The organism is Boudabousia liubingyangii, assembly GCF_001907245.1.
Lineage (GTDB): Bacteria > Actinomycetota > Actinomycetes > Actinomycetales > Actinomycetaceae > Boudabousia > Boudabousia liubingyangii.
Genome location: NZ_MQSU01000003.1, coordinates 115,343 through 172,369, shown reverse-complemented (window position 1 = coordinate 172,369; position 57,027 = coordinate 115,343). Strand labels below are relative to the sequence as shown.

Below are 57,027 nucleotides of genomic sequence, written 5' to 3'. Positions count from 1 at the left end.
AGCAGAGAAATCCACCGGCAACTGCGAAGAGTTCGTGTAATACGGGTTCTGATCCGTGCCCGCCTGCAAAATTCCCGGGAAACGCACCCGGTCCTCTTTAGCGAAACGATAGGTCGTACCCTCTGCCGGAGTGGCCTCAAGGTTGTAAAGGTGACCGGTTTCCTCTTGGAACTGTGCCAGCTTCTCGCGCACAAAATCCAGCAGGCGCGCACACATCTCATGCCCGCGCGGGTCAGCAATATCGTAGACATCCCCGGTGAAGTTCCGGACCATCTCATTCATGCCGTTAACCCCAATGGTGGCAAAGTGATTATCCAAAGAACCTAGGTAGCGCTTCGTGTACGGGAATAGCCCCGCCTGTAGGTGACGGTCAATCTCGGCACGCTTGAGCTCCAAAGTGACCTTGCCCAATTCGAGGAGGCGGTCCAGTTCGGCGCGCAGAGCGTCCTCGTCCCCGGCAAAACGGTAACCCAGGCGGGCCATGTTGACCGTGACCACGCCAATCGAACCGGTCTGTTCGGCCGAACCAAAAAGCCCATTGCCGCGCTTCAGTAGCTCACGCAGGTCCAGCTGCAGGCGGCAGCACATGGAACGAATCATGCCCGGATCCAACTCGGAGTTCACAAAGTTCTGGAAATACGGCAAACCGTACTTGGCGGTCATCTCAAACAGGGCCAGCACGTTCGGGCCATCCCAGTCGAAATCCTTCGTAATGTTATAGGTCGGGATCGGGAAGGTGAAGACGCGCCCGTCAGCGTCCCCCTCCGTCATGACCTCAATGAACGCCCGGTTAATCAGGTCCATTTCGGCCTGCAGTTCCCCATAGGTGAAGTCCATGACTTCCTCACCAATCAGGGGCTGCTGGTCGGCTAGGTCCGCGGGGCAGGTCCAGTCGAAGGTCAGGTTCGTGAAGGGGGTCTGGGTACCCCAGCGGGACGGCACGTTCAGGTTAAAGATCAGTTCCTGCATGTACTGCTTGACCTGGTCATAGCTCAGGTTATCCAAACGCACGAAGGGGGCCATATAGGTATCGAAGCTGGAGAAAGCCTGCGCGCCCGCCCATTCGTTCTGCAGCGTGCCTAGGAAGTTGACAATCTGACCGGCGGCAGAAGAGAAATGTTTCGGCGGGGCGGAAGAGATCGCTCCGGCCACGCCATTAAATCCCTGCTCTAGCAACTGGCGTAGGGACCAGCCGGCACAGTAACCAGCAAAGACATCCAGGTCGTGAATGTGGATATCACCCTGACGGTGTGCCTGACCGGCTTCCTGCGGGTAGATCTGTTCTAGCCAGTAGTTAGCCACGACCTTCCCGGAGGTATTGAGCATCATGCCGCCCAGGGAGTAGCCCTGGTTGGCGTTGGCGTTAACGCGCCAGTCGCTACGGTCTAGGTATTCGTTTAAGGTGCTGATCGGGTCAATGGTGACTTTACGGGCGGGGGCGGTTCCTTGCTGACGTAGCAGGGTTAGGTTTTCGGCTTCTTTGCCGGGCTGGGTGGCCAGTTTTGACGAGGGCGCAGAGACAGTCACGGTGCTTCCTTTGGCTTTTTGTTTTGGTCAGGGTTTACGTCGTCTGGCTTTGGCGGCGCAAAACCCATATTGGCGCGTGACACACCAACACCACAGCATCTAGTGGGGCGTGTTTTTAAAAAACACAAGATATAGTGCCCAGGTAGGGACTTGGGTCCCTACTGAACCAGCTTATCTACCGACCGCAGCACCAAAGACACAAGCCCCAAAATCAAGCTCAAACCCGCCAGATGCGCCAAGTGCACCACCGCACCACCGGCATGCGCCTGCCGGAAAATCTGCGCCACCAACACTTCAGAACCAGAAAAACCAAACTGATTCCAAATCATCATCGCCACCAAGACAGAGCTAACCAAACCCAAAATAAAGAAGGCCCAGCCAACAACCCCTAGGAAGTGCTGCATACGCAGATCACCCCAAGTGCGTCCTCGGGAAGCTTCTAGGGGAGTAAACAGAAGGCCAAAGGCGCCCGCAATCATGACCGCACCCAACACATCCGAAGGACGATGCCAAGCATTAATTACAGTCGCGGTTCCCACCGTAGAAACCCAAATTGCACCCAGGAAGGCGGTGAAAGAACGCCAACGACGGGCTACCACCATTACTGCCGCCACGCTCACGGCCGCTGCCGCCGCCGTATGGCCAGAGGGGTAAGAGTTCGGTAGCGCATAGGTGACCCCAAAAGCGGGGCGCCAAAAAACGTAACGCTTAAGTAGCTGCACTACCCCAATGGTGAGCAGCATGACCGCCAGCGCACGTAAGCCCAGTTCCCAGCGTTGACGCCAAAAAGTAATGATTACCACCAGGATGGCCACAATCACGATCATCTTGGTTGAAACTAGGAACAGGACGACCTCGTCAACACCCCAAAGTTGACCATCCCAAACCCCGGCCGCTTCCATAGTGAAGGCATCCAGGATCTGGCCGGGACGTGTTAAAACGGCGGTATACCAGAGTAGTACCGCCCCCAAAAAGCCCATAAAAGCCTTGGAAAAACGCAGTAGGTAATCACGTTTTCGGACAGCCCGATGGGGGCCGGCGGGCCTAGGGGTGGATTCCTGTTTTGGGTACCACTCGTCATCCTCGGCCGCAAAAGCCGAGGACGAATAGCGCCCACGATTTACAGAATCCATAGCTATAACCCTATCTTAGGCAAACAAAAAACGCGCGAAGCAGGTCCCCCAAGCGGGCAGACCCACATTCTGCTCCCAAAAATCCCCGAAATGAAGTAACCTAAACCTTGTGACTAAAAAGGATTTAACCCCACGCGAAATTTACCGGGAGCGCTTAGCTCGCACCCGGTCAGCTACCTACCTGTCCATTATTGGGTTCCTTTCCCTAGTTTTAGTCATCAGCTTGCTCATCACTGGCGGCCTACTAAAAGCCCCCATTGATCCGGCTTTCAAACACAAGCCCTATGAGCCCACCTACTACCAGGCCCCCTGTATCCCGAAGGGGGAAACGCCCGCACCGCCCTCGGCAATTAAGGTCAATGTCCTTAACGCGACTGAGACTCGCGGTTTGGCAAACACCACCGCGGACGCTCTTAAAGCCCTGGGCGTGAAGGTCGGCAAGGTTGGCAACTCCTCTTTGACCGTCGATAACGCCGGTAAGATCCGCGCCTCGGTCCACGCCGTGCGGCAGGCATACTCCCTGGCCACCTTGATTCCCGGCAGCAGTGTGGAACTAATCCCCACCAACTTTGGGGATCCCGAAACCCTAGAACTTCTCATTGGTGACGGTTACGAAAAGGTCCTAACCGCAGAGGAATACAAGAACCTAGCCAATGACCGGAAGTTGCAGGTGCCTGAAGCCTGCGCCCCGATCGACCCGGATTTTGTGGCCCAAGAGAACGAACAGCTCAAGCAGAAGCAAAGCCCCGAAGGAACCCCGGGCACACCTAGCCCGGCCGCGACCCCAGCTAAGTAAGGTTCCCCAACTGCCCCACTTTGAGCAGTCGAATTTTTAAGCGTGATACTGCTTAAAAAATCCCCCAACTATAAGATTCTGAAAATCTTTTAGTGCTATTCTCTTTGCCTGATTTAACCTCATCGCAGAAAGACGTTTATGAGCAAAAAGCCCAACCCTTTGGTGTCCGCCCTAGGTTTCCCGCTACTGGTAGTCTTTGCCGGAGCCTTAGGCTGGCTGGTGCCCGCCGTTTACTCCCCCGTTTCACCCTATATTCTGCCGCTCTTGGGCGTCATCATGTTCGGCATGGGTCTGACAGTACGCCCGCGCGCCCTGCTGACGGTTTTGGAGCACCCAAAGGCCCTGACCATTGGGGTGCTGACTCAGTTTATTGCCATGCCATTGGCTGGCTGGGCTGTGGCCAGTATGTTGAACCTGCCCCCTGCACTGGCCATTGGCGTGATTATGGTCGGTTCTTGCCCGGGCGGTACCGCCTCTAACGTGGTCGCTTACTTGGCTCGCTCAAACGTGGCGCTTTCGGTTTCTATGACTACCGTTTCGACGCTGCTGTCCCCCATTTTGACGCCCATGTGGGTACTGCTTCTGGCAGGCACTCACATTAAGGTTGGCTTCTGGGCCATGGTTTGGTCGATTACCAAGGTAGTCCTACTGCCGGTCCTAGCCGGTTCTACCCTGCGGGCCCTGTTGCCCCAGCTGGTAAAGAAGATCGAACCGATCCTTCCTGTGGCTTCTGCTTTGACGATTGCGATCGTGCTTGGTTCCGTGGTGGCCGGTTCGGCTGCTTCCCTATGGTCAGTTGGCCCGCTAATCTTCGCGGCCGTGGTGATTCATAATCTGATTGGCATGACCCTAGGCGAGCTAGTTGGTTGGGCTACGGGACTGTCCCGTCGTGACCGTTCTGCTTTGACCGTCGAGGTGGGTATGCAGAACTCGGGTCTGGCTTCGGGTTTGGCGAAGGCTTTCGTGCCGTCCCCCGAGGCCGCCGTAGCGGGTGCTATCTTCTCAGTTTGGCACAATGTTTCCGGCTCTATTTTTGCGGCTTGGTCCCGCCAGCAGATCCCGGCGAAGGTCGAAGACTAATCCGTCACCCCTGCCAGCAATCCCAGCTTAAAAGGGGTTCATGCCGCTAAGGAAAGTCTTGTTGCCTAGTGGAGATACTCTTCGTGCACCCTCGTGAAGCGTTTATGCTTCCCCGCGCGTAAGTGAAGGCCTTTTAGGGGCACTCCGGTAAGGTTAGTTCCTATGAAGAGACCCACAGCAGTTAACTGGCCCGTGTTCGTGACCAGTTCGGTAATCATCTTCCTGATTGCCGGATGGGCGATTATTTCCCCCACTGGTGCCGCCACCGCCCTAGGTGCGGTAGTCAGCCATGTCGCCGGCACCATGGGCTGGTTCTATGTGCTCACTGCTGCGATCGTCCTAGTGTTTATGATCTGGGTGGGCCTTTCCGAATACGGTAAGCGTCGCCTAGGCGAGGACGATTCCAAACCACAGTTCGGCTCTTACGCTTGGGCTTCAATGCTGTTTGCTGCCGGCATTGGTGTGGACCTGCTCTTCTTCTCTGTGGCCGAACCGGTCAGCCAGTTCTATGAGCCACCTACCGGCCCGGGTGGTGCCGCCCCCGGCACCGACCCCCTCCAGGCGGCCCAGGCTGCCCGTAACGCGGTAGTTCTGACCCTGTTCCACTATGGCATTACCGGCTGGGCTATCTACGCCCTAATGGGTTTAGCTTTTGGCTATTTCGCTTACCGTTTCCACCTGCCCCTGTCGATTCGTTCGGCCCTGGCTCCCCTATTAGGTCGCCGTATTCATGGCCGTTTGGGTGACACGGTGGAAGTGGCTGCGATGCTAGGCACGATCTTCGGTGTGGCCACCTCGCTAGGGATTGGCGTGGTTCAGTTGAACTACGGCCTGTACCTACTGTTCGGCTTGCCGGTACGCATGTCTTCACAGATTGCCCTAGTTTCCATTGCGGTTATCGTCGCTACTGTCAGCGCGGTTTCGGGCGTGGACAAGGGCATTAAGCGCCTTTCTGAACTGAATGTGGGACTGGCGATCTTCCTAGTCTTCTACGTGTTCGTAACGGGTAAGGCGCGTTTCTTGCTGAACGCCCTCGTGATGAATATTGGTGACTACCTGTCCAGCCTGCCGGGACTGACACTTGATACTTATGCCTATACGGATCCCACCGACTGGATGAACGCTTGGACGCTGTTCTTCTGGGCTTGGTGGATTGCGTGGGCACCTTTCGTGGGCCTCTTCTTGGCGCGCATTTCTAGGGGTCGTACGCTGCGTCAGTACGTCGCGGGCACGCTGAGCGTTCCCTTTATCTTCGTCCTGGGTTGGGTGAGTATCTTTGGTAACTCCGCTTTGGCCCGCGTGATTGATGGTGACCACGAGTTCGGCCAGTTGGCGATTGATCATCCCGAGCGCGCCTTCTATGACCTGCTGACCGCCTACCCGGGGGCAACCTTCGTGGCTGGCTTAGCGTCCTTGATTGGTTTGCTACTTTACGTAACCAGTGCGGATTCGGCGGCCCTAGTGATGGCGAACTTTACCGCTAAGATCACGGACGCGAACGTGGACGGCCCGGCTTGGTCGCGCATCTATTGGGCGGCGGTAACTGGCCTGCTGACGATTTCGATGCTGCTGGTGGGTGGGATTCCGGCCCTGCAGTCAGCCACAATCGTTATGGGTTTGCCCTTTGCGTTTGTGCTTTACCTGTTGATGTTTGCTTTGGTGCGGACTTTCCAGACGGACGTTGATCCGCTTTCCGAGGTTGCCGAGGAAGCCCCTGCCGATCCGCTGGCAGAACTGGGCTTGACTTGGTCGCAGAGTATTTCGCGTGCTACGGCTTACCCGGACGCTCAGGTTTGCGATAACTTCATGCTTAATGAGGCTCAGCCGGCCCTGCTGCAGGTCAGTAAGGCCCTAGAGAAGCAGGGCATTAAGTCGCGGGTTGAAACTGCTGTGGTGGCCGGTTTTGCGGGTGGCACGGAAAGTAGCCATACGGTTCAGTTGCGCGCTCCCCTGCGTGGTGAGGATCGTCGAATCTTCACCTACACGGTGGTGCCTACCGAAATCGCGGTGCCGTCTTTCGTACTGCGTTCAGAGCCGACTCGTGACTTGTATTTCCAGGCACAGGTAGTGGTGAACGTGGAGGGTGAACCCCTGCCGGGTGGCCGGATTCCGGGTGCACAGAACTACGACCTCATGTGGTTGACGGCCGATCAGGTTGCCCAGGATGCGTCCCGTCGTTATGAGTCGTGTTCACGATTGTTGACGGACCCGGCCGCGACTGAGGCTGCGCCGGCCTGAGGTTAGCTGATTCTACCTTTCCGGTTTTTATGCTTTAGAAATTGTTTGGGCCCCGTGGCAGATCATGATTGATCTTTCACGGGGCCCAAACTATTGGTATTGGGTTAGCGCTTACCTAGTTTTTGAGCGTAGGTTTGCGCGATCTTGACGCTTAGTCGACGATCCCGTATAGGCGGTCACCAGCGTCACCTAGGCCGGGGACGATGTAAGCATTTTCGTTTAGCTTTTCGTCTACGGCGGCGACCACTACGGTGACGTTAGCGCGGTGGCCAACGGCTTCTTCTAGGGTCTTGAGGCCTTCGGGGGCGGCCAGGATGCACACGCAGGTGACGTCTTTAGCGCCCTTGTCTAGTAGGAAGTTAATGGCGTCGATTAGGGTGTGACCGGTGGCCAGCATGGGGTCTACCACGAAGCACTGACGACCTGAGAGGTCTTCAGGTAGGCGGTTCGCGTAGGTGTCGATCTCTAGGGTGACTTCGTCACGCTTCATGCCTAGGAAGCCCACGGAAGCGGTGGGTAGGAGGCGGGTCATGCCGTCTAGCATGCCTAGGCCGGCGCGCAGGATGGGAACCACGATCGGACGGGGTTCGGCTAGGCGCTTTCCGGTGGTGTGAGCTACGGGGGTCACGATGTTGACGTCTTCAACATTGATTTCTCGGGTAGCTTCGTAGGCTAGTAGGGTGACTAGCTCATCGACTAGTTGGCGGAAGACCGCAGAGGGGGTTTCCTTCCGACGTAGAGTGGTGAGCTTGTGGTCAACGAGGGGGTGGTTTACTTCAATCAAACGCATGACTTAAAGGTATCGCGATTTTGTTTCAAGCGCTAGGTTCAGAGTCATATTTTTGGCACTTTGTAAAAAACCACCCATTCTCTTAGTGGGCTGCCTATCACTATCGTCCCGGTGACAGGTATCGCGTTTATAGCGTTTGTGGATAATTCGGCATATTTGGTAGGATATTGGCCTAAGGAAGCGTGTCCGAGCGGCCGAAGGTGCAACACTCGAAATGTTGTGAGGTGTCACAGCCTCCGGGGGTTCAAATCCCTCCGCTTCCGCCAGTGATCCCGTGTTATCAGCGATAACACGGGATTTTTGTTGCGATTAAGCCAGTTACTCAAAATCGCACCCCGACACAAAAGCTACCAACCAGCCAGAAACAAGCATGTTTTTGATTCTGCAATGGCACACGTGTGGCATGACAACAGTTTTCAAATAGTGTTTGGGCCCCGACCGGATTACCCGGTTAGGGCCCAAACGAACATCTACCCGTGCTTCACCGGCGGCCCCGAATGACTGTTAAAAGGGCGACTGGTTTAGCGGATTGAGGTTTTGAGTAACTTGCCTAAGTTTTAGTTACTCAACTGCGAATCAGAAGGTCGGGATAACTGAACCGTCGTCCCAGGTCTTTTCGATGTAGTCCTTGACTTCCTGGGAGTGTAGTAGCTCTTCTAGCTTCTGCACGCCGGGGTTGTTGTCGCCTTCGCGCCATACAAGTAGGTTGGAGGCGGGGTTGTTTTCGGTGGCTTCCACTAGCAGGCCGTCCTTCTTAGGAGCTAGGCCAGCTTCCTGAGCGAAGTTACCGTTTAGTACGCCTAGGTCAACGTCGTCTAGGGAGCGAGCTAGCTGCGGGCCAGCGACCTCGGCGAATTCGAAGTTCTTTAGCTTCTTTACAGTGTTGACGTTAACTTCACCGGAGGCAGGGATTTCCACGAGCTTAGCCTGGGCTAGTAGACGTAGGGCGCGTTCCTGATTGGTGGGGTCAGAGATGATGCCGATCTTGCCACCCTCAGGTAGTTCTTCCACAGCCTTTAGCTTCTTGGAGTAAACCGCTAGGGGCTCTAGGTGGACGCCCTTACCAGCTTCAAACTTGTAGCCGCGCTTTTCGCTCTGGGTCTTCAAGTAAGGAACGGTCTGGAAGTAGTTGGCGTCTAGTTCCTTGGAAGCTAGTGCTTCGTTGGGCAGGATGTAGTCATCGAAGGTTTTGATTTCTAGCTTTAGGCCGTTCTTTTCAGCCAGGTTTTCCTGAATGTATTCTAGGATCTTGGCGTGGGGAACGGGGGAAGCACCCACGACGACGGTGGTTAGTTCCTTGCCGTCAGCGGACTTGGTTTCAGCCTTCTGTTCGGTGCTGCTGGAGCAGGCGCCTAGGGTTAGGGCCAGGGCAACGGCGGGAACTACTAGAGCCTTGTTGAACTTACGCATTTTATTCTCTTTCTTTTTTGTTCTGTGCACTTGGTGCTAATCAGAAGTCTTTAGTTGTTAGTGGTTGTTTTGATGGGTGACGGATGTGGTGTGAGCCCGTCTGAGGTATAGGTCGCCTCAGGGTTTAAAGTTTTTGGTTTAACTCCGGCGGTAGATTCGGGCTTAGCGGTGATCTACACGCCGGCTGAGCATGTCGCCAATCATCTGGACGCCTTGGACGATGATGACAATCGCGATCGTGGTTACGACCATGACGTCAGTTTCCCAGCGGTTGTAGCCGTAGTTCATGGCCATCTGACCTAAACCACCAGCGCCTAGCGCGCCCGCCATGGCACCGTAGCCGATGATCGTCACCGTCAGCACGGTGATTGACTGGACTAGCGGTCCGGCGGCTTCCCTGACGAGGACGTCCAGCAGGATTCGCATTCGGGAGGCACCCATCATTTGGGCGGCCTCAATTTTGCCTTGGTCAACACCCAGTACGTTGGTTTCCACTAGGCGCGCGAAATAGGGGACGGCAGCGATCGTCAAGGGGATGACGGTGGCTTTCCAGCCGATGGTGGATCCGGAAAGTAACCTAGTCAGTGGCATGACTGCCACGGCCAGAATCAGGAAGGGAATGGAACGGCCGATGTTTACAATCACGGCCAAGACATTGTTTACCGTCTTAGAAGCGAACAGGTGCCCCTTCGAGGTGGCCACCAGTGCCAAACCCAGCGGCAAACCGATCAGGACGGTAAGCGCAGTGGACACAAAGGTCATTTCTAGGGTTTCCCAAACGGCCGGCCAGAAGTTCTTCACGATGGCCGGGTGGTAGAGCCAGCGGCCCTGGTTCGGGTCGTTCACTAGCGGAAGTAGGTTGCTTAGCATTAGAGGTAGACCTCCTGTGCCACGATGCCTTCTTGTTCAAAAGCAGTAATGGCGTCTTTTACCTTTGCGCGTTCCACGGTGACAGCTAGGCGGCCTAGCTGGGTGGTGCCGATGGTTTCAAATCGTCCGGCCGCGACGTCGCCACCCAGCTGGGAGGCTAGGCCCAGCACCTTTGAACCGGTGGGGTTACCGGGGGTGGAGGTGAAACGTAGGTCTAGAAGCGAGTCGCGTTCTAGGTTCAGGTCTTTAGCTTCTAGGGACGGGAAGGGCACTAGTTCGTTGGCTAGCTGTCCGCGCACGTCCGCAGCGACCTGCTCTAGCGGTCCACTTTGAATGATGCGGCCGGCATCTAGCAGGCTGACACTGTCACAGATTTCGCGCACTACAGACATTTCGTGGGTAATGATCACGATGGTGACCTTGAGCTTGCTGCGCAGTTCGCATAGTAGGTCAAGGATCTGGCGGGTGGTTTCGCCGTCTAGGGCCGAGGTCGGCTCATCGCAGAGCAGCACGGGCGGGTAGTCAGCTAGAGCGCGGGCAATACCGACGCGCTGTTTCTGGCCGCCTGATAGTTCCGAGGGGTACGAGGTAGCGCGGTCCGATAGGCCCACAGTTTCGAGTAGGTCTTCGACGCGACGCTTGATTTCAGCCTTCGGTAGTTTGGCTAGCTTTAACGGGTACGCGACGTTAGCGGCAACCGTCCGAGAATCGAGTAGGTTGGCATGCTGGAAGACCATGCCAATGCCGGTGCGCGAACGGCGTAGATCTTTCTGTCCCTGTCCGATCATGGACTTGCCGTTGACTTCGATTTCACCATCAGTGGGTTCTTCGAGGCCGGTTAGGCAACGGATCAGGGTGGACTTACCAGCACCTGATTGTCCGACGATGCCGTGGATTTCACCACGGCCGACAGTCAGGTCTACCCCACGCAGAGCGTGCACTTCGGTCCCCTTATTTTGGGTTTTATAGACCTTAGTGACGTTGCGTAGTTCAATCGCGGCGCCCTTAGCAGGCTCCTGTGATTGCTGGTTGGTCATTCTTACCTCCATCGTTCTTGGCGGTAGCACCCACACCGAGGGTTCGGGGGTTGCTGCAGCTTCATTGAGCCAAGTCTCTCTGCTGCTCTAGATGGGCTAGTGAAATTAAGTTAACTGGATAGTAGGGGTTTTAGCAAATCCAACGGTCGTGCAATAAAACACACCACTTATTGCTCAAAACTAATAGCTTTACTTTCCATTCTGCTCAAACCAGATGCGTTTTCTAAACTTTTCGGTTTACAGAGTTCAGATTTAGCGGTTATTTTTCGCCAAATTCGTGCTCCCATGCCTGCGGCACAGTTAAATCTTGAAATTCGAAACCGGATTCCAATAGTGCTGTGGGAACCACACGCTGGGAAGCCAAAAGTAGTTCCTCCCCCATCTGTCCCAATAGTTTCAAAGCAAACTTTGGCGCTACCCAAGGATTAGGCAGGGAGTAGAAACCACGGCAGAACTGATGCAGGTTCGCATTACGAATAGGTTCAGGACAAACCATATTGAAGGGCCCCACAAAATCCTCCCGATTCAGAACATGCCAAATCGAAGCCACCGCATCACGTAGGGAAATGTAGACCTGCCATTGCTGCCCATCACCCAGTCGGGCACCCAAGGCATGCCGGTAGAGCTGATCAAGCATCTGGCCAATCCCGCCACGATTAGAAATCACCAAACCGGTCCTAGGATTTACCACGCGCACTCCTGCAGCCTGCGCAGGTTCTGCTGCCGCTTCCCAACGCTCACAAAGTTGCGCTAGGAAACCAAAACCGGGCACCGCATCCTCACCTAAAAGCCGATCCCCTTGACTACCGTAATAGCCGATCGCCGATCCAGAAAGGAAAACCTCGGGTCGTTGCGATTCCGGCAGGGCCGCAATGGCCTTTGCCAGTACTTTGGTGGAGGCTAGGCGCGAGGTTGCCAGCAGTTCTTTCCGGCTTGCAGTCCAAGGCTGGGGAGCGATGGCCGCCCCATTAAAACAGGCGATCGCTTGTGCGCCAGCGATTACCGACAGGTCAATCTGGCCAGCACTGGGGTTCCAAGTGGCCGTCTGGCGACCATGCTGATCCTTAGTGATGTTCCCATCCGGTTGATCGCTGCGGCGCAGGATTCGTACCTGCCATCCTTGCGCTTCGGCATGGTCGGCTAAGGCAGAGCCGATTAAACCGGCTCCCGCGATGATCAGTAACGGTTGGGAAGCTAGACTCACTGCGGCAAACCTCGGATTTCTTCAAGCTTGAAGTAAGAGAATCCCGGCTTGAGCCCCTTGCTCTTAAACAGCTGCGGGATGGTCACAAAGTGGTAGCCCTTAGCCTGATATTCCTTGACAATCACAGGGATCACCTTAGCGGCAACCGGGTGAATATCGTGCATCAGAATGATGCCGCCAGGGCCTAGCTGCTGATGAATGTACTCGATACTCTTATCCGCATCTAGGTACTTCCAGTCCAGGGAGTCAACACTCCACAGAATCGAGGCCTGGTTGAGGTTCTTCATCAGGGTACGGATCCGGTGATTGAAGGCACCATACGGCGGGCGCATCATATTCGAACCATGCCCCAAGGCAGCTTTAATCGCGTCATTGGTGGCGGTAATCTGCCAGCTGGCCTGCTTATCGTTGAGCTTGGTTAGCTGCGGGTGGTTCCAAGAGTGACCACCAAGCGCATGTCCTTCAGCCACGACCTTTTTGGTGAGTTCAGGATGGGCGGCAACATTTCGACCCATCTGGAAGAAGGTAGCTTTAATGCCCGCTTCCTTCAAAGCCTTTAGGGTTGCTTCGGTGTATTCTCCCGGGCCGTCATCAAAGGTAAAGGCTACGCACTTGACTTTTTCACAGTCGGGACCCCCATCGGGCGAGTTGAAGCCAGGCGGGTTAGCGGCCGGTGCTTGCGGGGCCGAGGTAGCCGGGTCAGACACGGTTGGGGCAGCTGGAGCCTGATTGGAAGGCGCAGTCGGATTTTCCGCACTGGACGTGGACGGTTCGACGGTGGCCTTGGGCTTTTCGGGAGTAGCCGGCGTGGACTTCGGGTTTTCCGAGGTCGCCCCCTCAGTTTCTGGGGTGGCTTGGGTAGGTGCCGGGGTGCTAGCAGTACTTGCCTGTTTGTTAGGCATAGGTGGCAAGGTGGCATCTTCAGAACAGCCGGCCAGCGACATTAAAGCGAGCGCGCTGACGCTAAACACTACCGAAAAAGAACGTTTCAAGGATTGTCCTTCCAAAAACAATAACTTCATTAAGCATTACAGCATAGACCCGTTTGCCAACTCACTTCAAGTAGCCACGCAACTATTGCTGTGTGAGCTTAAAGCTATGCTTGGTGGTTCAGGTGTGCACGCTCAGGCTTGACCGGAATCAGCAGTGCTAGACCGGCTAGTAGGATCAAGATAATGCCCAAGATGCCCCAGTATTCACTGCCGTCTTGCTGACCGGTGAACAGGCTACCTAGGCTCAGGAAGACCGCGTACATGGCCGGGGCTAGGAAGGAAACGGCACGACCGGTGGTGGCGTAAAGACCGAAGACTTCACCCTCTCGACCCTCAGGGATCATGCGTCCCAGGAAGGAGCGGGAGGCCGATTGGGCCGGGCCTACGAAGGCGGTCAACGCTAGACCGAAGGTCCAGAAGATGATCGGGCCACGGCTGTGCAGGAAGAAGACCACTAGGCCACAGAAGATCATCGAACCTAGAGCGATCAAGATTACGCGCTTGGGACCAATTCGGTCTTCGATGAAGCCGAAGGCGTAGGTAGCGACACCAGCGATAACGTTTGCGGCGATCGCGAAGATCATAATGTCAGAGTTTTCGAAGCCGAAAACGGTACTGGCAATGATTGCACCGTAGATGAAGACGCCAGCTAGGCCGTCGCGGAATAGTGCTGAGGAAGCCAAGAAGAGGACGGTCTGCGGGGCTGCATGGTACAGGTCCTTAACGGTCTTCCAAAGCATCTTGTAGGAATCGATAATGCTTTCGTGGTGGGATTCGTCAGCCTCGGCAGATTCGTACTTGCGGCCTCGAATCGTGAAGAGAACCGGCAACGCAGACAAACCAAACCAGATAGCGGAAACCAAAATCGAAGCACGGATAGTCATGGAGTTCGTGCTGGTAACACCGAAAGCGTGCGGTTCAGAACCTAGGAACATGAATAGCAGTAGTCCCAGTAGGACAATGCCGCCCATATAGCCCGAACCCCAGCCAATGCCAGAGATGGTACCCATATTCTTTGAGGTGGAGATGCGCCCCAGCATGGCGTTGTAGTTAACTGAGGCGAACTCGAAGAAAACGTTTCCTAAACCAAGCAAGAAAATACCTAGGTACAGGGCGTTCATCTTACCCAGTGAGGATTCGGGGTAAACCCAGAACATACCCACCATGCAGGCCACCACCGCGAAAGTATTGAGGCCCAAAAGTAGGGTGCCCTTGCCGCGACGGTCGGCTCGCTGACCGGTGATCGGGGCCAAAAGCGCAATAAAGATACCGGCGATCGTCAAACCAATAGAGAGTTTGGAGGACGCGGTGTGCTTGTCGGTGAAGTTACCGTCTGCCGTCAGGAAGACAGAGAAAACGAAGGTAGTGACCACCGCATTGAAGGCGGCAGAGCCCAAGTCCCACATGGCCCAGGCAATGACGGGCCAACGAAAGACCTTATCACGCGGGTCACGCTGGGAATTATTCGTGTCGTTAACGTTTTCACTTAGAATTGCTTCCGCCGGTACAAAACCGGATGCCTCAGGGGCGGGGGTCGCTTCTGGGGTCTTACTCACGGAGGTCTCCTCTCTGCCCGAAAGGCAGCTGTGGGGTATTAATCGGCTGTTCTTCAGCTAGGATTTCCGCCAGCTTCAGGTCAACCATGGTGGTAATCTTCAAGGCTAATTCGTCACCGGCTACAATCCGAACCGGATAGTCGAAAGCTTCCATGAGGGCCGCATCATCAGGCGCAGCCTTCGCTTCGTCAGCGGAAAGGTCGCGGGCTTTTTGATGCACAGCCCAAAGTCGTTCGAAATCGAAACCCTGCGGGGTTTGAGCCGCTCGTAAGGCATCTCGATTCGGGGATCCCAAAACTAATGGGAAGTCTTCTATTGCTGCGTCAGGACGAATCTGCTTGATCGTGTCCTTAACGGGAAGGGCGGGAACCAGGGCCACCGCGCCCTCGACCAATCCTTCAATAACGCGCTCAAAAACGGACGGCGGTGTCAATGCGCGGGCCGCATCGTGAACCAGCACCAGCGACTGGGGGCTGATTTCGGAAAGTAATTCCAAGGCGGCGTAGACGGAAGCCTGACGGGATACCCCACCGGGGACCAAATGAATTGCGTAGGGCAACTGGGCCGGTACCGCTTGGGCAAAGAGTTCCCGCTGCGACTCTGGATGGGTAACGATTACACCAGTGACATCTTCTACCTGAGACAGGTTAATCAGTACTCGGGTTAATGCCGGATGCCCACCCAGGGGTACAAGAGCTTTAGGCACCTCTGCGCCTAGTCGGCTTCCACTTCCGGCCGCGGTGACAATCACCCAGACCTCTCTGGTCATCCTCACGTTGCTAGGTCCAATCAGTCAGCGACTGTAGCGTTAATCCCAGGGATCGGGCCGCCGGGTAGTTCACCCTCGGGCACATCATCACCAAAAGCTTTGGCCAGCACCATGTCTAGGCGAGTTTGAGCCTGTTCTTCATTAATGCTGCGTGCTAGTGCAAGTTCGGATACTAAAATCTGCCGGGCCCGCAATAACATGCGCTTTTCCCCGGCAGAAAGACCACGTTCACGTTCACGTCGAGTCAAATCACGAACGACTTCAGCAACCGCTAGGGTGTCACCACTAGCGATCTTTTCCACGTTAGCCTTGTAACGACGCGACCAATTAGAGGGCTCTTCAGGATTTTCCGCCATTAGAACTGAGACCACTTCTTCGAGGCCCCCTTCATCAATGACATCCCGCATGCCAACCATTTCTACATTTTTGGCTGGAACTTGAATACGAAGATCCCCCTGGGTTACCCGCAAGGACAAATAAGTGCGTAACTCACCGCGAACAATTCGTTCTTTGATTTCCTCAATTACGGCCGCACCGTGGTGCGGGTAAACGACCGTCTCGCCAACCTTAAACGCCATGAGGAGCTCCTTTAGTTAGTTAAGCAATACCTATTCTAGCACTTTATTAAAATCATAATAAAGTCGATTTAGGATTCAGCTTCACTCTCAAGTTTATAACCCAGACCACGAACCGTCACAATTCTGCTGGGATTGGCCGGGTCAGCTTCGATCCTTGAACGCAGTCTCTTGATGTGTACATCAAGGGTTTTGGGATCCCCTACATAGCCCGGCCCCCAGACCCGATCAATAATCTGGTAGCGGGTTAAGACGCGACCTGGGTGCGCCATCAGATAGGCCAAAAGCTCAAACTCACGCAAGGGCAACTGCAAACTCTGTCCATCCAGCTGTACCTCATGACGCTCAGGATCTAGACTCAAATTACCAACCTGCAGGACCTGACCCGAGTCACTACTCCCCTGGTGACGACGCAATACCGCTCGCACCCGAGCTAGCAGTTCACGATACGAATAGGGCTTTGGCAGATAGTCATCAGCACCCAGCTCCAAGCCTACGATCCGGTCTACGACCTCATCTTTGGCCGTGACCATAATGATGGGAACGTCCGATTTGGCGCGCAGTTTCTGGCAAACTTCGGTCCCTGAAATCCCGGGCAGCATTAGGTCCAATAGAATCAGGTCAATATTTTGCCGCTCAAAGATTTCCAGAGCCTTTTCTCCGGTCGCAGCAGAATAAACCTTGAACCCATCGCCTCTTAAGGAAAATTCAAGGGTTTCCCGGTAGGTATCTTCGTCATCAACGACCAGTATCGTATTCAAAATATCTTCCCTGTTTCAGATCAGAACCGGATCCAACTTCCGCTTCAGGTAAAATTATAGTAAATGTTGACCCTTGTTCGGGGTTGGACCAGAGCTTTACAGAACCGCCATGATTCTGTACCACATGCTTAACAATAGACAATCCTAAGCCAGTTCCGCCAGCGGCTCTGGATCTTCCGGCATCAACGCGATAGAAACGCTCAAAGATTCGTTCCTGTTCGTCCTTCGGAATTCCAATCCCCTGATCAACCACTGCCACTTGAGCACGACCATCAACCAGATTCACCTTAATGCCCACACTAGTCCGAGGGGGCGAATAGCGAATCGCATTTTCGATCAGGTTACGCAAAGCCGTTTTAAGCATGTGCCGGTCACCCCAGATTCTCACTTCGGACTGGGCCGGCTGGAACAGTAACTGGGTTTCTGACTGGTTTGCGGACCACTCCTCTGACTGCACCACTTCCGCAGCCAGCTCGTTCAGATTTAAAAGCTGGGGCTTAGCTAGAGCATCCGGGGCCTGTAAACGGGTCAGCTCAATAATGTCCCCGATCAATACCGAAAGGCGATGGGCTTCAGCATTGAGTTTAAGGGCAAATTTGGAAACCACCTCGGGGTTATCCGCGTGGTCCGCAATCGTTTCCGAAAGCAGGCTAATAGCCCCCACTGGAGTTTTAAGTTCGTGGGAAACGTTGGCGGTAAAGTCTTGACGGGTCTTTTCTAGACGACGGGAAGCGGCCGAATCCTCGGCCAAAATTAGGATCTTCTGGGAGCCCAAAGCGGCCACGCGGACCAGCAGTTTCCGGGTCTTAGTGCGTTTTCCGCGACCGGGATAGAACTCTAAATCCCGCTCAATCACATGCCCTTCTGCACGGACTTCCTCGACGATTTCGGCAAGCTCGCGATTGGCAATGTGCTCATCAACGATGATGCCCTGCGCAAAAGCTGCCGCATCCGCATAAACGAGCCGGTCATCCTCGTCCAAAATTACTGAAACATAGGGCAAGGCCGCCAATAAGAACAGTACATTCGGTTCGACGCGTGGTTTCTGATCCGGGTCTTTGGGGGGCGATTCATGGCGGGCTTTTTCAGAAATCCAGGCCGCCCAAACCCCACCAGCGCCGACAATCAGCCCCAGTAGGGCCGCAATCGCGCCAATAACAACTTCACTCTCCACAGATTAAACACTAAAGGAAAGTCCGCCTGAAAGCACCCACAGCAGAGGATTTAAATAATTTTGCGACAAACTGTTAACCAGCCGTTCACCTTTTGGGCAAGGCACGTTCACTTTTATCTGGGAAACTCTTTACAAGACAAAAACCTTGGGCTTATTTTGCCCTCACCAATTTTTGAAGGAACACCATGCGTGAAATCTACCGTCAAGAACTTAGCCACTTGGGCAATGATCTTGAAAGCCTAGCTAAGCTGGTTGCTAAAGCCCTAGACCGTGCGCGACTAGCCCTGGCAGAACAGGATCTAGAGCTAGCAGAAGAAACCATCGACGCTGATGACCGAATCGACGATCTAGCCATGGACATTGAGGGTGCCACCATGCACCTGCTAGCCCTCCAGGCTCCGGTAGCCACCGACCTGCGCTTGATTACCGGCACCATGCGTCTAGCTCAGAACCTAGAGCGTATGGGCGATATGGCCATGCACGTTGCTCAGGTAGCACGCGCTGCTTACCCCGAGCCGGCCACCCCGTCGCAGATCCAGGAAATCCTAATCCAGATGGCTAAGCGGACTCTGGACATGACCCTAGACCTGGGCACCGTCATCAAGAGCTCGGACGCCGAACTAGCCCAGAAGATCATCGATACCGATGATGAGATTGACGAACTACACCGTAAGGCTCGCCGTTTGATCCGTGACCCGGAGGTTGAACTAACCCGCGATCAGATCATCAACGGCACGCTGCTGTCTCGCTTCCTGGAGCGTACGGGCGACCACGCTTCCAAGGCTGCCAGCCGAATCATTTTCATGATTCGCGGCGAATACGTCCCCCACTGATTCTTTGGTTTTTCCTTGAGTTTTTGGGATTGAAGTATCAGTGACTTGCCCCCGTTAGTTTCCTCGTTTACAGTGCGCGATTATCGAAGAAGCTAACCAAAGAAAACCCCCGCCCTCCAGCTCCTGGAAAGGCGGGGGTTTTCCCTTTGTCTACTATGCGCAGCTAAGCTGCTTTAGCAGGAGGGAAGCTTTGCTCACTTACCCTGGGAAGCTACAGCCTTGATGGCTGCTTCAGCAGCTGCCGGGTCTAGGTAGCGACCACCCTTGGTGACGGGCTTGAGGTCTTCATCCAATTCGTAAACCAACGGAATACCGGTGGGGATGTTTAGACCAGCGATGTCATCGTCAGAGATGTCATCTAGGTGCTTCACGATCGCGCGCAGGGAGTTACCGTGGGCGGCAATCATGATAGTCTTGCCGGACTTGATATCGGGAACGATGGTTTCGTTCCAGAAGGGTAGTAGACGCTCTAGGACGTCCTTCAAGCATTCGGTAGCAGGAATCGGTTCGCCAGCGTAGCGGGGATCGCTATCCTGGGAGAACTCCGAGCCGGCCTCGATGGCGGGCGGCGGAACGTCGTAGGAACGACGCCATTCCATGAACTTTTCCTCGCCGTATTCGTCGCGGATTTCCTTCTTGTTCTTGCCCTGTAGAGCGCCGTAGTGACGTTCGTTTAGGCGCCAGTTACGCTCCACCGGAATCCAGTGACGGTCAGCCGCATCCAGAGCTAGGTTAGCGGTCATGATCGCGCGACGAAGCATGGAGGTGTAGAGCTTGTCGGGAAGCACGCCGGCTTCCTTTAGTAGCTGGCCACCCTTAGCAGCTTCGGAACGTCCCTTTTCGGAAAGCGGGACATCCACCCAGCCGGTGAACAGGTTCTTGGCATTCCATTCGGATTCTCCGTGGCGGAGAAGCACCAAAGTGTAGGTCATTTCAACCTCTTTCATTTCTAGGTGTCGTAGACGACTTTATTTTACCGCTCAAAACCAATGGGGGAAAACACTGGCCACCATTGACCAGGGTTTTCCCCCATTAGAGATTTTCCTATCTCAAAAGCCTAGGCCTTTAGGCGGGCCTTTGTGCCGGGTCAACCGGCAGAGGAACCGGGTCACGCCGGACGCGTGCCGCAATCAATGTGCCACCCACACCGATGACTGCCCAAATTCCGCAGACTAGCAATGTCATGCCAATTCCATAGCCAGCCCCAGCAATTCCGGTGCGAATCGAGTTCGCCACGTAGGTCATTGGGAAGATCTTGTTGAGGAACACCAGGAAGGAGCTGGTGGTCTCGATCGGGAAGGTTGCACCCATCGCCGCGATCTGAAGGATCAGCATCAACACGGACACGAAGCGACCACGGAAGGCCAGTGCCGCGATGAAGAACTGGTTCAGAGCGGTGTAGGTCAGGGAGGCGATAATCGCAATCAGGAACAGGTAACCCAGATCCTTTGCCCCTAGCTTGACGAACAGTTGCAAGCCGGCGACTGCGATAATTGCCTGTCCAACTGCCATGAGGGTGGCGGTAGTCATGCAGCGAGTTGCTGCCAACCACCAGCGCTCATCCTTGAAGCGACGGACATCAAGGGCCGGGAAGATCAGGAAGGTAGCGATTGCACCAACCCACAGCGCCAGGGCCAAGAACATCGGGGCGAAGCCAGAACCGTTAGTGGCAACCGCGTTTTCACGGATCGGGTCCACAATGATCGGCTTAGCGGCGGCATCAGACATGGAGCTGACCTTGCTATCAGACCAGCTAGGAATCTTATCCGCGCCCTTCTGTAGTTCAGAGCTTAGTTCGCCTGAACCATCAGCGGCCTTCTGAGCGCCATCGGCTAGTTCCCCAGCGCCGGAGTTCAGTTCGGAGGCGCCTTCAGCTAGCTGACCGGAAGCGTCAGCAGCCTTGTCTGCACCCTCGGCTAGCTTATTGGTACCATCGGCAGCCTTCTGAGCGCCTTCGGCCAACTGGCCAGCACCAGAAGCAGCAGTCTGAGCACCCTGAGCCAACTGGTTAATACCACGATCAAGCGCAGTAGCACCCTCAGCTAGCTGACCAGAAGCAGCCGCAGCCTTACCAGCACCATCAGCAACCTGAGCAGTACCACCAGCAGCCTTCTGAGCACCTTCCGCCAACTGGCCAGCACCAGAAGCAGCAGTCTGAGCACCCTGAGCCAACTGGTTAATACCACGATCAAGCGCAGTAGCACCCTCAGCTAGCTGACCAGAAGCAGCCGCAGCCTTACCAGCACCATCAGCAACCTGAGTGGTGCCACCGGCGGCCTGCTTGGCGCCCTCGGCTAGCTTACCGGCACCCTCAGAGGCGGCCTGTGCGCCATCGCCGAGCTGACCAAGCTTGGAAGCTAGCTCGTTGGAGCCAGCAGCTAGCTGGCCTAGACCCTGGTTGAGTTCCTTAGCACCAGCGCGCAGCTGAGCGGAAGCCTGCTGTGCCACCCCGGCCTTTTCCTTTAGCTGAGGTAGTTCGCCTAGGCCCTGCTTGAGGCCTTCAGCTAGCTGGTTGGAACCCTGAGAGACAGCCTTTGCGCCTTCGACGAGGGCGGGCATCTTGCCCTGGACCTTTTCTAGGCCACCGGCAAGCTGAGCGGCTCCCTGGTCAACCTGCTTAGCGCCCTCGACTAGCTTGGGTAGCTGCTGCTGAGCAGCCTGTAGTCGCTGACCCAAAGCCGGATCCGCGAGGGGCTGAGTAGCCTGCTGTAGCTGGCTCATACCACCGGCAACCTGAGCACTGCCGTTACGCAGGGCATCAGAGTTGGCCTGTAGTTTATTTAGGTTTTCACAGATCAGCGGGCTGCCGCCTAGCAGCTTACAGCTAGCGGCTAGCTTGTCGACACCTTCGGTGTACTGCTTGACGCCATCATTGAGTTTGGCGGAGCCACCCTGTAGCTGATCAACTGCACCGGGCAACTTGGTTAGTTCACCCATGGCCGGAAGCATGGCACCGAGCTGTTCACCAGCCTGGGCAACACCCTGGTTTAGCTGGGTAGTGCCCTGGTGTAGCTGCTGAGCACCCGCGGATAGCGCGTTGATACCTTCAGCTAGAGTCTGGGGGTCAGCCGGGTTGGCCGGCATTGCTGAAGCATCAGCACCGATTCCGGCAGCTAGCTGGGCGGAACCCTGAGCTAGTTTCTGGCTGCCTTCCAGTAGCTGGTTTAGCTTCGCGGTGGTTTCGTCAGAGGTGAGCTTGGCTAGCATCTGATCGATCTGAGCGGTGTATTCGTTAATGCCGTTGGCTAGTTTGGCAGAACCTTCTTCTGCGCCCTTAGTGCCTTCAGCTAGTTTCTGTGCGCCTTCGACCGCAGCGTGAGCGCCTTCAGATAGTTTCTGGGTACCAGCGGCTAATTCGCCAGACTTTTCCGCCAGGGTGTTAACGCCCTGGTTAACCTGGTTAGCACCATCAGCCAACTCCTTTAGTTTGGCTTGGAACTCTTCAGTGCCGGAAGCCAACTTGTTGGCACCCTGAGCACCTTCAGCCGCACCGGCTGCTAGTTTCTGGGCACCTTGGGCTAGTTCGCCGGTCTTTTCCGCTAGGGTATTGACGCCCTGGTTAACCTGGTTAGCACCTTCCGAAAGCTGGTTTAGCTTGCCTTCAAACTCCTGCGCTCCAGAAGCTAGTTGTTTGGCGCCTTCCGCACCTTGAGCAGCACCCTGGGATAGCTTTTGGGCGCCCTGGGCTAGTTCGCCGGTCTTTTCCGCTAGGGTTCCGACACCCTGGTTAACCTGGTTAGCACCTTCCGAAAGCTGGTTTAGCTTGCCTTCAAACTCCTGCGCTCCAGAAGCTAGTTTGTTAGCGCCCTGTGCACCCTCACTAGCACCATTAGCTAGTTTCTGGGCGCCCGAGGCCAGTTCTCCGGTCTTTTCCGCTAGGGTTCCGACACCCTGGTTAACCTGGGTGGCACCGTTAGCTAGTTCGGATAGCTTGACTTTAAATTCGCCGGTTCCGTCGGCTAGTTTTTCGGTACCATCCTTTAGTTTGTTGGTACCGTCTTCTAGTTTGCCGAGGCCGTCGTTTAGTTCTCCGGCACCGTCAGCAGCTTCTCCTAGCTTTTCCTTAACGGTTCCGAAGCTCATGTACATCTGGTCGATAATACGACTGGATCCCTGGGAAGAGACTTCATTCTGGAGGGTTTCAGCTACGGTTCGGGCCATGGTGCCCGCTAGGTAGTTGATGCCGTCATCGGTCTTAAGGTCCAGGGTGACGCTTTGGGCATCCTCGGTCCCCTGCTTGGTTAGGATCTCTGAAGTTCCGGCGGGGATCGTCAAGATAGCACGGTATTTACCGTCGGCTAGACCCTGGGTTGCTTCAGCTTCGGTGGCTTCAGTCCAGGTAAAGCCAACGTCTTCCCCATCCTTCGGGTGGGTGAGACGCTCGGTTAGTTCGTTACCGATTTCAATCTTTTGGTCGTCTCCCATGGGCAGGGTTTTAACTGCCGGAGAGTCTAGGTTAACGACGGCCGCATGGATTTTATCGATGCGGTTCATCGGGTCTTGGTAAGCGTAGGTCAAGAGACCTGCGTACATAAACGGAACAATAAAAATGGCGAACACAATGATAGCGTTCGCAACTTTACTTCCGGTTAAACGTTTTGGCATGATTCCTTCTTAAATAAACACGAAGTTTTGTCGGTTACTCAAAAATATACACCCCTGTATCTAAAAAGTCCAATAAAATATACAAAGATGTATCGCATACAACAATGTATGCATTTTCCTCACTTTCGTACTAGAATGCGCTCTAGAACAAACATTTCCATAAGGAGCATCAAATTGACAGCGAAACTAAAGGGTAGTGACCTTAAAGACACCATTAAGGGTGCTTTAAAAGAGGTGCGCCTACCCGCGGCGGGACGTTCCAAGGGCACCGCTAAACCGGATATGGAGGCAGAAAAGCCCCAGGAGCCCAAACTCTCTAGGAAACGTCTAGCTACCCGCGCTAAGTTAATCGATGCCGCTGGCCAGCTCTTCGCCACGCAGGGCGTAAGCGCTACCAGCTTGGAAGAAATCTGCGAGGCCGCGGGCTTCACTCGGGGCGCCCTGTACTCTAACTTCACCGATAAGAATGACCTGCTGATGCACGTCATTGAAGCTGAATACGCCCGACTATTTGCCTACCTGGATGATCACTGGCAAGAGATCCTAAAAGAAGCTCGGCCTGAAAACTACCAGGAAATCGTCTCCAACCTACTTCATTCACTACCCGTGGACCGGAACTACATTCTGCTGCAACAGCAGGTAGCTATGAGTGCCCTACGCTCCCCCGAATTGGGACGCATGACCGCTCCCCTATCTGATCGCTTTGCTGCCAAGGTTGGCAAGTTCGTCGCCGATTCACTCAACTCAATCGGCCGCGTCCCCGTCATCGCGGAAGCCCAGATTGGTGAGTTCGTGATCGCCCTAGTGGAACGCACCCTAAAGCGCCACGAAATGGTGAATCCCGGGGAGGACTTTAGTGAGGAAAAACTGGCGGAACTAATCAAGGTTTGGCTTCCAAACCTGTTGGAATCGCTATCTAAGCCGGCTGCAACCTCAGAAAAATAAGCCGGCTGCGACCTCGGAAAAATAAACCCGCTAGCTAGCGGCTAGCAGGCCACAAATTACGCTACGCTAGGCGCAAGCAAGCCTAAGAATCCAGGCTCAGGAACGACCCTCAGTCGGGCCACCTTCAAAGGAGCGGTGTAGGCCTTCGCTGGCCACACCCTCGGGATCAAGTAGGTCCTCGCCCTCCAAAATCGCACCCGGCAGACCACCGGTAACGATATCTTCGAAGGCCTGCGACAAACCAGCAGAGGTTTCCGGCAGGATGGTTTCTTCCTCAACCAAAGCTTCGTTACGTTCGGTAAAGCGCGGTCCAAGGGCGGAAACCTGCATCGCCAGGATAATCAACAGGCCACCCCAGATGAGGGAGCTGGTGAGCGGTTCACCCCAGAAGAGGATCGCAAACAGGGAAGCGAAAACCGGTTCCATAGAGAACATGAGCGCCACCGTGGTGGCAGAAATAATGGTCTGTGCCCAACCCTGTACCACCATGGCACCTAGGCCGGCAATGGCAGCCATGAAGAACAGTGCCACCCAGTCCCAAGTTTCGGTGGGTACGACGATTCCGTCGGGAATGGTGATGGTAGTGAAGATTAGTCCCATCATGCCCATCTGGACCACGGACATTCCGATCACGTCACCACGGGGTGCCCAGCGGCCCATCATCACAATGTGAAGCGCGTAAGCTAGCGCCCCCAAAAGGGTCAATCCTTCACCGATACCGAAGTTGATTTGACCACCGGATAGGGACAGGAAGGCCAGGCCGGTAATCGCTAGTACCACGGCAATCCAGTCGGCGAAGGCAACACGGACACGGAATAGTAGCCACACCAAAAGCGGTGTGAAAACGATGTACATGACGGTGATGAAGCTGGAAACCGAGGCCTGAATATAGAGTAGGCCGATGGTATTGAACAGCTGGCCGGCAGCGTAGATGGTGCCCAAAGCTAGACCGTAGAACCATTCACGACCGGTCATTCGCTTAATGCGGGGGAAGAACAGCAGCAGACCCAGCACGAAGGCCAAGTTAAAACGCCAAGACAGGTAGTCCATGCCGGGAATACGTTCCATCAGGCCTTTGGCCATAGGGAAGGTGGAGCCCCAGACTGCGCAAAGCATCAGGATACTGAGGGAAGCTACTAGCCGCGCTTGCTTTTCATTATTGGCAATCGACCAGTGCTTCTTGTGGCTTGTCTGGCGACCTGGCATGTACCCTCCCCGGTTTCCTCGATACTGTTATTTTCCGCCCCTAGAGTTTTAACTCTTAGCGCTTCGTAGGTTCATATCAAAGAAAAACCCACGTGGGATCGAGGTTCAAACAGTTTGCTCACCGACTTTTTAGCTTGCCGGATCTTCTCCATGAACCCTCCTACACGGGGGCGCTTAGCTAGTCTAGTTCATAGAGTGGCACATTGTCGAATGACGTGTTTTTTCCCTCTTTTTGCGCACTCTATTTCACAGCAGAAGAGCGGCGTTTGGGAATCCAAAACGCCGCTCTGCATAGTTGATTCGGTTTAGCCGAAACGACCAGAGATGTAGTCTTCGGTAGCCTTCTGGCTAGGGTTCTCGAAGATCACTGAAGTGTCGTCGATTTCTACCAGCTGACCGGGCTTGCCCTGAGCTTCAAGGTTGAAGAAACCGGTACGGTCAGAGACACGGGCGGCCTGCTGCATATTGTGGGTCACGATTACGATGGTGTATTCGCTCTTAAGTTCCTGCATTAGGTCTTCCACGGCCAGGGTGGAGATCGGGTCCAGCGCACTACAGGGTTCGTCCATCAGAATGATGTCGGGCTTCACCGCAATGGTACGGGCGATGCACAGACGCTGCTGCTGACCACCAGACAGGGCGCTACCGGGCTTTTCTAGCCGGTCCTTAACTTCGTTCCAGAGGTTGGCGCCACGTAGGGCCTTTTCGACGATTTCGTCCTGTTCGCTCTTGCTGATCCGACGGCGGTTGAGCTTGATCCCGGCTAGCACGTTTTCAGCGATGGACATGGTGGGGAACGGGTTGGGGCGCTGGAAAACCATACCGATCTTGCGTCGAACCTGGACGGGGTCGACGCCAGCTCCGTAGAGGTTTACGCCTTCTACTTTTACTTCACCTTCGACGCGAGCGCCGGGGATGACTTCGTGCATCCGGTTTAGGGTACGCAGGAAGGTGGATTTGCCACAGCCAGAGGGCCCAATGAGGGCGGTGATGGTGTGTTCTTCGATTTCCATGTTAACGTCTTTTACGGCGAGGAAGTTACCGTAGTAAATATTTTCGTTAACAACTTCGATTAGGGGGCTCATCTGTGATTTCCTTCAATCAGGTTGGCTGGGCCGGTTTGGTTTATTTCTTTTCCGCTTAGTTCTTACCCTTGGGGGCAAGCTTCCAGGCGATTCCACGAGCTAGTAGGTTTAGGACCATAACAATAATGATAAGGGCTAGTGCCGCTCCCCAAGCGCGATCAACGTGGATTGTGGGGGAACAGTTTACGGCGTCCGCGGCACACCCTAGGTCTACGGAAGTGTATTCCTGGTAGACGAAGACTGGCAGGGTGGACATGCGCTCATCAAAGAGGTTGAAGTTGATGCGGTCCGTGGCGCCGACGGTTACTAGTAGCGGCGCAGTTTCACCGATGACGCGGGCAATGGCTAGCATTACCGAGGTGGTTAGGCCGGCAGCACTGGTGCGTAGTACTACCTTGACGATGGTCAACCACTTGGGCACGCCGAGGGCGTATGAGGCTTCACGTAGTTCGTTGGGGACTAGGCGGAGCATTTCTTCACTGGAGCGAACCACGGTGGGGATCATCAGGATTGAGAGTGCTACCGAACCACGGAACCCGGAGATGTAGGCCGGGCCCATGATGATGGTGAAGAAGGCCAGAGCGAAAAGACCAGCAACGATTGAGGGGATACCGGTCATCACGTCCACTAGGAAGCGGGTGAAGCGGGCTAGGCGTCCTTGGAAACCGTACTCAGTCAGGTAGATGGCGGTGAATAGGCCAATGGGGACGGAGATGAGGGTTGCACCTAGGGTGACTAGCAGGGTGCCGATGATGGCGTGGTAGGCACCGCCCTGGGGTGACTGGCCGAAGACGCCGTTCATGGAGTAGCTCAGGAAGCTGGGGGTGAGCATCTTGGCGCCGTAGCCGATCGCTGATCCCAGTAGGGACACTAGCGGAATCATGGCTAGGGCGAAGGCGATGGTTACTAGGGCACCGGCGAACCAGTTTTTGCGTGCCCGGCTTCGCTCAAGGCCGGGGTCGGCAGGGGCGAAGGGGTTGGGCTTGGTTTTTGTCTGTGCCATTAGTTAGCTCCTGAGAATTCGGCGCGGCGGGCAATCAGGGCACGAGCTCCGAAGTTAACCACCATGGTGATCACGAAGAGGATTAGGCCGGTGGCAATCAACAGTGAACGTTCGTTTCCGAAGGCTTCACCGAACTGGGAAGCAATGTTAGCTGCGATGGTGGAGTGCTTGGCGTCTTGGAGGATGTGCCAGGAGTAGGTGTTACCTGCGGATAGCACCATTACTACGGCCATCGTTTCACCGAGGGCGCGACCTAGGCCCAGCATCGAAGCGGAGATGATTCCGGAACGACCGAAGGGAAGTACCGCCATGCGGATCATTTCCCAGCGGGTAGTACCTAGCGCTAGTGCTGCTTCCTCGTGGAGGCGCGGGGTCTGTAGGAACACTTCCCGGCTAATGGCGGTGATGATCGGCAGGATCATGATGGCCAGGATTAGTGAAGCTGACAGTAGCACGCGACCGTTCGGTGAGGGCGGTCCAGCGAAGAGCGGGATCCATCCTAGGTACTGGGAGATGACGTCGTAAACGGGGACGAGTTTGGGGATCAGCCATTTGCCGCCCCATAGACCGAAGACGACTGAGGGAATCGCTGCCAACAGGTCAACCAGATATCCCAACAGGGAGCCAACCTTGCGCGGTACGTAGTGGCTGATGAACAGGGCGATCCCGATGGAGATGGGGACGGCGATGATCATGGCGATGGTAGCCGCTAGTACCGTACCGAAGATTAGCGGTCCGGCAATCTGGAAGAGGCTGGCCCCATTGGGGTAGCCTTTGGCGTCGAAGGTCAGGCTGAAGTTGGTTAGTACGGGCCAAGCTTGGATGATCAAGAAGGCCGCGACTGCCGCTAGGGTCGCAAAGATGATCCAGGCGGCGCCGGTGGCGGTTCGGCGGAAGAAGTTATTGCCGAACCGCCCCGTCTTTTGGGTTGCCTGTTGGGCGAATCCACTCACTACTATTTCACCTTGATGCTATCGAGGGACTTGGCGATCTTTTCACGTAGGTTGGCTGATAGAGGCGCGGACTTGGCGGCCTGGGCGGCAGCGTTCTGACCGGCTTCTGAGGTTTCGTAGGAAACGAAGGCCTTCACTAGCTTGGCGGTGTTGTCATCCGGGTAGGTGGAGCAAACCACATCGTAGGAGACTAGGATCAGCGGGTAAGCGTCAGCAGCCTTGGGGGTACGGTTGATCTTGAAGGCTAGGTCTAGGTCAGACTTGCCAGCTAGTTCAGACTCGTCAAGGGTCTTGGCGGCGCCTTCAGCGTTGGGAGCAACGTACTGGTCGCCACTGCCCTTAACCTGGACAATGCCTAGGGTGCCAGCGGCAGAGTCGTCAACGTAGCCGATGGAGCCCTTACCGTTCTTGACTAGGTCAACCACACCCTGGGTCTTTTCACCGTTGGTGCCTTCTAGCGGCCACTTCTTGTTGGCTTCGTTGGTCCAGTCTTCGGGAGCAGCAGCGTGCATCCACTGGGTGAAGTTGTAGGTGGTGCCGGAGCCGTCAGCGCGGTGAACCGGGGTGATGTCTAGGTCAGGTAGGGCAACGCCAGCGTTTTCAGCGGCAATGGCCGGGTCGTTCCACTTGGTGATCTTGCCAGCGAAGATCTTGGCAATCACGGGAGCGGATAGGTTTAGCTTTTCGACGCCATCTAGGTTGAAGACCACGGCGATCGGGGAAATGTAAACCGGGATGTGTAGGGCGGGGCTGCCACAGCGTTCTTCAGCAGCAGCCTGGTCCTTTTCCTTTAGGACTTCGTCAGAACCAGCGAAGCTAACTTCCTTGGCTAGGAACTTCTTTACACCGGAGCCGGAGCCTACCGGGTCGTATTCGACCTTAGCGCCCTTTTGTTCCTGTTCGAAGCCGGCCTTCCAAGCGGCGATAGCGGCCTTCTGGCTGGAAGCGCCTGCGCCGGCTAGGGTGCCGGATAGTTCAGCAGGAGCAGAGGAGCCGCCTTCAGCAGACTTGTTGCCGGACTCAGTGCCGGTCGGGTTGTCAGAACCACAGGCGGCTAGAGTCATTGAGAGGGCGATGATAGCGGCGCCAGCAATGCGGCGGGTGTGCTTGAGGTTTTTCACGGTTTTCCTTTGTTCGCTATGGTGTAGTACTTCATTGGGGGATTTCCCCGAGTCCTACTGGACTGGGCGGGACAGAACCCGACTAGTGCATAGCGTAGGGGCCGTGAGTTACAGCTTGCCCATGCTTGGGTTAACAGTTGGTTAACGGTTTAAACAAGTTTCCGAGGGCGGTGTTTTTCCACGGAAATAACCTGCGGCTTCCCGTTCGGGTAGGCGATATGGGCCACCAGCATCTCTGCCGTTTTTAGTTCTTCGGCTTGGTTTTTAAGGGTTCGACGAGTCGGCGTATCGGCTGCTTCTTCCAGGGCCGCGACTAGGTCTTTTTGGGTGGGACGGTGGAAACAGACCACCGTGGGCTCACCTGGTTTGGCGATCAGTTGGCTCAGGGTAGCGCTGACCTGGGCGGGGTTTTCGGCGGCCTCATCCTCGCCCAGTTGGGGCAGTTCTTCGATCGCCAGCTCCGCTAGCCCCTGGTAGGGAGCTAGGGTTGTCAGGCAGCGACGGTAGGGGCTAGAGGCCAACTGGTTGATCCCGTATGAACTAAATAGTTCGACTAGGTCTAGCGACTGGGTGGCCCCAACTCGGTTCAGGGGGCGTTCATGATCGGGTCCGTCCCAGCGGTCCCGACTCTGGGCTTTGCCGTGCCTGGTCAGGATCACAGTGCGGGTTTCCAACTGTTGATTGTGCAGTTTACTGATCAGGTCATCTAGTAGCCGGCGGTCACCGCGGCGGGTAAGTAGTTTGCGGGCGCGCGTAGCTTTGACCCAGCGAACCTCGTCAATTTCACGACTGGAGGCACGGGCTACTGGCGGGCGGGTTAAGAGGGCCCCCGGGGCTACCTCGGCACGACCAATCCAGTAGTAGACCTCTTTGGTTTGGCCGGATCCAAGTCGGTAACGCTGAGTTAACAACGGGCATTCCAAACGGATGGGCAGACCGGTTTCTTCCTCAACTTCACGCACAGCGGCGGAAAGAATATGCTCGCCGGGTTCTGATTTCCCCTTGGGCCAGGACCAGTCATCATAGCGCGGTCGGTGCACGATGAGGACTTCGATCTGGTTTTCACTGAGTGGCTGATTCGCTTGGTCAGAGCCTTTGCCACCGCCCTCATTTAGGGGTCGCCAGACTAGCGCACCGCCGGCGCGAATAATCCGGCTGGGTCGTGGAGCAGGCGTTGGTGACATGTTTTTATTATGGTGCCTACAGGGCCTTGGGTCTACCCGGCAAACGTTTCCTTAACCCACGCAGGATTCTTTTTCTTTGAAATCCTGCGGGTGGATTAGGGATATGGATTTAGTTACGTCACCCGGTCAGACCCAGCTACCTTTTAGTGCCTTTAGGATCCCTGTGTGGTCGCGTTTTTAGCCGCGTCCCTTTACCCGGGCAGAGGTCTCTGCCATGAGTTTCTCTTGGTAGTCGACTAGCTCTTCCCCAGACTTCTTATGGGTCCGACGCTCCCAGGTGCCGTTCTTCCGCAGGCGCCACGAGGAGGTCTTCCCGGCGGCTTCTTCACGGACCATCCGGTAGAGGGTTTCCACGTGTTCGGGTTGCTTGATCTTGACTAGGGCTTCGATACGGCGGTCGAGGTTACGGTGCATGAGGTCAGCCGAACCAATCCAGACTTCCTTGTCTCCCCCGTTTTCGAAGGCGTAGACGCGGGAGTGCTCTAGGTAGCGGCCGAGGATGGAACGCACCTTAATATTTTCGGATAGTCCGGGTACGCCGGAACGAATCGCGCAGATGCCACGGACTACTAGGTCTACCTTCACGCCGGCTTGGCTGGCTCGGTAGAGGGCGTCGATGACGCGCTCGTCCACAATGGAGTTGACCTTAATGCAGATGCGGGCAGGACGACCAGCTTGGAAGTGCTCTACCTCCCGTTCGATTCGTTCAATGAGTCCGTCACGGATGGAGCGCGGAGCCACTAGGAGTCGATCGAAAGTAGCTAGAGGCGCGTAGCCGCTCATGAGGTTAAATAGGCGGGTTAGGTCTTCAGCTACGGTTTCGTCGCAGGTTAGGAGACCTAGGTCTTCGTAACCACGAGCGGTCTTCGGGTGATAGTTACCGGTACCAACGTGGCAGTACCGACGTAACCCGTCCCCCTCGGCGCGAACAACTAGGGAGAGCTTGCAGTGAGTCTTAAGCCCGATCATGCCGTAGACGACGTGTACGCCGGCTCGTTCTAGCTTACGGGCCCAGGAGATGTTGGCGTCCTCGTCAAAGCGGGCTTTAATCTCAACGATCGCGACCACCTGTTTGCCGGCCTGGGCGGCGGCAATCAGGGAAGAAACGATGGGCGAATCGGAACTGGTACGGTACAGAGTCTGCTTGATGGCCTGCACCTGGGGGTCTTTCGCGGCGGTCGCAATGAAGTGTTGGACGGAGGTCGCGAAGGAATCGTAGGGGTGGTGCAGCAGAATATCGTGGTCACGCATGGACGCGAAGATATCTGCGGGAGTGGAGCTTTCCACCTTTGAGAGGCCCCGGGCGGTGACGGGCACGAAGTTGGGGTACTTCAGGTGCGGCAGTTCTAGGTCGTGGAGCTCGTTTAGGCAGGTGAGGTCTAGGGGCTCGGGTAGGAGGTAGACGTCCGCGTGGGTGATTTCGAGTTTGCGGACCAGGAAGTCTAGGACCCAGCTGGAGACGTCAGCAGCCACCTCGAGGCGGACGGCGGGGCCGAACTTGCGGCGTAGCAGTTCAGCTTCCATCGCGGTGAGGAGGTTTTCGGCGTCGTCTTCTTCGACCTCGACGTCTTCGTTACGGGTGAGGCGGAATAGGTGGTGTTCCTTGATTTCCATCCCCGGGAAGAGTTCGTCTAGGTGGGCGCAGATGATTTCCTCTAGGGGCACGAAGGTGGCGCCGCCACGGTCTTCCACGAAGCGGGCAGGCTTGATTTCGGTGCCTAGGGTTTCTACGCAGACGAAGCGCGGTAGGGAGTCGGGTACCTTCACGCGGGCGAAGTATTCCTTGTCGCTGATAACGTTGCGGGCCACGACGGCGATGTTCAGGGACAGGCCCGAAATGTAGGGGAAGGGGTGTGAGGGGTCGACCGCTAGCGGGGTGAGGATGGGGAATAGCTCGGAGCGGAAGTAGTCCCCTAGGGTTTGTTTGGTTTCCTCATCTAGCTGCTTCCAGCGGCGTAGGCGCACCCCGGCGTCCTCGAGGGCGGGTTTGATGGTGTCTTGGAAGAAGTCCGCTTGGCGGCGGGTTAGTTGGCGGGTGCGCGTGCGGATGCCGTCAATAACCTGCTGGGGTGAGAGGCCCGAGGCGGCGGGTTTGGCGATTCCGGCGGCGATGCGGCGTTTGAGGCCGGCGGCGCGGACCATCATGAACTCGTCTAGGTTGGAGGAGAAGATCGCTAGGAACCAGGCGCGTTCTAGCAGGGGTAGGCGTTCGTCTTCGGCCTGCTCTAGGACGCGTTCGTTGAAGGCCATCCAGGATAGTTCTCGGTCGGCAAAGCGGCCGGCGGGCAGCGGCTTGTCTAGGCCTAGTTCGACGCCTTCACTGAGGGGTTCAGAAATGGGCGTGGGTAGTTCTTCAAAGAAGAGGGTATTGTCGTCGAATTCGTCGGCGTCATCATTGTCGAGGTCGAATTGGCTGTTTGAGTATTCGACTTCGCCTTCTTCTTGGTCAGACTTTTCGGCTTTGTGGGCACTGTCGGACTTGTGGTCCGCTTGGTCTTTCGCGTCGTCTTTTTGCTTGTCTGAGGTTTTGGCTTTTTCGTTGGGTGCGTTGTTTTCCGCTTCTGCTTCAGACTCAGCCTGGGCTTTTTCTTGGCCACCAAGAACTAGCCCGGCCAGCAGGCTTTTCTTGACGTGATGGAAGTCTTCTGGTCGGGCTGAAGAGAAGATCTCTTCTGGTTCTTGGTTGCTCATACTAATCCTTCTGGGCTGGCGGCTTTACGAGCTCCGGCTAGGAGTTCGTCACTGGTTTTGATTAGGGCTCCGGCTCGGGTGGTTACCTGGTCGGCTAGTTCGTCGTGGTCGTCGGTGATCCATTCTGGACCGCAGCAAACGCCGGCTGCTAGAACCCGCATGAGGGTACCGGCAGCAGCTAATAGGGCGGCCAGATTGGAGGTACCTTTGCCGGCCATGAGGTCACCAATGCGCTGCATGGTGGTTTCTAGGCCCGGTAGGTGACGTCCAGTTTTAGCTAGGTACTCAGAAAGGCTCTTTTGCCCGTCGTGGTAGCGTGCATAAATCGTCTCTGGTTCACGGTCGTACCACTGCTTGAGCAGGTAAAGACGCCATAGTTGTCCGGCTAGGCTGCCGGCGCTGGAACGCGCCCAGAGGGCTGATACGGTATCGACGCCCTCGGTTTGGATTACATGGGCAAGTTGTTGTACTTGTTCCGCGGTGAACTCTTCATCGCTTTCCCCCAGTAGGGCATGGGCCGAGGTGGTAGCCGCACTGGTGGTGATGGCAGGGTCTTCGTCACCGGGAATTTGTTCGGCAACTTCCGGGTCGAGCATCGCTGGTCGACGCGGCTGAAAATCTTCATGGTTCATGATTTTCTTCCTCTCAAAGCTATGTTGAGTTGTATCACACATTATGCCTGATAGGACACTAATTTGCAGCCGGGATGACGAAAGAAAAAAAGCTGGTTATAATGTTTCGGCACGCAGAATTTAGCGTGTGGCACTGGGCCTCTAGCTCATCTGGTTAGAGCAACGGACTTTTAATCCGTGGGTGCGGGGTTCGAGTCCCCGGGGGCCTACCGCCAAAATACCCCACGAGCTGGTTTCAGTTCGTGGGGTATTTTAATTCTTTTCATTCGCCCTTTCGGGCTCTACCTATGATTAGGCCGGATCAGGTTCAAAGGTCAGGCAGATCGAGTTCATGCAGTAACGCTGACCTGTGGGGGTCTGCGGCGCATCGTCAAAGATATGTCCCAGGTGTGATTCACAGTTGGAGCAGCGCACCTCAATCCGGTGCATACCGTGGGAGTGATCCTCAATCTGGTAGGTAGCGCCCTCCTCGGCAGCAAAGAACGCCGGCCAGCCGCAACCAGAGGCGAACTTGGCGTCCGAGCGGAAGAGCTTGGCCCCGCAGGCGCGGCAGTAGTAGGTGCCCGGGCGGTCTTCCTCGATCAGGGTGCCACTACCGGGTAGCTCGGTACCAGCCTCGCGCAGCACATGGTATTCCATGGGATTGAGCAGGGTCCGCCACTTTGCTTCCGTGTAGGTTTTCGGGTCGACAGTTTCGTTTTCGTTCATGTTCCCTCTATCTGTTTCCCGCTTTTGGGCTGGGTTTGGCAGAATTTTCTACCCCAGTATAAGACGAGGGGGTCAGCGGCGGCGCTTCTTGCCCTTCTTGCCCTTGAAAGGTTCGCAGGCAATACCGTCACCGTCACCATCGAGTTGTGGCCGGTAGCCGGGTTCGCCGCGGTGGATGGGGGCGGCACCGGCAGCTCGGGCGGCCGCACAGTTCTTGTAATAGACCGAACCGGAGGCCTGCTTCGGGGCGGCTTTCTTTACGGGTGCGGGCTTGTGGGCAGCTTTCTTGACCGGGGCCGGCTGAGCCTATCGGCGCTATTCGCCACCGTGTCCTACGGGACGTGAAGGATCGGTGGGGTCATTGGGGTCACCGTGACGCAGTTCTTCTTCACGAGCCTGCGCTTCGGCCTGCTGCCGGCGAATATTGGCTTCCCGTTCGGCTAGCGCTTCTGGGCCGGGTCCGGACATGGCGCGGGCACGTTCCTCAGCTTCCGGAGAGCCAGAATAGAGGCGTTCTTGGGCCGGGTCGGTGTCAACTACGTTTCGTCCCGCTACCGGCAGGTCTGCAGTTTGAGCCGATTTTTGGCTCTTTTCGGCGGCCGAGGGATTAGTGATTTCCGGTTTTGCTTTCGCCGAGGTCGCTTCGACCGGTTGTCCCTGAAGGGCCCGGATTTGTTCGGGGCTGAGGACGGTGGTGAGGTCTACTTCCTCGACGGGGTTTTTGGCACGTTCACGTTCAATTCGCGCAAGGTTCCCTTCAGCCTGTTGGATTTTGGCGCGGCGTTTACGCGCTTCGGAGCGTTCACGCTTGGAGCGGTTTCGGGCGGCTTTTAGTCGTGCCACCACGAAGGGGTCAGCTTTCCCGCCGGCTACCTGGTTAGCATGTTGGACGAGCACGCTGGTTTGGTCGGCGGTGATTTCTTGATTTGCCTCGTTGGTTTCGGGGGCGGGGTTGCCGCCGGAGATCATGGCTAGTTCTTCGGCTAGGCGGGCAATATCCGCGTCCGATTCGCGGTTTTCTACATGCTGCACTTCTTGCTGTTGGAAGCGGGTCCGGATTAGTGCATAGGGGGCATTTCGGACCGTCCAGTCGACTAGGTGCTCTCGCAGGTAGCAGCGCAAATCCCAGAGGTTTGAAGGATTGTCGGCAGAGACACAGACACGCACTAGCAGGGTTCCGGCAGGGGCGTCAGTGCATTGAATGGTGGCGGTTTCACCGTCCCAGAGGTCGGTATTGGCCAGTAGTCGCTGCATTTCTAGGCGTAGCGCGGGCAGGGGCGCACTCCAGTCCATGGGTAGTTCCACGGTCCCCAGGACGCGGGTGTGGCGGCGGGTCCAGTTTTCGATGGATTTTTCGGTCAGCATCTTGGAGGGAATGATGAGTCGCTTTTCATCCCACAGGCGCAGCACCACATAGGTGAGCGTGATTTCTTCGACCGTGCCGTATTGGCCTTCGAATAGCAGGATGTCACCGACACGTACGGAGTCGGTGAAGGCTACTTGCAGTCCGGCAAACATATTTCCGAGGACGCTTTGGGCGGCAATACCGGCGACGATGGAGATAATACCGGCGGACGATAGTAGCGCGGTCATTCCGGTTCGGGCTGCGGGGAAGGTTAACAGGGCGACGATTACACCAATGCTGAAGATGATGGCCTGCAGGACCCGGCGTAGCACTTGGGTTTGAGTGGTGACTCGGCGAGCTCGCCCACCGGTGGAATCCCCATAGCGATTAACAGCAATATCCTCGATGACATGGGCGGCAGCTAGTAGCACCCAAGTGGCGGCGGCAATAATCGCTAGGATCATGCCGTGTTGGAAGACCGCAATCCAGGGAGCATTGTCGATGCTGACGCCCATTTCTCCGTAATCCACACCAATGGAGGCACCAATAATTAGGACTAGGATCGGGATTGGTAGGCGTAGGCGGTGTGCTAATAACTGACCGGGTTTGGTACGGCTGAGCATGAGTCGGACAATCACAAAGATAACAATGCCGACTAGTAATCCGATGAAGGCACCAAAAGCGGCTGAACCGATGATGGTGGCAATATCGACGGTAGCTTCCACGGCCTTCTCGGTAGCTTTCCCGACCCCCTCTGGGGTGGCGGGGTCTTTTTCTAGGAACCTAAGGAAATTGGGCAGAGCCCATCCCCCACGGTTCGGTAGAGCTACTTGCAGGACCGGAATGATCGTTGATAGAGCCATGTATTAAGGGTATAAAGTATGGCTTCTTTTCGCGCGTTCTTAGAGGGTTTCAAGGTCCGGTGAGCCGGTTCACAGCGTTTGAGTTTGCGTCGGCACCCATTTTCCCTATATGATTTTCCAGTCTTAACGACGCTAAGAACTTCGGTTCGATGGCAGCCCCCATCGTCTAGCGGCCTAGGACACTGCCCTTTCACGGCAGCGGCACGGGTTCGAATCCCGTTGGGGGTACTGGATCTAAAAGATCCAAACTATAAGGCTTCGTCCTTAAAAACGAGGCCCCGTAGCGCAGTTGGTTAGCGCGCCGCCCTGTCACGGCGGAGGTCGCGGGTTCAAGTCCCGTCGGGGTCGCCGACAATAGTGGCCGATCATTTTTTGGTCGGCTCTTTTGTCACATGGCCCTGTAGCTCAGTTGGCAGAGCGTTCGACTGAAAATCGAAAGGTCACCGGATCGACGCCGGTCGGGGCCACAAGCACTCTCACAGTTTCTGTGAGAGTTTTCTTGTATCAGCCAGAAAACCACCAAAGGAGCCTCATGGTTTCTGAGCCTACCGCCTTCGATAAAGCCGCCGCCCAGTGGGACGATGAACGACGCACTGCCCGCGCCCAACGCCTAGCCAAGCAGATCCTTCAGTATCTAAAGGAAACGAAAACCGCCCTACCTCAAGCATCGCTCTTAGAGTTTGGGTGCGGCACTGGACTAATCTCTTTCGCTTTAGCCCCAGCTGCCCAACAGTTTTACGGTTACGACATTTCTCAACCCATGCTGGAACGCTATGCCGCGAAAGCCAAAGTCTTCACTCCCCTGTTCCCCGGACAGAATTTCAAAGCGGTCACCCAGCTGGATGACGTTCCAGGAGTCGACCTAATTGTTATCTGCCAGGTGCTGCATCATATTGAGAATGCACGGGAGCTCATTGAGACTCTCAAGGGGAAGCTCAATCCTGGGGGCCAACTACTGGTAGTCGACTTCCCCGCCGGCGCTGATTTCTACCACTCCACCACTGATACCGAAATCCACCATGAGGGATTTACCCGTCAGCAGTGGGAAAACTGGTGCCTGGAGGCCGGTTTTGCAAGCACTGATTGGCGAATCATTTATCAGGGAACTAAAACCGATCCCGAAGGCAAAGAGCACAAGTACGAACTATTCCTTGGGGTCGCCCGCGCACAAAGTGGCGAAAATCGCTAGAATAGCGACCAGAACTGTAAGCAATCATCGATCCGTCCGCCTTCGCGGCGACGACAGAAGGGACCCAGTCACGATGAGCACCCCCGAACAGATGAGCTCTAAGCCTGAAACTCAGGCTCAGGCTCGCGCAGACCGCCCCTCGGTAGGGGAACTGGTCGGCCTAGTTTCCACCCAGGCTTCCGCCCTGGTCAAGGGCGAGATCACCCTTGCAAAAGCTAAGGCAGCTGCTGCCGGTAAGCGATTCGGTGTCGCTGGCGCCCTACTGGCCCTAGCTGGCATCCTTTCCTTCTACCTGATCGAGCGCCTATTCCGCGCCGCCGAGTATGCCTTCGGCCTGCTAGTTCCGATGTGGGCAGCCAGCCTAATCGTGGCCGGCTTGATCCTCCTCGTCATGGGTCTACTAGCAGGGGTGGCCTTAGCATCCATAAAAAAAGGTAAGAACAACATGCCGAACCCCGGTGAAGGCATGGGCAAGAATGTAGCTGCCGTTAAGAAGGGACTAAAGAAGTGAGCCAGGCATACGATTTCTCTGGAAGTCCGGAATCGATCGAACGTCAGCTGGAACAGATCCGCGCTGAGTTCGCCACCAACGTCGAAGCCCTAGCTGGTCGGGTTACCCCCAAAGCCCTAGCGCAGGATGCTAAAGAATCTGCCAAAGAAAAGGTAGAAAATACTAAAGCCGCAGTGGTAAACACCGTCAATAACGCTAAGGAAGGCGACCGCGTTGCTCAGCGTAATATTGCGATTGCCGCCGCCGCTACCGCTGCCGTGATCGGTTTAGTTGCCTGGAAGATTTTCCGCTGACTGCGTGATATTTACCGTTCCAAGTAGTTTACTTGGGGTTTTTTCGGGTATTCTATTACAGGATTGAATTTTTCATTGTCTTGAGGAGTGCCACCCACGCACTCCGCCTATTAGAGTTAAAGGGGGTCACGTCATGGGGCGCGGCCGTCAAAGGGCTAAAGAAAAGAAAGTCGCACGGAAGCTAAAGTACAGCACGCCGGAAACCGACTACGAAGCACTACAACGTGAGCTTTCCGGGGCACGTCGCGCACGGGAAAACGATGATGAGGATCCCTACGCTGACCTAGCGGCTCTCTACAACGCCGATTTTGACGATGACGCTGAAGACGAGGAAGACGACTTCACTCGCGACGCGTGGTCAAAGTAGGCTCAGAAAAAGCTTAAGAAAAGAGCTAATACTCTGGTGATAACCACCGGGTATTAGCTCTTTTCTATATTTGCTTTCGTGGATCTAATCATCGGGGTGCCTGCCAGCTGCCCCAAAAGCGGTACGTCGGTTAAAGGGGCACTACCCTATCGACGAATCTGATCCTTAACTTCCTGCGGGACCTGAATCTTCTGCGTCTTTGAGTTACGGAACGCCATCACGATGATCAGGACCACCAGGCCAATCACCACATAATTAGCGACCTTCGCATACATTTCAAAGAAGCGAATCGCTGGCTTACCTAGGGCCACGCCTAAGCCAAAGTATGGGATCAGCCAGAGCAAAGAAGCTAGGTAGTCCACTAATAGGAAGGTCCGCAGTCGCATCCCTTCCATGCCGCTCAAGATGAAGATGACGGGACGTAAGGGCAAGGGGATAGGAATATAGGCAATGAAGATCCCCCAAATTCCCATTTTTTTAGCCCATCTTTCAGCAGTGGCGTAACCGCGTTGGGCTCGCTTGGAACGATTAGCCCAAGACTCGATCAGTCCGCGACCCCAAAGCTTTCCAGCCCACCAGTAGATCCAGTCGAATTTGATGATCATTAGGGCGCCAGAGATCATTGACAGGATCAGCACAGTGTTACTGACCATGCCTTCCGCCCAGAGGGAAGATAAACCAATTGAGCCGGTCTGTGATCCGACTAGGGCTACTAGCCACGGTACGCGGTCTGGTGATCCCAGCAGGTAAGCACGCAGCGGCATTAGCCCCAGTGAGATCAGACCAGAAACGGTCATGGCAATGAGGCACAGGTAGTCAGCGCGGGTTGGTTCCCGGTTCCAGGGGATGGACGGGTCTTCCCACCATTCGCCCTCAACTTCCGGTTCGTCAGCTTCGGATTCTTCTGTTTCCAGTTCTTCAGCTTCGGGTTCCGCTACTTCAGAGACGGTTACCGGCGCAGCCGAAAGTTCCAGCTCATCCTGGTGATTCTGTGGCAGTTCTTCCGGGGTAGGTTTTAGACTTTCGGTCACTGTAGCTTCCAGTTACCGCGTAGCAGTGCGGCGCCACCCTGAACACCCTTGGTGCCACTGATACGACGTTCGCCTTCTGCGCCGCCCGGATCCTTGGTGATCTCACCTAGGTGCCAAGCGTTGATGCCGTGACGGGAGCTGATGCGCATTACTTCTTGCGCGGCCTCGGCCTTAACAACCGCAACCATACCTACGCCCATATTCCAAGTATCTTCTGCGTCCTGGTCACTAACCCCACCTAGCTGCATGAGCAGCGGGAAGATGGGAGGTACCGGGCAGGTGGAACGGTCAGCGCGACCGGCCAAACCAGCGGGCAGCACGCGTGATAGGTTCGCACCTAAGCCGCCACCAGTAATGTGTGACAGGGCGTGTAGCTGACCCCCAACTGCCTCTTTCATTTCTAGACAGGCAGCAGTGTAAAGCATGGTGGGTTCTAGTAGTTCTTCACCCAGGGTGCGGCCCAGTTCGGGGACGTCACGGTCTAGAGTCCAGCCACTGTGCTTAAGGATAGAACGGACTAGCGAGTAGCCATTAGAGTGCAGGCCTGAAGCGGACATGGCGATCAAGGTGTCGCCTTCTTCCACCCGATCGGGGCCTAGTAGCTCATCTGCTTCGACGACGCCGGTAGCCGCACCGGCAATATCGTATTCGTCAGCTCCCATAACGCCGGGGTGTTCGGCAGTTTCGCCGCCCAGTAGCGGGGTGTTGACCTTTTGGCAGGCTTCGGCAATGCCGCGAACAATATTGGCAATACGTTCGGGTTCCACGTGGCCACAAGCAATGTAGTCAGTCATTAGTAGCGGCTTGGCACCGACTACCACAATGTCATCGACGACCATGCCGACCAGGTCTTGGCCGATGGTGTCATGGATGTCTAGGGCACGGGCGATCTCAATCTTGGTGCCTACCCCGTCGGTAGAAGTCGCTAGTAGCGGGCGACGGTATTCCTTGAGGGCACTGACGTCGACCATCCCGGCAAAACCACCGGTACCGCCAAAAACGTCCTTAGTGTGGGTGGCTTCCACCGCACTCTTCATGAGGTCCACAGCGCGGTCCCCTGCGTGAGTATCCACGCCAGCTTTTGCGTAGGAGAGTTTTTCCATGACGGTTCCTTTATTTCAGAGGGGTCGGTTAGTGGGCGGTGGGACAGGATAGTTACCGGTAAAGCAGGCGGTGCACAGGGAGTTTTCCGCCTGTCCGGTTGCGGCAATCATGCCTTCAACAGATAGGTAGCCTAGGGAATCGGCGCCAATGAACTCGCAGATCTGCTCGGTATTGTACTTGGCGGCAATCAACTCATCGCGGGTGGCAAAGTCAATCCCGAAGAAGCAGGGCCAGAGGACCGGCGGGGAAGAGATCCGCACGTGTACTTCCTTTGCCCCGGCTTCGCGCAGCATCTTAACTAGGGCCTTTTGGGTGTTGCCGCGGACGATCGAGTCATCGATAACGATTAGTCGCTTACCGGCAACTACTTCGCGCAGGGGGTTGAGTTTCAGGCGAATACCCAGCTGACGGATGGTCTGCGTGGGCTGAATGAAGGTTCGTCCCACGTAGGAGTTCTTCACGACCCCGTGACCGAAGGGGATCCCTGATTCAGCGGCGTAGCCGATTGCCGCGGGAGTACCCGATTCGGGGGTGGGCATGACCAGGTCAGCCTCGACGGGGTGTTCTTTCGCTAGGGCCGCGCCCATTTCTTGTCGCGAGGCAATCACGGAACGCCCGCGGATCTTCGTGTCCGGGCGAGCCAGATAGACGTATTCGAAAACGCAGCCGGCGGGACGAGCCTGTCCCCACTGGTAGGAGGTAACGCCCTCGCGGTTAATGACGATTAGTTCGCCGGGTTCAACCTCACGCACAAAGTCGGCGGCAATAATATCAAGGGCCGCGGTTTCAGAAGCCACTGCCCAACCGCCCTGGGTGCGTCCCAGAACCAGCGGGCGTAGTCCCTGCGTATCGCGTGCGGCATAGAGGTTGTTTTCGTCCATAAAGACTAGGGAGAAGGCCCCGCGTAGGACCGGCAGTACCCGCAGCGCGTGCTGGGTCAGGCTGGCATTGATGGGTTCTTCCTTGCCTGCAGGATTCGTTCCTGCCGAGGTCGCGTGGCACATTTCCACTACCGGTTCCGTGGGGTCGGTGGCCGGTTTGGTGGCAAAACGTAGGGTTTCGAGTTCCTCATCGGTGAGGTGCTCAGCCATGCCAAGTAGGGCGGTGATTACTGAGGTGTCAGTGGTGGCTCCCTTCCAGAATTCGCCGCCTAGATTGGGCTTGGAGAAGAGGAGTTCAGAGAGTTCTTTGGTATTGGTCAGGTTGCCGTTGTGCGCTAGGGCGATGGTACCTTCGGGGCCCGGGCCTAGGGTGGGTTGGGCATTGTGCCAGATGGAGGCGCCGGTGGTGGCGTAGCGGACGTGTCCGACTGCCTGTTGTCCCTGTAGGGACATGAGGGCGCGATCGTCGAAGACTTGAGAGACTAGGCCCATGTCCTTGTAGACCAGCATGGATTGCCCATCTGAGGTGGCAATACCGGCGGATTGCTGGCCGCGGTGTTGGAGGGCGTAAAGTCCAAAGTAGGTTAGTCGGGAGACGTCCTGGTCGGGCGCCCAGATCCCAAAAACCCCGCACGAATCCTGTGGCCCTTTATCCTGCGGGTCTAGTTCATGCGTGAGATTACCGTCTGGTCGTAGCACGGGCCTATTTTTTCACAAATCTAAGGTTTTTGTGTAGTGCATTTGAAGTTCTGGGGTGCTTTTGGGTGTGAAATGAGCCCACCTTGTGGTTCAAGGTGGGCTCGGTTTCGACTTTTCTGTCTAGTTTTTACTAGGCGTCTAGGTCTGAAGCGATCATTTCGGCTAGTTTTTCGACTGCTTCTTCGTTGTCTGAGGTAACGGTTACTTCGTCACCGTAGGCAGCACCTAGGGTCATAACCATCATGGCGGAGTCGGCGTCGACCTCTTCTCCGTTTAGCGATAGCGTGATTTCGTCGTCATATTCGCCGGCAGCTTCTGCAACTAGAGCAGCGGGGCGAGCGTGTAGGCCGACTTTGGATCCTACAGTTACGGTCTTTGAGGCCATGTTTTGTCTCCTTATATTCTTGGTTGCCCGGTTTGGTTGACCAGGATGATCGGTTCTTTGCGATCTAGGCAACAACGCCTACGGTCGTAATAGTACCGGTTCGTTCGGCTAATTGTAGCAAATTGGTATCACAGGTTACATTTGCGCAGTTTTGTCCTTAAACTGTCATTAGTTGTCTTTTTAGACCAAACATGTGCATTTAGTAAAGGAGCTAGCCGTGAGCGAGTCAGAATCCGAAGTCCAGCAGAGCGACGCCGCAGGTGCGAAGAAACTAATTATGGAAGGCACCGGCGTGGTTTCTGGCTTAGCCTATGCCCCCGTGGCGTGGGTTCGTCGTCCCGAACCGCCCAGCCTGACCGGTCCCGAATTGCCGGCCGATGAGGTCGAAACTGCGATGGAGCAGTTCCGTTTGGCCGCTGATGCAGTAGTAGAGGGCTTAGAGCACCGGGCCGCAAAATCTGAAGGTGATGCGTCTGAAGTTTTGAAGATGACCGCCGGCTTGGCGCGTGACAAGGCTTGGCGTAAGTCCGTTAACCGTCATATTAAGAGCGGCGTTCAGCCCGTTAATGCGGTCGCTAAGGCTACTGAAGAGTTTGTGAACCTCTTCTTGAAGGCCGGCGGCTTAATGGCGGAGCGTGTTACTGACCTGCGCGATATTCGTGACCGCGTTGCTGCTCGTCTTGAGGGTCGTCCCGAACCGGGTCTACCTGAGCCCTCAGAACCGGTTGTCCTTTTGGCTGATGATCTAGCGCCGGTTGATACTGCTGGACTAGACCCTGAGCTGTTTGTGGCGCTAGCTACTGAACTGGGTGGCCCCACTTCTCACACCGCGATTATTGCCCGCCAGTTGGGCATTCCCTGCGTGGTTGCCGTAGGCAAGATGAACCTGCTAGAAGAGGGCGATGTGGTCCTGCTTGATGGTGGTGAAGGTACCCTGCGTTTGGGTGCGGACCCGGAGCAGGCCAAGGCCCTAGTGAAGCAGGATCTGGAACGTCGCGAAAAGATCGCCGCCTGGAGCGGCCCGGCCCGCACTAAGGATGGCCATGCCGTCCAGCTTTTGGCTAACGTCCAGGACCCGGCGGGTGCTGCTCGTGCCGCCCAGTCCGAGGCAGAAGGCGTGGGTCTGTTCCGTACCGAACTTTGCTTCCTAGGTACCGCTACCGAGCCTTCGATTGATAACCAGGCTAAGCAGTACCGTGGCGTCTTTGAGGCCTTCGCAGGACACAAGGTGGTTGTACGCACCTTGGATTCCGGTTCCGATAAGCCGGTTCCCTTCGCTACTTTGGCTGATGAACCGAACCCCTCTTTGGGTGTGCGCGGTATTCGTACCCTGCGGATTAACGATGGTTTGCTAAGCAACCAGCTGGATGCCATTAAGCAGGCCACTGAGGGTGTCGACGTGGAAGCTTGGGTTATGTGCCCCATGATTTCTACCCTGCCTGAAGCCCGCGATGTGACTCGTCAGATTCGAGCCCGTGGCTTGAAGGCCGGCATTATGGTTGAGGTTCCCTCTACTGCTCTATTGATCGATCAGTTCATGAACGAGGTCGACTTCGTTTCGATTGGTACGAACGACCTGACCCAGTACGTGATGGCTGCTGACCGTCTGTCCGCTAACCTAGCTGACTTTACGACCCCTTGGCAGCCGGCCGTGTTGAACCTGATGGCTCGCGTGGCTGAGGCTGGCGCCCGTAAGGGTAAGCCGGTTGGTGTTTGCGGCGAGGCTGCTGCCGATCCGCTAATGGCTTGCGTGCTAGTTGGTATGGGCATGACTTCCTTGTCGATGGCTGCTGGTGCGATTAGCGCCGTGGGCGCGGCTCTTTCTGAGGTCACCTTGGAACAGTGCCAGGCTGCGGCTCGCGCGGTGATTTCTGCTTTCGATGATGAGCAGGCTCAGAACACGGCTCGTGCGATTTTGAATCTGAGCTGAACTGGCTGATTGCCGTTTAGGTTTAGCGTTTCTTGGGGCTCCGGTTTTCCGGGGCCCCAAGTTCTTTTGCAGGACGCTAGATTTTGGTCTTGACAGACCGCAAAAGGCAACAATTTACGTTTACTTTACTTTTTATTGAAAAGTAGTATCCTTAAAAGTGCGCCAAAAAGGATGGCCCAGGGAACTGCCTCGGGAAATAAATCTTTTTGGCTGATGGTTATCACTCTTATTGGCTTATATGTAGAAAGCAGGTTTTCATGAGTAACCAGATTATTGACCAAACGCTAGCTAAAGTTGCCGAACGAAACCCGAACGAACCGGAGTTCCAGCAAGCAGTTCATGAGGTCCTTGAGTCCCTCGCTCCCCTAGCTGAGTCTAATCCCGAGTTCTTTGAACAAAACCTGCTAGAACGCATCGTTGAACCTGAACGCCAGCTGATCTTCCGGGTCCCGTGGGTGGACGACCAGGGTCAGGTGCAGGTTAACCGCGGCTTCCGCATTGAGTTCAACTCGGCGTTGGGCCCGTACAAAGGTGGCCTGCGTTTCCACCCGTCGGTAAATATTTCGATTCTTAAGTTCCTTGGTTTTGAGCAGATTTTCAAGAATGCGCTAACCGGCCAGGGCATTGGCGGCGGTAAGGGCGGCTCTGACTTTGATCCGCACGGCCGTTCCGACGGTGAGATTATGCGTTTTTGCCAGTCGTTTATGACTGAGCTTTACCGCCACTTGGGCGCGGATATTGACGTACCCGCGGGCGATATTGGTGTGGGTGGCCGCGAGGTTGGCTACCTGTTTGGCCAGTACAAGCGCCTGACTGGGCGTTACGAGGCTGGCGTGCTGACCGGTAAGGGCGTGGGCTGGGGCGGTTCCTTAGCTCGCACCCAGGCTACCGGTTACGGTCTGGTTTATTTTGCGCAGGCCATGGCTAAGACTCGCGATCTGGACCTGAAGGGTATGACGGTCGCAGTTTCTGGTTCCGGTAACGTGGCGACTTTCGCTATTGAAAAGGCTCAGCAGTTGGGCGCGATCCCGGTTACCTGTTCTGATTCCGCTGGCTGGGTTCACGACCCAGAGGGGATCGACTTGGACCTGCTACGCGAGATTAAGGAAGTTAAACGAGGCCGCGTAAGCGAGTATGCCGAAAGGCGTCCTAGTGCGACTTTCCACGATTCGGGCCGCCCCTGGCAGGTAAAGGTTGATGTGGCGCTACCTTGCGCAACCCAGAATGAGCTGGACGCGGATGATGCGAAGACTTTGATTGAGAACGGTTGCCAGCTGGTAGCTGAGGGCGCGAATATGCCTTGTACTCCGGAGGCGATTGAACTGTTCCAGGGTGCGCACCTGTTGTATGCGCCTGGTAAGGCTTCTAATGCTGGTGGCGTCGCAACCTCGGCGTTGGAAATGTCTCAAAATGCGCAGCGTGAGCAGTGGTCTTTTGAGCAGGTTGACGAGCGCCTGCAGGAGATCATGCATGACATTCATGAGGGCTGCGCTCAAACTGCGGAAGAATTTGGGCAGCCTGGGGACTACGTCCTAGGTGCGAACATTTTGGGTTTCCAGCGGGTAGCTCAGGCCATGTTTGCACAAGGTGTGATTTAGAATGGTAGCTAGTTGACGTATTTCGACCTTTTTGGTTGACATACTGATACCGCTAAGAAAGGGGCCGGGGGCTGTCTAACATTGACTTTCCCGGCCCCTTCCGCCCTCTCTTGAGCGTCCCCAGCGCGGACCGGGGAGTCTAATTACCTGGTTTGGTCAAAACCAGGAGGCTTCAGGTGCACTTTGGGTGGGTCGTTCGCTATAAGTGTGACCACACTTTAATTTAGTGACACTAAGTACCTTACTAGCTTTGAAAACAGTTCGCGCCGTGAATTCTTTTGCGTTCGTCACGAAAACTAACCCGATTTAGTTACACCGTTGAGCTATGGTTTATATATGGCCAGAAGAAAGATTGATTACGAGGCCGGGAAAGCGGCTTTTACCTTATCTTCCTCCCTTATATATAAAGGAGAGGAACCTGATCTTAAGTCCCTGATGACTGCGGTTCGCTTTAGTTTGGAGGAGCTGGCGGAGCGTTTTCCGGGGCGTGCGGTGGAGATTCGGATTCCACCGGCTGGGGCGGTACAGATTCTTTCTGGGACGACTCATCGTCGCGGTACTCCACCGGCAGTGGTGGAGTGTGACATGCACACCTGGATTCGGCTTTGCGACGGGACCTTGGTCTGGAAGCAGGCTTTAGAAGAAAATTTAGTCAACGCGTCCGGTGAGCGCACTAACTTAGAAACAATATTGCCCATGTGGTATCGATTTCACGAGCAGACAGCCACATAAAATATCGTAGGTTTACATTATTTCCTGCTAAAGACACGATTTTGTTACCAAGTTGAAACCAGTTGGGGGTGGCACTTTGCGGCGGAAAAGTATAGGCTACGACACAAGGGCTTGATCGCCCATCATCAGATACGACCAATAAAACTCAAGGAGTTAATATGACCATGGTCTCCAAGCGCATCGGCGTTGCCGTTGCTTCTCTAGCGCTGCTCGGAAGCGGCTTGACTGCAGCCTCCGCTTTCGCAGCTCCCGTACTACACGCAAGCGATCCGCTTCCTTGCGATGCTAATCAGGTTGTAACCTACACCACCCCTGCTGGTGAAATTTCCCTTGATGGTAAGACCTGGACCAGCAGCGTCGCCAAGAAGGTTGCCGTTGGCAAAGGCACCTTCAAGTTCGGTTTCCGCGAGAACGATAAGTCCAGCGTGTCCTTCCGTAACGTTGCCTACAACTGCGTAGTCAAGACCCCGGAAGCTCCCAAGCCGGCTCCCAAGCCTGCTGAGCCCACCCCGGCTCCCAAGCCTGCTGAGCCCACCCCGGCTCCCAAGCCTGCTCCCAAGCCTGCTCCCAAGCCTGCTCCCACCGAGGAAAAGACTCAGCCCGTTATCGATCCCACCCTAAAGAACCCTGATGGTGAAACCGCAAAGAAGAAGGTAACTGAGGTTACCGTCGACGTTAAGGTTCCCACCGTTACCGGCGTTAAGGGCGACGAAAAGGTTGAATTCAACGCTCTTGTTAAGGTTGCTGCACCGGTTAGCACCTCTGTTGGTGACCGCTACGGCTTAACCTTCAAGGCTACCAAGAACCACGACATGGTTTACACCGTCGTCAACAAGGCAACCGGCAAGCTAGCTGCCACCCCGCTTACCCTAAAGGCTGGCGCTGCTGACAAGACCCTATACTTCAACGCTGGCAAGTACGCCGTTAAGGCTCAGAAGGTAGGCGGCGCTCTACTAGCTGCTGACGTTAACCTAGGCCAGGTTGTTAAGAAGCCCGTAACCAAGAAGGTTCCGGTTCCGACCCTGACCGAAGTTGCCCCCGAAGTTAAGGTTCAGCTAGAAACCCTCTTCTCCGTCCAGAAGGAAACCCGTGATGGCGTAACCCGCTACCACCTAACCCTAAAGCCCGGCAAGAAGGTCACCTACGAATACAACCTATTCGACGCTAAGACCGGCCTAAAGGCTATGAAGACCGTAGTCCTCAAGCCCGGTGACAAGCCTGTCGTTCGTTCCTTCGATGCTGGCAAGTACCTACTAAAGGTCACCAAGGTTGGCGGCGAAACCCTATCCGCTACCCTAAACCTCGGCCAGGTTCGCGTAGAAGCAGTTACCGAAACTGCTCTAGTAATGCCTGCTGACGCCATCGTTGTTGACGCTCGTTACGGCATCAAGCCCACCTGTGTTGATGGCAAGGAAATGCTATCCTTCAAGCTACGCCAGGATGACCTATCCAACGTAGTCCGCTACGGCATCGGTGAACTAAACGCCAAGGGTCAGCTAGTCAACGCTCCCGAACTAAAGCTAACCCCCGGAGTTGCCAGCCTAGTTGCACGTCCTGCTGACGGCAAGTACATCGGTATGCGCCTAGACGCTTCCCGCGTCACCGGCTCGAACGCTGCCAAGGCTGACAAGCTATACTTCGCAAACGGCACCAAGGCCGCTATGTTCCCGGTCTCCGAACTAGCCCTAGCCTGCAAGACTGCAGTTGCCCCCGGCGAAAACGGTAAGACCCCCGAAGCCAAGAACCCGGAAACCACCAAGCCGGTAGATGGCAAGACCCCCGAAGCTAAGACCCCCGAAGCTAAGACCCCCGAAGCTAAGTCCCCCGAGGGCAAGGCTCCGGCCAAGGATGGCAAGAAGCCTGCTGCTAAGGCTCCTTCCGCCAAGGCCCCCAAGGGCACCAACGGTCTAGCTAACACCGGTGCTGACGCCATGGGCCTACTAGGCCTATCCGCTCTAACCGCTCTGGTTGGCGCTGGCGCAGTTGCAGCTCGCCGTCGCAAGTGAGCTCCTAGCACCAAACTCCCGTAAGGGAACAACTTAAACAGTCTGCCCCGATCTTGAACAAGATCGGGGCAGACTTATGAAGCTAAAACCACCAAAGGAAAGTCATGCAATCGTCCCACAAGACACCCAAAACCCGACCCCTCCTAGCACTAGGTGCAATCGCCCTCGCAGGCTCCCTCGGGACGAACCTAGCCTACGCGGACACACCCGAAAGCCCAGCTACTACACCGACACTCCATGAGGTTCTAGAAAACTACACCAACGCGCCCGACGGCTTCGACTTCGAACGCTGGTCTCGTGACTACTGTGGCACCGAAAACGACGGCGTAAAACTCGAAAACCGCAAAGGCGTAACCTACAGCGTAAACGGCGAACCCGTCGAAGGGTGGGTCTCATTCGCAGACCCACAAACAATCCTCGTCATCAGCATCAGTAACCCGGCCCCCGGACAAGCCGATGAATACTCCGTCAACCGTGAAGTCCTAAAATTCACGGACACAGAATGCAAACCCGGTGAAGCCCGCTCCACCGCCGAAGGCGAAGGCGACAACACCAAAAACGGTGAAACTCCCGAAACCATCCTCGAAAAAGAGGCACAAGGAGAACAAAGCAGCTGGGGCCTCAGCCGCTGGATCGCCTACCCCCTAGCAGCAGTTATCGGCCTAGCAGTCGGCGTTGGCGGCTACCTAAGCTACACCCGTAAAAAGGGCAAAGAAACCGAAGCTAAAGTGGAAAAATAAGTAAAACTCCACTATTATCTTCAAGGAAAGTCTCCCAGAGACTTCCACTGCGGACGTAGTTTAATGGTAAAACTGCAGCTTCCCAAGCTGCTGTCGCGGGTTCGATTCCCGTCGTCCGCTCCAAAAATAAGCCCCGTATTCCGAACCGAATACGGGGCTTAAACAATTCAAAACCTCCCAGAAACAGACAGACCTGAACTACGCTAAATCAGCGAAGCTTCGCTTAAGAATCTGCCTGTCCGGGAAGGCCCATAACGATCCGATTCAAATACTGGTCAGCCTCAGGATTCTGCTCATAAAAACGCTGGTGTCCAGATAACAACACGTCACCCAAGAACTGGCGCCATTTTTGAGCTTCCTGCTCCCAACCTGGATCATAAGCGGTGACTTCACCCAGCTGGAAACGTCGCTTATTAAGCTCTTCAATGATCCTGATGAGCGCTAAACCATAGTCCTTCTGCGCATCATTAATGGTCAGTTCTTGATCTGCTGAAGAAACCACAAAACGCGGATAAACCGCCGTATGCGTTGTCCCCCAAGAAACCATGTCCTGAATCGGCGCATGAGAAATTTTTTCAATCTCATGGAAAGCTATCTGCTTCCTTGAAAAAATGTTCCTTTGCCACAAAACTTCGTTGGTAACACCAAAACGCACGAATAATAAGTAGAAACCCACCAGGAAAAACAACACTGAGAATCCCAGCAAAGTCCCACTGACCGGACCCACAGCTAAGGAAGTACCCGAATCATCACTACCCAGAAAAACTGCTGCGCCGCCGGCACTTAAAAATAGTAAACCGGCAACCATCGCCAACAGCCCAAAGGGGAAAAAACTACTATATGAATGCTCAAGACTGGGATCTTCCTTCAGGCGATCTCTGCTTGACCCCATGAAAAAGAGGTCAACCAAAGTTTCAATCAGCTCATCAATAAAATCCATTACTCTACCCTTCAGGTAAATTCACTAGTACCCAGTACTTACTTCAGTCTTTCGGATTCGGACGCCAGAAGCTTTGACAGTCCTGCTTAGTGGCAATCTGGTAGTCAATCAGCTTAGCCGCAAGTTCATAATCGAAAGGTTTAGCCCACGGCTGGCGAATAAACATCTTTCCGAAGTCAACTCCGCCCTCCTTCAGCTCTGACTCAAAATGAATCATCGTGTGCCGCTCTGGAGCCATAGCCATATGTTTCTTAGCTGCCGAAAAACCAATAATAAAAGTCCCATGATCAGTGAACATCGGCTGATTCCACGCAATCCGTAGTTCCAACTGAGGATAGGTTTCTTGGACCCAATTAATCACCTCAGCTACCCGCTCACGGGGTAGACCCGGCTCAATCGTGTCCATAAATTCGGTCAAAGTTTTGATTGCCATGGCATCATCCTACTTCTCTTCGGTAGGCATATCCTCAAAAGGCTTGTCCTGATCTGCGGCTCCCGGAACATCATCTGGGACTCGCTGTTCTCCGAATGACAGTGGGTCATGCAGTGGTAGCCGGTTATTCAAACCTTGAGTTACTCTACCGGGCTCGACATAGTAGAGTTCAGCTAGCTTGCCATCCTCCAAGTTCCAGAAATACCTTCCCCAACGATTATTGGCCACAAGATGGTAAACAGATCCACAAACGTAATCCTGGCTCGATCTTGACACAGCGAAAAAGGCCTGAGCAACATGCTGGCACTGCTGCGCTACTAGCGCAGTAGGCACCGTGTTCCAATACTTAATGCCGATTTCTTTTGCTTTCCGCAGATCGTTTGCTGGATATCTTCGTACCGGTTCAGCGGTGGGGCTAGGTGTTGAAATCCTAGGGGCCAGGGGCTGACCATTCACCAAAAGATCCTCGGTACCAAAGGTGAAAAACCGAACCTGCTCATCAGGTGTTTTTTTGTTGAAAGCATAAGAAAAGTCCACAAAACTGGGCACTCCCGGTATCACCTCTTGATATATCTTCAGGTCATCAATGACTTGAAGGTTAGGCACGGTCTCTGCCTTCTTGGAGACAGAGCCCGCATTAACAAAACCGCTAGTACTATTTGAAGAATTTTCAAAACTAGAAAATTCAAGACTTGGGTTTACCTTCACCCAGTCGATTACCTTCTGTGTTCGCTCAATACTATTTTCATCCTGGATCTCAAACCCAAAGCTTTGCGTTTCGAATCGAATATGCACCCTGTCAAAGGTCCTCTTTAACCCTAAGACTGCCTGCCAGGACTCTTCATTGGGCGGAATTTCATTGTATTGAAAAGAAATGGATTTACTGTCTCCCAGATCAATGGTGAAAGTGTGATAACTTCGTCTAGTTGAATCCTCTTCCCCTAGCTTTTTGAAAAAATCATTGAGCTCTTGGGCGCTTGTTTCAGGCTTCACCTTAAAGGTGGTCATACCTTGGCGGCCCGTATTGAACCCATCGCCTCTCCGTTTATGTTTGTAACTCTCAATAAAAGGAGTTTGTGCCGCTAGTTGGTCAATCACTTTTTCGCTTTTTTCCACCTGTTCCCAGCTGGCACTGCAGGCAGAAAGGGGCATTGCAACTAGCCCCGCAAGTAGCATTACTAATGCAGCACGTCTACTTCCAGACCTACTACTGATCCCAAACACTTTCTCAACCTTCGCCTTTCAAAACCACTGGTGCCGACAGAAGCCGGGCAACAAATACTGCCCCAGGCGACACTATGCTTCCTGATCTAATAGTTGAATCCTACCTAAGCGAAGCAATATAAATCCCCCAAACGGGCACAACTCCCCATATTTAGGGCAAGACGTTAGACTATTGGTGCAAGAAAACCTAAACTTTGCCAAAATGCAGCAGCCTGGCAGTGGGCCAAAACCTGGCGGTCACCAATACCGAAACTTAAAGGAGCTAAGATGCGCGAACGTAAAGACCCCAATCGGTCCCCACGTACCGTTCCCGCCCTACGGGTAAGCTCCACCCCCGGTTCTACCGCCACCGGCGGCACCGCGGCAGGCTTCCCCGCGTTCGTCTACAACAATGGCGACCCGATCCCCACCTGCGACTGGGACACCATCGGAGACGTCAACGAGTTCGTTAACACCCCAAACCTTCCCGAAGAACGCCTAGGCATCGTATTCCTTGACAAGCCCAGCACCGAAGACATTATTCGCTTCGCCGGGCAACTAAACCTCTCCACCCTACTGGTGGAAGACCTCATCGCTGGTGGTCAGCGCCCCAAGCTAGAACACCACAAGGATGCCCTATTTATGGTGCTATCCCGGCCCGTCTACATTGACGACCTAGAATTCGTGGAATTCACCGAACTCCACATCGTCCAAAAGGACAATCTATTCGTCGTCATCCGCAAGAACTGCCCCGCAAAAAATACCTGGAACTATAGGCGGATGCTGCCCTCAAAAAAGCAGGTCCAGGCCGGTCCGGAAGCAGTCCTTTACCACTTCCTCGACTTCGTGGTTGACGCGGCCATGCCGGTAGCGCGCGGCATTCAAACTGACGTTGACGAGATTGAAATGCAGGTGTTCACCGGTGACCCCGCAGCCCCCGAACGTATCTACCGTTTGACCCGTGAGGTCATCGAACTACAAAGGGCACTAACCCCCTTGGTAGACATCATTGAAGACCTAGAATACGGCTTTACCGGCCGGGAAATCACCGAAGCCCTGCGGGCCTTCCTAGATGACGTAGAAGACCACTTGACCCGCACCGTCGCCCAGATTCAAGACTTCCGCGACCTGCTGACCCAGATCCTGCAGGTTAACGCGACCCTGGCGGATCAGCGTCGAAATGAGGATATGAAAACCGTGTCCTCATGGGGTGCTATCTTGCTACTTCCCACCCTGATCGGTTCAATCTACGGCATGAACTTTGACGTCATGCCAGAACTGCACTGGCGTTACGGATACCTGGGGGCAATCGGCCTAATGCTCCTGTCAGCCACCGCCCTGTACTTCGTATTCAAGAAGCGCGACTGGCTCTAAGCAAAGCTTCAGCGGCAGGTTTCTAGCGCCTCGCGCAGCCCAAACTTACCCTCATAGAGGGCCTTACCGACAATCAGACCACCTAGGCCTTGCGGCTGCAGGGCTTTCAGGTCCTCAATATCGCTTAACGAGGCCGCCCCGCCCGAACTAATTACTTTCGCGTCCGTATTCGCGCACACCTGAGAAAGCAGTTCTAGATTCGGCCCGCTTAGCGCTCCATCACGTTCCACGTCGGTTACGTTCAGGCGTCGGCACCCCAGCTGGTTTAACTGTTCTACCACCTGTTCCCAGGGGCCTAGATCAGTTTTAGTTCCTCGGGGACGCACATGCCCATCCCGGACATCTAGGGCTACCGCTAGTCGTTCAGGGTAGTGCTTAAAGATTCGCTCAAGCCAGTCCGGGTGCCCCAGCAGGGCTACCGCAGAGAGGTTCACCAGTTCCGCCCCGGTGGTCAGGGCCCAGTCCAAATCTAGCGCCGAGTTCAAGCCCCCTGAAATCTGTACTTGCAGGGGACTGATCGCGATTAGCTCCTGCAGCAGGGCCCGGTTATCGCCCCGCCCGAAGGCCGCATCTAGGTCCACTAGGTGTACCCACTGGGCTCCTTGACGGACAAAGTCTTGGAAAGTCAGACGTGGGTCTCCCACGGCTTGTGCTCCCTGGGTTTGCCCCTGCTGTAGTCGCACGGAACGTCCTCGCATCACATCAATGGCGGGTAATAGTTCAAACATGGTTGGTCCCTCTGGCTTACCTTTGGCTTAGCTAGTCTCTATGGTTTGCTTGATCCCTTGGCCTTATTTGGTTGCGGCTTTCATTTCCTGCACAAAGTTGGTCAGTTCGCTCAGCATGGGCGTGAGGTCTGCGGGGGCTTGCCCATCGGGTAGGTCCGCACAGTGCTGGGCGATTAGTTTTACGGTAGCCGAACCGGTAATAGCCCCGTCAGCGCCCGCGGCCAGAGCCGCACGTACGTGCTCGGGTCGAGAAATCCCAAAACCCAGCAGGACGGGTAGGTCCGTGTAGGCACGTAGGGTGCGCACGACCTCGGAAAGACCATCCGTGCTGGCTTCCCGTTCCACGCCGGTCACGCCGACTCGGGAAACCGCGTAAACGTACCCGCGCGAGGCGGCTCCTACCGCCGCCAGGGTATCTTCCCGAGCGTGGGGCGGGGCAATAAATACCGGGTCCACGCCTGCCGCCTGAGCGGCCGCCACGAACTGGGCGGATTCGCGCGTGGGCACGTCCGGGATCAGGACCGAGTCCACGCCCACTTCCGCGCAGCGCTGGTAGAAGGCTTCAAGGCCCATGCTGAAGGGCAGGTTGGCATAAACCAGCAGGCCGATGGGCACCTGGGGGTGCTTGGCACGGACCTGGGATAGGACGTCCCAGCAGGTTTCCGCGTCGGTGCCGGCCGCCAGTGCGCGTAGGTGGGCGTCCTGGATGGTGGGGCCGTCCGCTACCGGGTCAGAGAAGGGGAAGCCTAGTTCGAGGGCGTCCGCTCCTCCGGCGATGAGCGCGTCGATGACCTGTACGGAGGCTTCCGGGGTGGGGTCGCCGATCATGACGAAGGGGACCAGGGCGCCTTCGCTTGTTTGGGCCTGCTCTTGGTTTTGGGCGTGGCCTTCAGTTTGGTGGTCGGCACTGCTTTCGGCGCGGTTAAGGCGTTCGAAGAGGGGCTGGTAGTGGGTCATTATTTGCCTCCCTGCTGGTTGATTAGTTTGCGGGCTCTAGAGACCGCGCCGTCCTCACTGAAGGAGCCGCCTAGGCGTTGGCGGATCTGTTCTAGGTCCTTGTCGCCGCGACCGGAAAGGGAGACGAGGATGACGGGTTCGTCTGCCTGATCGTCACCATCCGCCGCGCGGGCTTCCTGCAGGCGCTTCGCTTCCGCTAGGGCAAAGGCCAGCGCGTGGGAGGATTCGAGGGCGGGGATAATGCCCTCGTGGCGGGAGAGCTGCTGGAAGGCATCTACGGCCGCCGCGTCATCAATGCCCACGTATTCGACCCGGCCACTTGCGGCTAGGTAGGAGTGCTCCGGGCCGACGCCCGGGTAGTCCAGGCCGGCAGAAACCGAATAGGATTCTTCGACCTGGCCTTCGGCGGTACGCATTAGGTAAGAGCGGGCCCCGTGCAGAACACCAATCTTGCCGCCGTGGATGGGGGCACCGTGATGGTTTGTCTCTAGGCCTTCACCGGCGGGTTCTACGCCCACTAGGCGCACGGTCGGGTCCGCAATGAAGTCGGCGAACATGCCGATGGCGTTCGAGCCACCGCCCACGCAGGCCACCACCACGTCGGGTAGTTTCCCGGTCATTTCTAGGACCTGGGCACGTGCTTCGGTAGAGATGATGCGGTGGAATTCGCGCACCATGGTGGGGAATGGGTGCGGGCCGGCCGCGGTCCCCAGCAGGTAGTGGCTGGTCTCAAAGGTAGCGGTCCAGTCGCGCAGGGCCTCATTGACGGCGTCTTTGAGCGTGCCCGCACCGGCGGTTACCGGGACGACGGTCGCGCCCATGAGTTCCATGCGTTCTACG

The 57,027-nt window shown here is 55.5% G+C and carries 51 protein-coding genes, 6 tRNA genes, 1 pseudogene and 1 riboswitch (2 of these 59 only partly in view); of the genes and pseudogenes, 22 read left to right on the top strand and 36 right to left on the bottom strand.

What is annotated here, in order from left to right; genetic code table 11:
* Window positions 1-1,527 carry the 5' portion of a ribonucleoside triphosphate reductase gene (locus BSR28_RS05455; RefSeq protein ID WP_083563107.1) on the bottom strand. Its footprint begins 396 nt before the window's first position, so only the first 1,527 of its 1,923 coding nucleotides appear in the window; its start codon is at window positions 1,525-1,527; its stop codon lies off the left edge, out of view.
* Between the two features lie 158 nt (window positions 1,528-1,685).
* Window positions 1,686-2,660 (bottom strand): phosphatase PAP2 family protein, encoded by a 975-nt coding sequence (locus BSR28_RS05450; protein ID WP_073713564.1) that lies wholly within the window; start codon window positions 2,658-2,660, stop codon window positions 1,686-1,688.
* A gap of 109 nt (window positions 2,661-2,769) precedes the next feature.
* Here BSR28_RS05450 and BSR28_RS05445 point away from each other — a divergent pair, with 109 nt between their 5' ends.
* From BSR28_RS05445 to betT, 3 genes are all read left to right on the top strand, one after another.
* Window positions 2,770-3,456 carry a LytR C-terminal domain-containing protein gene (locus BSR28_RS05445; RefSeq protein WP_073709569.1) on the top strand — a complete coding sequence of 229 codons (687 nt, stop codon included), beginning with the start codon at window positions 2,770-2,772 and terminating at the stop codon, window positions 3,454-3,456.
* 138 nt (window positions 3,457-3,594) lie between these two features.
* Window positions 3,595-4,536 carry a bile acid:sodium symporter family protein gene (locus BSR28_RS05440; RefSeq protein ID WP_073709570.1) on the top strand — a complete coding sequence of 314 codons (942 nt, stop codon included), beginning with the start codon at window positions 3,595-3,597 and terminating at the stop codon, window positions 4,534-4,536.
* 162 nt (window positions 4,537-4,698) lie between these two features.
* The gene (gene betT, locus BSR28_RS05435; protein ID WP_073713563.1) at window positions 4,699-6,774 is read left to right on the top strand and encodes a choline BCCT transporter BetT; all 2,076 of its coding nucleotides are present in this window, start codon (window positions 4,699-4,701) and stop codon (window positions 6,772-6,774) included.
* 151 nt (window positions 6,775-6,925) lie between these two features.
* Here betT and upp read toward each other — a convergent pair whose 3' ends face one another.
* On the bottom strand, window positions 6,926-7,564 hold the full coding sequence (gene upp, locus BSR28_RS05430; RefSeq protein ID WP_073709572.1) for a uracil phosphoribosyltransferase: 639 nt from the start codon (window positions 7,562-7,564) through the stop codon (window positions 6,926-6,928).
* 176 nt (window positions 7,565-7,740) lie between these two features.
* Between upp and BSR28_RS05425 the strand changes: the two genes are divergently transcribed.
* Window positions 7,741-7,830, top strand: a tRNA-Ser gene (locus BSR28_RS05425).
* Window positions 7,831-8,140: 310 nt separating this feature from the next.
* On the opposite strand, the gene BSR28_RS05420 is transcribed toward BSR28_RS05425, so the two are convergent.
* From BSR28_RS05420 to BSR28_RS05400, 5 genes are all read right to left on the bottom strand, one after another.
* Window positions 8,141-8,974, bottom strand: coding sequence for a MetQ/NlpA family ABC transporter substrate-binding protein (locus BSR28_RS05420; protein ID WP_073709573.1), 834 nt, complete (start codon window positions 8,972-8,974; stop codon window positions 8,141-8,143).
* 162 nt (window positions 8,975-9,136) lie between these two features.
* Window positions 9,137-9,844 (bottom strand): methionine ABC transporter permease, encoded by a 708-nt coding sequence (locus BSR28_RS05415; protein ID WP_073709574.1) that lies wholly within the window; start codon window positions 9,842-9,844, stop codon window positions 9,137-9,139.
* Window positions 9,844-10,881 (bottom strand): methionine ABC transporter ATP-binding protein, encoded by a 1,038-nt coding sequence (locus BSR28_RS05410; protein WP_073713562.1) that lies wholly within the window; start codon window positions 10,879-10,881, stop codon window positions 9,844-9,846. The genes BSR28_RS05415 and BSR28_RS05410 overlap by 1 nt, the downstream gene beginning before the upstream one ends.
* Before the next feature lie 5 nt (window positions 10,882-10,886).
* Window positions 10,887-10,979: riboswitch (SAM riboswitch) on the bottom strand.
* A 161-nt stretch (window positions 10,980-11,140) separates the two neighbouring features.
* Entirely contained in the window at window positions 11,141-12,085 is a 945-nt protein-coding gene (locus BSR28_RS05405; RefSeq protein WP_073713561.1) for a TIGR01777 family oxidoreductase, read from the bottom strand.
* Entirely contained in the window at window positions 12,082-12,987 is a 906-nt protein-coding gene (locus tag BSR28_RS05400; protein WP_158020328.1) for a polysaccharide deacetylase family protein, read from the bottom strand. Before BSR28_RS05400 ends, BSR28_RS05405 begins: the two co-directional genes overlap by 4 nt.
* Window positions 12,988-12,997: 10 nt before the next feature.
* Between BSR28_RS05400 and BSR28_RS09025 the strand changes: the two genes are divergently transcribed.
* Window positions 12,998-13,219, top strand: a complete 222-nt coding sequence (locus tag BSR28_RS09025; protein WP_158020327.1) for a hypothetical protein — start codon at window positions 12,998-13,000, stop codon at window positions 13,217-13,219.
* Here the strand turns inward: BSR28_RS09025 and BSR28_RS05395 are convergent.
* The 5 genes from BSR28_RS05395 to BSR28_RS05375 all read right to left on the bottom strand — a co-directional run bounded on the left by BSR28_RS05395 (window position 13,182) and on the right by BSR28_RS05375 (window position 17,912).
* Window positions 13,182-14,483, bottom strand: coding sequence for an MFS transporter (locus BSR28_RS05395; protein ID WP_083563167.1), 1,302 nt, complete (start codon window positions 14,481-14,483; stop codon window positions 13,182-13,184). The two genes, BSR28_RS09025 and BSR28_RS05395, sit on opposite strands and share 38 nt — an antisense overlap.
* A gap of 142 nt (window positions 14,484-14,625) precedes the next feature.
* Entirely contained in the window at window positions 14,626-15,402 is a 777-nt protein-coding gene (gene ispD / locus BSR28_RS05390) for a 2-C-methyl-D-erythritol 4-phosphate cytidylyltransferase (protein WP_073713560.1), read from the bottom strand.
* A 20-nt stretch (window positions 15,403-15,422) separates the two neighbouring features.
* Complete coding sequence (locus BSR28_RS05385) at window positions 15,423-15,980, bottom strand: CarD family transcriptional regulator (RefSeq protein ID WP_073709579.1); 558 nt, start codon at window positions 15,978-15,980, stop codon at window positions 15,423-15,425.
* Between the two features lie 68 nt (window positions 15,981-16,048).
* On the bottom strand, window positions 16,049-16,738 hold the full coding sequence (locus BSR28_RS05380; protein WP_073713559.1) for a response regulator transcription factor: 690 nt from the start codon (window positions 16,736-16,738) through the stop codon (window positions 16,049-16,051).
* Entirely contained in the window at window positions 16,716-17,912 is a 1,197-nt protein-coding gene (locus tag BSR28_RS05375; protein WP_083563102.1) for a sensor histidine kinase, read from the bottom strand. The genes BSR28_RS05380 and BSR28_RS05375 overlap by 23 nt, the downstream gene beginning before the upstream one ends.
* 185 nt (window positions 17,913-18,097) lie before the next feature.
* On the opposite strand from BSR28_RS05375, the gene phoU reads away from it, so the two are divergent.
* Window positions 18,098-18,745: a phosphate signaling complex protein PhoU gene (phoU, locus tag BSR28_RS05370; RefSeq protein WP_073709581.1), complete on the top strand. Its 648-nt coding sequence runs from the start codon at window positions 18,098-18,100 to the stop codon at window positions 18,743-18,745.
* Window positions 18,746-18,939: 194 nt separating this feature from the next.
* On the opposite strand, the gene BSR28_RS05365 is transcribed toward phoU, so the two are convergent.
* Window positions 18,940-19,677 (bottom strand): phosphoglyceromutase, encoded by a 738-nt coding sequence (locus BSR28_RS05365; protein ID WP_073709582.1) that lies wholly within the window; start codon window positions 19,675-19,677, stop codon window positions 18,940-18,942.
* 133 nt (window positions 19,678-19,810) lie between these two features.
* Window positions 19,811-23,350 carry a YhgE/Pip domain-containing protein gene (locus tag BSR28_RS05360; protein ID WP_073713558.1) on the bottom strand — a complete coding sequence of 1,180 codons (3,540 nt, stop codon included), beginning with the start codon at window positions 23,348-23,350 and terminating at the stop codon, window positions 19,811-19,813.
* Window positions 23,351-23,524: 174 nt separating this feature from the next.
* Here BSR28_RS05360 and BSR28_RS05355 point away from each other — a divergent pair, with 174 nt between their 5' ends.
* Window positions 23,525-24,295 (top strand): TetR/AcrR family transcriptional regulator, encoded by a 771-nt coding sequence (locus BSR28_RS05355; protein WP_073709584.1) that lies wholly within the window; start codon window positions 23,525-23,527, stop codon window positions 24,293-24,295.
* Between the two features lie 96 nt (window positions 24,296-24,391).
* On the opposite strand, the gene BSR28_RS05350 is transcribed toward BSR28_RS05355, so the two are convergent.
* From BSR28_RS05350 to BSR28_RS05315, 8 genes are all read right to left on the bottom strand, one after another.
* On the bottom strand, window positions 24,392-25,501 hold the full coding sequence (locus BSR28_RS05350; RefSeq protein WP_073709585.1) for a DMT family transporter: 1,110 nt from the start codon (window positions 25,499-25,501) through the stop codon (window positions 24,392-24,394).
* A gap of 305 nt (window positions 25,502-25,806) precedes the next feature.
* On the bottom strand, window positions 25,807-26,586 hold the full coding sequence (gene pstB, locus BSR28_RS05345; protein WP_073709586.1) for a phosphate ABC transporter ATP-binding protein PstB: 780 nt from the start codon (window positions 26,584-26,586) through the stop codon (window positions 25,807-25,809).
* Between the two features lie 55 nt (window positions 26,587-26,641).
* A complete protein-coding gene (gene pstA, locus BSR28_RS05340) occupies window positions 26,642-27,589 on the bottom strand; it encodes a phosphate ABC transporter permease PstA (RefSeq protein ID WP_073709587.1) in 948 nt (315 codons plus the stop codon).
* The gene (pstC, locus tag BSR28_RS05335; protein WP_073709588.1) at window positions 27,589-28,542 is read right to left on the bottom strand and encodes a phosphate ABC transporter permease subunit PstC; all 954 of its coding nucleotides are present in this window, start codon (window positions 28,540-28,542) and stop codon (window positions 27,589-27,591) included. Before pstC ends, pstA begins: the two co-directional genes overlap by 1 nt.
* A gap of 2 nt (window positions 28,543-28,544) precedes the next feature.
* On the bottom strand, window positions 28,545-29,663 hold the full coding sequence (gene pstS / locus BSR28_RS05330) for a phosphate ABC transporter substrate-binding protein PstS (protein WP_073709589.1): 1,119 nt from the start codon (window positions 29,661-29,663) through the stop codon (window positions 28,545-28,547).
* A 149-nt stretch (window positions 29,664-29,812) separates the two neighbouring features.
* Window positions 29,813-30,847, bottom strand: coding sequence for an NUDIX hydrolase (locus BSR28_RS05325; RefSeq protein WP_083563098.1), 1,035 nt, complete (start codon window positions 30,845-30,847; stop codon window positions 29,813-29,815).
* Between the two features lie 177 nt (window positions 30,848-31,024).
* Window positions 31,025-33,538, bottom strand: coding sequence for an RNA degradosome polyphosphate kinase (locus BSR28_RS05320; protein WP_083563096.1), 2,514 nt, complete (start codon window positions 33,536-33,538; stop codon window positions 31,025-31,027).
* A complete protein-coding gene (locus BSR28_RS05315) occupies window positions 33,535-34,170 on the bottom strand; it encodes a hypothetical protein (RefSeq protein ID WP_073709590.1) in 636 nt (211 codons plus the stop codon). The genes BSR28_RS05320 and BSR28_RS05315 overlap by 4 nt, the downstream gene beginning before the upstream one ends.
* Window positions 34,171-34,305: 135 nt before the next feature.
* Here BSR28_RS05315 and BSR28_RS05310 point away from each other — a divergent pair.
* Window positions 34,306-34,379 (top strand) — tRNA-Lys (locus BSR28_RS05310).
* Window positions 34,380-34,461: 82 nt separating this feature from the next.
* On the opposite strand, the gene msrB is transcribed toward BSR28_RS05310, so the two are convergent.
* From msrB to BSR28_RS05295, 3 genes and pseudogenes are all read right to left on the bottom strand, one after another.
* Complete coding sequence (gene msrB, locus BSR28_RS05305; protein WP_073709591.1) at window positions 34,462-34,878, bottom strand: peptide-methionine (R)-S-oxide reductase MsrB; 417 nt, start codon at window positions 34,876-34,878, stop codon at window positions 34,462-34,464.
* 72 nt (window positions 34,879-34,950) lie between these two features.
* Window positions 34,951-35,085, bottom strand: a pseudogene (locus tag BSR28_RS05300) (excalibur calcium-binding domain-containing protein); the annotation flags it as partial.
* Window positions 35,086-35,193: 108 nt separating this feature from the next.
* Entirely contained in the window at window positions 35,194-37,086 is a 1,893-nt protein-coding gene (locus tag BSR28_RS05295; protein WP_073709593.1) for a mechanosensitive ion channel family protein, read from the bottom strand.
* 155 nt (window positions 37,087-37,241) lie between these two features.
* Between BSR28_RS05295 and BSR28_RS05290 the strand changes: the two genes are divergently transcribed.
* The 7 genes from BSR28_RS05290 (at window position 37,242) to BSR28_RS05260 (ending at window position 39,446) form a co-directional block, all read left to right on the top strand.
* Window positions 37,242-37,314: transfer RNA gene (locus BSR28_RS05290), tRNA-Glu, on the top strand.
* A gap of 46 nt (window positions 37,315-37,360) precedes the next feature.
* A tRNA-Asp gene (locus tag BSR28_RS05285) sits at window positions 37,361-37,434 on the top strand.
* 46 nt (window positions 37,435-37,480) lie between these two features.
* Window positions 37,481-37,553, top strand: a tRNA-Phe gene (locus tag BSR28_RS05280).
* 65 nt (window positions 37,554-37,618) lie between these two features.
* Entirely contained in the window at window positions 37,619-38,275 is a 657-nt protein-coding gene (locus BSR28_RS05275; RefSeq protein ID WP_073713557.1) for a class I SAM-dependent DNA methyltransferase, read from the top strand.
* Window positions 38,276-38,348: 73 nt separating this feature from the next.
* On the top strand, window positions 38,349-38,786 hold the full coding sequence (locus tag BSR28_RS09020) for a phage holin family protein (protein ID WP_073713556.1): 438 nt from the start codon (window positions 38,349-38,351) through the stop codon (window positions 38,784-38,786).
* Entirely contained in the window at window positions 38,783-39,079 is a 297-nt protein-coding gene (locus tag BSR28_RS05265; RefSeq protein ID WP_073709596.1) for a DUF3618 domain-containing protein, read from the top strand. The genes BSR28_RS09020 and BSR28_RS05265 overlap by 4 nt, the downstream gene beginning before the upstream one ends.
* Before the next feature lie 133 nt (window positions 39,080-39,212).
* Window positions 39,213-39,446 (top strand): DUF3073 domain-containing protein, encoded by a 234-nt coding sequence (locus tag BSR28_RS05260; RefSeq protein WP_073709597.1) that lies wholly within the window; start codon window positions 39,213-39,215, stop codon window positions 39,444-39,446.
* A gap of 146 nt (window positions 39,447-39,592) precedes the next feature.
* On the opposite strand, the gene BSR28_RS05255 is transcribed toward BSR28_RS05260, so the two are convergent.
* The 4 genes from BSR28_RS05255 to BSR28_RS05240 form a co-directional block, all read right to left on the bottom strand.
* The gene (locus tag BSR28_RS05255; protein WP_198928931.1) at window positions 39,593-40,477 is read right to left on the bottom strand and encodes a DedA family protein; all 885 of its coding nucleotides are present in this window, start codon (window positions 40,475-40,477) and stop codon (window positions 39,593-39,595) included.
* The gene (gene purM, locus BSR28_RS05250; protein ID WP_073713555.1) at window positions 40,474-41,580 is read right to left on the bottom strand and encodes a phosphoribosylformylglycinamidine cyclo-ligase; all 1,107 of its coding nucleotides are present in this window, start codon (window positions 41,578-41,580) and stop codon (window positions 40,474-40,476) included. Before purM ends, BSR28_RS05255 begins: the two co-directional genes overlap by 4 nt.
* 15 nt (window positions 41,581-41,595) lie before the next feature.
* Window positions 41,596-43,161 carry an amidophosphoribosyltransferase gene (gene purF, locus BSR28_RS05245; RefSeq protein WP_073709599.1) on the bottom strand — a complete coding sequence of 522 codons (1,566 nt, stop codon included), beginning with the start codon at window positions 43,159-43,161 and terminating at the stop codon, window positions 41,596-41,598.
* Window positions 43,162-43,291: 130 nt separating this feature from the next.
* Window positions 43,292-43,546: an HPr family phosphocarrier protein gene (locus tag BSR28_RS05240; RefSeq protein WP_073713554.1), complete on the bottom strand. Its 255-nt coding sequence runs from the start codon at window positions 43,544-43,546 to the stop codon at window positions 43,292-43,294.
* 217 nt (window positions 43,547-43,763) lie between these two features.
* Between BSR28_RS05240 and ptsP the strand changes: the two genes are divergently transcribed.
* From ptsP to BSR28_RS05210, 6 genes are all read left to right on the top strand, one after another.
* Window positions 43,764-45,476 (top strand): phosphoenolpyruvate--protein phosphotransferase, encoded by a 1,713-nt coding sequence (ptsP, locus tag BSR28_RS05235; RefSeq protein WP_233120616.1) that lies wholly within the window; start codon window positions 43,764-43,766, stop codon window positions 45,474-45,476.
* 257 nt (window positions 45,477-45,733) lie between these two features.
* Complete coding sequence (gene gdhA / locus BSR28_RS05230) at window positions 45,734-47,074, top strand: NADP-specific glutamate dehydrogenase (protein WP_073713553.1); 1,341 nt, start codon at window positions 45,734-45,736, stop codon at window positions 47,072-47,074.
* A gap of 336 nt (window positions 47,075-47,410) precedes the next feature.
* On the top strand, window positions 47,411-47,806 hold the full coding sequence (locus tag BSR28_RS05225; protein ID WP_073713552.1) for a sterol carrier family protein: 396 nt from the start codon (window positions 47,411-47,413) through the stop codon (window positions 47,804-47,806).
* Between the two features lie 158 nt (window positions 47,807-47,964).
* On the top strand, window positions 47,965-49,812 hold the full coding sequence (locus tag BSR28_RS09105) for a hypothetical protein (RefSeq protein ID WP_073713551.1): 1,848 nt from the start codon (window positions 47,965-47,967) through the stop codon (window positions 49,810-49,812).
* A gap of 104 nt (window positions 49,813-49,916) precedes the next feature.
* Window positions 49,917-50,552, top strand: coding sequence for a hypothetical protein (locus tag BSR28_RS05215; protein ID WP_073713550.1), 636 nt, complete (start codon window positions 49,917-49,919; stop codon window positions 50,550-50,552).
* 49 nt (window positions 50,553-50,601) lie between these two features.
* A tRNA-Gly gene (locus tag BSR28_RS05210) sits at window positions 50,602-50,675 on the top strand.
* Between the two features lie 100 nt (window positions 50,676-50,775).
* Here BSR28_RS05210 and BSR28_RS05205 read toward each other — a convergent pair.
* Genes BSR28_RS05205 through BSR28_RS05195 form a run of 3 tightly spaced genes read right to left on the bottom strand, consistent with a single transcriptional unit; the run spans window position 50,776 to window position 53,041 of the window.
* On the bottom strand, window positions 50,776-51,492 hold the full coding sequence (locus BSR28_RS05205) for a hypothetical protein (protein WP_073713549.1): 717 nt from the start codon (window positions 51,490-51,492) through the stop codon (window positions 50,776-50,778).
* A gap of 43 nt (window positions 51,493-51,535) precedes the next feature.
* Window positions 51,536-51,925 (bottom strand): iron chaperone, encoded by a 390-nt coding sequence (locus tag BSR28_RS05200; RefSeq protein WP_073713548.1) that lies wholly within the window; start codon window positions 51,923-51,925, stop codon window positions 51,536-51,538.
* 9 nt (window positions 51,926-51,934) lie between these two features.
* Entirely contained in the window at window positions 51,935-53,041 is a 1,107-nt protein-coding gene (locus tag BSR28_RS05195) for a hypothetical protein (RefSeq protein ID WP_233120615.1), read from the bottom strand.
* A gap of 375 nt (window positions 53,042-53,416) precedes the next feature.
* Between BSR28_RS05195 and BSR28_RS05190 the strand changes: the two genes are divergently transcribed.
* Window positions 53,417-54,502, top strand: coding sequence for a magnesium and cobalt transport protein CorA (locus BSR28_RS05190; RefSeq protein WP_073713546.1), 1,086 nt, complete (start codon window positions 53,417-53,419; stop codon window positions 54,500-54,502).
* 8 nt (window positions 54,503-54,510) lie between these two features.
* Here the strand turns inward: BSR28_RS05190 and BSR28_RS05185 are convergent, their stop codons facing one another.
* From BSR28_RS05185 to trpB, 3 genes are all read right to left on the bottom strand, one after another.
* Entirely contained in the window at window positions 54,511-55,230 is a 720-nt protein-coding gene (locus BSR28_RS05185) for a HisA/HisF-related TIM barrel protein (protein ID WP_073709607.1), read from the bottom strand.
* A 63-nt stretch (window positions 55,231-55,293) separates the two neighbouring features.
* Window positions 55,294-56,187, bottom strand: a complete 894-nt coding sequence (trpA, locus tag BSR28_RS05180; protein WP_073713545.1) for a tryptophan synthase subunit alpha — start codon at window positions 56,185-56,187, stop codon at window positions 55,294-55,296.
* On the bottom strand, window positions 56,187-57,027 hold the 3' end of the coding sequence (gene trpB, locus BSR28_RS05175) for a tryptophan synthase subunit beta (RefSeq protein WP_073713544.1). 1,493 nt of this gene lie beyond the right edge of the window; the window shows 841 of its 2,334 coding nt (coding positions 1,494-2,334); its start codon lies off the right edge, out of view — the gene reads right to left on this strand; it ends in the stop codon at window positions 56,187-56,189. Before trpB ends, trpA begins: the two co-directional genes overlap by 1 nt.

What these genes read in the sequence shown, in the direction of transcription:
- BSR28_RS05450 (WP_073713564.1), bottom strand. Translation starts at nt 2,660, where the DNA reads ATGGATTCTGTAAATCGTGGGCGCTATTCGTCCTCGGCTTTTGCGGCC.
- BSR28_RS05440 (WP_073709570.1), top strand. Translation starts at nt 3,595, where the DNA reads ATGAGCAAAAAGCCCAACCCTTTGGTGTCCGCCCTAGGTTTCCCGCTA.
- betT (WP_073713563.1), top strand. Translation starts at nt 4,699, where the DNA reads ATGAAGAGACCCACAGCAGTTAACTGGCCCGTGTTCGTGACCAGTTCG.
- upp (WP_073709572.1), bottom strand. Translation starts at nt 7,564, where the DNA reads ATGCGTTTGATTGAAGTAAACCACCCCCTCGTTGACCACAAGCTCACC.
- BSR28_RS05420 (WP_073709573.1), bottom strand. Translation starts at nt 8,974, where the DNA reads ATGCGTAAGTTCAACAAGGCTCTAGTAGTTCCCGCCGTTGCCCTGGCC.
- BSR28_RS05415 (WP_073709574.1), bottom strand. Translation starts at nt 9,844, where the DNA reads ATGCTAAGCAACCTACTTCCGCTAGTGAACGACCCGAACCAGGGCCGC.
- BSR28_RS05410 (WP_073713562.1), bottom strand. Translation starts at nt 10,881, where the DNA reads ATGACCAACCAGCAATCACAGGAGCCTGCTAAGGGCGCCGCGATTGAA.
- BSR28_RS05400 (WP_158020328.1), bottom strand. Translation starts at nt 12,987, where the DNA reads ATGCCTAACAAACAGGCAAGTACTGCTAGCACCCCGGCACCTACCCAA.
- BSR28_RS05395 (WP_083563167.1), bottom strand. Translation starts at nt 14,483, where the DNA reads ATGTGGGACTTGGGCTCTGCCGCCTTCAATGCGGTGGTCACTACCTTC.
- ispD (WP_073713560.1), bottom strand. Translation starts at nt 15,402, where the DNA reads ATGACCAGAGAGGTCTGGGTGATTGTCACCGCGGCCGGAAGTGGAAGC.
- BSR28_RS05385 (WP_073709579.1), bottom strand. Translation starts at nt 15,980, where the DNA reads ATGGCGTTTAAGGTTGGCGAGACGGTCGTTTACCCGCACCACGGTGCG.
- phoU (WP_073709581.1), top strand. Translation starts at nt 18,098, where the DNA reads ATGCGTGAAATCTACCGTCAAGAACTTAGCCACTTGGGCAATGATCTT.
- BSR28_RS05365 (WP_073709582.1), bottom strand. Translation starts at nt 19,677, where the DNA reads ATGACCTACACTTTGGTGCTTCTCCGCCACGGAGAATCCGAATGGAAT.
- BSR28_RS05360 (WP_073713558.1), bottom strand. Translation starts at nt 23,350, where the DNA reads ATGCCAAAACGTTTAACCGGAAGTAAAGTTGCGAACGCTATCATTGTG.
- BSR28_RS05350 (WP_073709585.1), bottom strand. Translation starts at nt 25,501, where the DNA reads ATGCCAGGTCGCCAGACAAGCCACAAGAAGCACTGGTCGATTGCCAAT.
- pstB (WP_073709586.1), bottom strand. Translation starts at nt 26,586, where the DNA reads ATGAGCCCCCTAATCGAAGTTGTTAACGAAAATATTTACTACGGTAAC.
- pstA (WP_073709587.1), bottom strand. Translation starts at nt 27,589, where the DNA reads ATGGCACAGACAAAAACCAAGCCCAACCCCTTCGCCCCTGCCGACCCC.
- BSR28_RS05325 (WP_083563098.1), bottom strand. Translation starts at nt 30,847, where the DNA reads ATGTCACCAACGCCTGCTCCACGACCCAGCCGGATTATTCGCGCCGGC.
- BSR28_RS05320 (WP_083563096.1), bottom strand. Translation starts at nt 33,538, where the DNA reads ATGAGCAACCAAGAACCAGAAGAGATCTTCTCTTCAGCCCGACCAGAA.
- BSR28_RS05315 (WP_073709590.1), bottom strand. Translation starts at nt 34,170, where the DNA reads ATGAACCATGAAGATTTTCAGCCGCGTCGACCAGCGATGCTCGACCCG.
- msrB (WP_073709591.1), bottom strand. Translation starts at nt 34,878, where the DNA reads ATGAACGAAAACGAAACTGTCGACCCGAAAACCTACACGGAAGCAAAG.
- BSR28_RS05295 (WP_073709593.1), bottom strand. Translation starts at nt 37,086, where the DNA reads ATGGCTCTATCAACGATCATTCCGGTCCTGCAAGTAGCTCTACCGAAC.
- BSR28_RS05275 (WP_073713557.1), top strand. Translation starts at nt 37,619, where the DNA reads ATGGTTTCTGAGCCTACCGCCTTCGATAAAGCCGCCGCCCAGTGGGAC.
- BSR28_RS09020 (WP_073713556.1), top strand. Translation starts at nt 38,349, where the DNA reads ATGAGCACCCCCGAACAGATGAGCTCTAAGCCTGAAACTCAGGCTCAG.
- BSR28_RS05260 (WP_073709597.1), top strand. Translation starts at nt 39,213, where the DNA reads ATGGGGCGCGGCCGTCAAAGGGCTAAAGAAAAGAAAGTCGCACGGAAG.
- purM (WP_073713555.1), bottom strand. Translation starts at nt 41,580, where the DNA reads ATGGAAAAACTCTCCTACGCAAAAGCTGGCGTGGATACTCACGCAGGG.
- BSR28_RS05240 (WP_073713554.1), bottom strand. Translation starts at nt 43,546, where the DNA reads ATGGCCTCAAAGACCGTAACTGTAGGATCCAAAGTCGGCCTACACGCT.
- gdhA (WP_073713553.1), top strand. Translation starts at nt 45,734, where the DNA reads ATGAGTAACCAGATTATTGACCAAACGCTAGCTAAAGTTGCCGAACGA.
- BSR28_RS05225 (WP_073713552.1), top strand. Translation starts at nt 47,411, where the DNA reads ATGGCCAGAAGAAAGATTGATTACGAGGCCGGGAAAGCGGCTTTTACC.
- BSR28_RS09105 (WP_073713551.1), top strand. Translation starts at nt 47,965, where the DNA reads ATGACCATGGTCTCCAAGCGCATCGGCGTTGCCGTTGCTTCTCTAGCG.
- BSR28_RS05215 (WP_073713550.1), top strand. Translation starts at nt 49,917, where the DNA reads ATGCAATCGTCCCACAAGACACCCAAAACCCGACCCCTCCTAGCACTA.
- BSR28_RS05205 (WP_073713549.1), bottom strand. Translation starts at nt 51,492, where the DNA reads ATGGATTTTATTGATGAGCTGATTGAAACTTTGGTTGACCTCTTTTTC.
- BSR28_RS05200 (WP_073713548.1), bottom strand. Translation starts at nt 51,925, where the DNA reads ATGGCAATCAAAACTTTGACCGAATTTATGGACACGATTGAGCCGGGT.
- BSR28_RS05190 (WP_073713546.1), top strand. Translation starts at nt 53,417, where the DNA reads ATGCGCGAACGTAAAGACCCCAATCGGTCCCCACGTACCGTTCCCGCC.
- BSR28_RS05185 (WP_073709607.1), bottom strand. Translation starts at nt 55,230, where the DNA reads ATGTTTGAACTATTACCCGCCATTGATGTGATGCGAGGACGTTCCGTG.
- trpA (WP_073713545.1), bottom strand. Translation starts at nt 56,187, where the DNA reads ATGACCCACTACCAGCCCCTCTTCGAACGCCTTAACCGCGCCGAAAGC.